Genomic DNA, 57,671 nt, shown 5'->3' with positions numbered 1-57,671 from the left:
CCGGTGATCGGCATGCCGGGCTGGCTGCGCTGGATCACCGTCATCAACCCGGAGTTTTACGGCATTTCTGCACTCAGGAGCATCATCCTCAGGAACCAGGGGATCGGTGTGATATGGATGGACCTTGTCGCCCTCATGATCTTCTCATCGATGATGATCCTCATCGGGATTTTGACGTTCAGGAGGACGCTGGAGTGAGGGGGGGAGGGGGGCTGGTAGAAAGAAGGGGGAAGTGTCCAACATGAGAGGAAACTTACCAGTTATATGGACGGTCAGTACGTCCTCTTTCGGGGAAGTGACATCTTTTTTCAGATGTTGCAGGGCTGGGCCTGATGCGGTATGGTCAAAGTAGATTTTCCGGGACTTCTTGCGTGTTGGTGTGATTTTGTAAAGAAACTAAAAGGAAAAGTTACTAAACTTTCTTTGTGATTTAGTCTTCACATCTGAAAGAGCACAAAAAGGGGTAATTTCAATTTTCTATAAAATCTTGGAGTAGGAATGAAAAACTTGTGGGAATAGCACATTTCCGATCCTGTCTTCGTTCAAACCACTGGAAATTTTCTTTTTTATAAGATTATATCGAATATACTGTTTGTTTTAACTCCAAAAAGAAACTAGGAATAGGTATGAAAGACGATGCAGAACAAAACATAGGAGTGCTGGCTGCAATCCTCCTTGCCTTGGTAATTTGCATAATCGTCTTTATTTTTATAATTTTGCCAGCTCTACTAGGACTAAAATGGTAACAATTACTGTAGGGGGGTGCAATGTCAGAACCATGCGATGATGAAGTTTCAGCGTTCCACGAATCAGGGCATGCCGTATTTGCTTGCCTATTAAATATCCCCATAAAATATATCACAATAGAAAAACCTGCACGCTTTCGATATACAGTTCGAGGAAGTCTCAAACTACCATTTAATATGAGGGCTCATCGGATTATTTCGGCTGCTGGTATGAAAGTGCAGAAAAAATATTTCCCAACAGTTATCGATTCTAGAGACGGTAAAACAGATACAACGCACTTTGACAATTCGTGCAAAATTAGTCATATAGACCCATCAATTGAAAGGAGAGAGATCGAATCGTTTATTAATAAACATCTCGAAGATCCGGAGGTCCGCCATAAAATCGAAATATTGTCGCATGAACTCCTCAAAAAACGTACAATTCATGGGAAAGAAATAGAGAAAATTCTGGATGAAAAAATACCTCCGGAACTTGAAATTCAAACAGTTGATATCGTCGCATCAGCAATGAAGTCGGCATTATCATTACTTCCAACGATGGGCCCTCTAATGAGTGAATTGGTTGGAACCATTATTCCAAATCAGCGATTTGATCGATTAGTGAAATATTCCATTCAGTTAGAGAAAAAAACGGAAAAAATAGATTCTGCTCTATTAAAACTTGCGTTACAAAATGAAAATTTTACGGAATTAATGGAGGAAAGTTTAAGACAATCCGCAAGGTCATTATCTGATGAAAGACGAAGTTATCTTGCATCGATAATTAAAAACAGTCTTATTTCTGATGATGTTGATTTCATTGAATCCAAACATCTTCTAAAAATTCTTGGAGAAGTAAATGATATAGAGATAATTTTGCTTCGTTTTTTTCTTTATCCTATTGTAAATGGTGACCGGGAATTCAGAGAAAAACACAAAAAAATACTCGAACCCATCGACACTTTAGGAAATCCACAATGGATGATCGATAGCGAACCCAAGGTACCAATGGATTTCCAAGGAACTCTCTACAAAAGTTATCTAGAACATCTTGTACAACTGGGCCTCTTAGCAAGAAGATACGATATTGATATGAAAACCAATTCACAAATTTATGATACATTTTCCAGAGGGCAAAAATTAAGTGGATATGATATTACAAATCTTGGAATCCTACTTATATATCACATTGATTGTGAAACGAAGATAGATGGGATTCCATTTCCCTTCAACGGTCGAAACCAGTGATGCCGGATTAGTTTCACCCCGCCTAGCTTTTTTTCATCTACTCTTTCAAACAAATACCGGTAGATGGATTACCATTATACATCCTGTCTGGTATCGTGTCATCACTGTAGGTATGAGTGGACGTATATGGGTTCACTTCTTGCCAGTCTTGGACGATCAAGAAGGCCGATCAGGGTTCAATGTCCGAAATGCCACCCACGGATAAAACTGGATGCAAAAAACATTGCATAATTAAATTGAGCTTCCCGACGACCCCGTTGGCCGTGTGCCCGGTGTCCCTGCCCGCCAATATGCCGACGAGTGAAAGAAAACCCCTGCGTCACCAGTAAAATTCCAGGGCCGGTAAAGCAAGATATCGTTCACGGGTCATCATTGAAAGATTTTCTAAAGCAGGATCTCTGTCGTTACGGTAAGGCCATCTTTTTTTAATAGATCCCATCTATTCAGTATTATGCAGGTCAAATGGATTCTCCTGACCATAATCATTGTTTTTTTTACCATCTGGTTCCTCATTTTCCCGTTTCTCTTTGACCCGTTCGCCCATCTCGTACCCTATGACAGCCAGAATAATGTATCCATAACAGATGTCCTTCCCATCACAGGAAACAGCGACTGGTATCAGTTCTGGTATGACCGTGCTTTTGATCCCATCGACAATGGTGCACGCTACGATGCCAAAGCAAGTGTAGCGACTGGCGATGCCGTTACCCTGATGAACCAGCCGGAAATGTCCTTTTACTGGTACCAGCGGGCAGATACCGATGTTCCAAACGATCCGGATATTATGAAACGGTTGGGAACCGTGGATCTCCGGTCCGGGAAGATCCAGGACGCCGATCAGATCTTCCGTTCGATCCTCGCGTCCAGCCAGAACGATACAGAGGCCCTGAGAAGTGAGGGCATCATTTCGGCCTATGAAGGAAACTTTAACGGGGCAGTGGCGGACTACGATCAGATCCTGGCACAAAACCCGAACGATGCAACTACATTAAGCCTGAAAGGTGACGCCCTCCTTCTCTCTACAATTGTCCAGCAACAGGCCCTGCAATCAGCTGCACGCAGTATTTCCCCGTATCCTGATGGCAATACCCCGCCCCAGTCCCCCATTTCCTACAATGATTTGGCAAGTTATCAGGAGGCGATCCAGTCGTACGAGCAGGCAATGAAGATCAACCCTGCCCTGACCATCCCGATAACGGCGAAGGTCATGGGGGTAACTTCGAACGGGATAAACGAATACGAGAGTATCCTCAACAATATGAGTGCATAGGAGCAGACCCGGTAAAAGGTATGCTCACGGAGGGCAGGGCTTTGCGGTTCCGGGCGGCGCCGGGTGCAGGCGCTACAAACAATTCCGGCTGGAAAATTTCTCCCCGCTTTTTTCCAATTTCCCGTCGTTTAAAACCCTGTTAGATCAATGACGTTATCATGCCCACAGGATAGGGGTAGGAGATTTCCTAATGAACACAAACGTTTCGGCACAACCGGCCCGTGATGGATTCAAAGCGCTTTCCGATGCGGAGAAGCGATGGTTTTTGATCCGGGTACAGGAGCTGCCGCGTGCCCCCACACATGAGAGACCGGTCCAGAGCCGTTTATTGGTTACGTGAGCGGGTGCATCGGTTTATTTTTGTTCCATGTGGTTCGTTTTTGAACCGGTCCGCATAGGACGCACCGTGAAAAGCGGGTCACAAACTTCTTTAAAAAAAGCGTATGGGAAAAAAGGGCGGTTTTAGAAATCCGTCATAATCCGGAACTGGTCGATCTCTTCCCGGTTGAGCTGGTCGAGGAACTCGTCGGTGGCATGCTCGATGTCCTTGCTCGCCGTGATGCCCCGGCCAACCACGAGGATATCAGCGCCGGCCTTCAGGGCGTCTTTTACGACTTCGACCCGGATGCCGCCGGCGGTTGCGCAGAGGAGTTTTCCTCCGGCCGCCTTCTTCATCGCCGGGATATCGCCCCATGCATGGGAGGTCTCCTCGGTGTCGATGGCGCGGTGGAGCTCGACGATGTCAGGCTTCACCTTGAGCTTCTCGATGAGCTTTGCCGGGTTCTGCACGTTGAGCATATCGATGATCGAGTAGATGCCGACCTTGCGGGCTTCCGCAATCGCCTTCTCGATCGTGGAGGTCGGGGCGAGGCCCGAGACGACGACCGCGTCGGCAGTGGCGTCGGCCGCCATCCGGGCTTCGAGGTTGCCGGTGTCGAGGATCTTCAGGTCCGCGATGATGAACGCGTTGGGCCTGAGCTTCCGGATCTCGCCTATCACACCGAGGCCGAACTTCTTGATCAGCGGCGTTCCCGCCTCGATGATCACGTGGTCGTTCTGCGGCACTTCCTTCAAGACCTGGGCGACCTTGCCCATGTCCACAAGGTCCATCGCGACCTGCAGGTACGGCGGGTCCCAGAGGCGCTGCACCTTGAATCCCATGATGCCGTGCGCAGCCCGGTCCTTCTCGTAGACAAGGGTCTTCTCGTCGGGGAATTTTTCGAGCGCCCGGCGGAGGGCGAGCTTCGTCGCGCCGTAATTGTACCGGTAGATCCGGTTGTAGTCCCGTGCGTCGGGGTGGACAAACGCCGATGCGATAATGGCGATCTCCTCGATATCGACATTGGCAAACACGCCTTCCTCAAGGCTGTCGGCGACCGCCTTTGCGACCGCCGCCTGCACGGGCCCGAACATCTCGTTCACCTGCTCCATGCCCTTGAGCGTCACCTTGGGAATAATCACGGTGGCGGGCTTGGTGAGCAGGTTCGGGCGGACGACCGCGAGGAGCGGGGTGTGCCCCATCGACAGCTGGGACACCGCGTTTGCAAACGCGTTCCCGACCGGGCCTTCCTTGTTTCCCAGCAGCAGGTCGATATGCGCAAGTTCCGCGCCCTCGCCTATGAGTGCTTCTCCGACAAGATACATGTGAATCTTTTATCTCCGGTTAGATATGTGACCGCCAACCATGATAAGATTACGCGGGAGTGCTCTTGTCGCCCGCCGTTTATACCAGCAGCTGCCCCGAGAATACCCGCACTGCGTGGCCGCCGAGAATCACCCGGTCGCCGGCGAGCGTGACCCTGACCGTCCCGCCCCGCGAGGAGCACTGGAACCCGGAGAGTTCGGTCTTGTTGAGTTTCTTCCCCCAGTACGGCCCGAGGCAGCAGTGGGCGGAGCCGGTGACCGGGTCTTCCGGCACGCCAAGCGCCGGGGCAAAAAACCGGGAGACAAAATCCACATCGGGCAGATCGGAGACCGCGGTCACGATGATGCCCCGTGCAGGGATTGCAGCGAGGGCGTTCGTGTCGGGGTCAAGGTCGCATACGTCCGAAGCGGTCGCAAGTTCCACGAGCAGGTCGAACCGGTTCCGGCCGATAAAGACCGGTGTTACCCCCAGCGCCCGGTCGAGACCGGGGACCGGTACTGCATCCCCTGCCGGTTCAGCAGGAAAATCAAGGGATATCCATTCCCCGTCCCGGCGGGCGGTCAGCGTCCCGGACCGTGTCGTAAAGATGATGACCGATCCGGGTTGCTCGCGGCCGGTCTCCCAGAGCACGAATGCCGAGGCAAGCGTCGCGTGGCCGCAGAGGTCTACCTCCTGGGCCGGGGTAAACCACCGCAGGTCCCATCCGCCGGGAAGAGGGGAAAGAAATGCGGTCTCCGAATGTTTCAGTTCGCCGGCGACCTGCTGCATCCACGCAGGCTCTGCCGGGCCCTCCATGATGCAGACCGCGGCGGGGTTCCCGCGAAACGGGAACCCGGTAAAGGCATCCACCACATGCAGCTCGTGACCCATGATAGTGGATTGTTATGCCGGTTCATAAAAGATCCGGGGCGGGAAAAATCACTGCGTGTTCAAATTCACACACTGACGAGCAGCACGGAAAAATTACGAGTGCTCCCCGCCTCAGGGCCCCTCCGGGGCATGGCGGGGCATGAAGTTTTTCGCAACAATTTTGAGAATGGTTTACCGTTGATGACTGGTACGCGACCTGTTTCAAAGTATTCTTAGTCGCTTGCCCGCCGCGGGGGCGTCCCTTCGGGGGCGGCGGGAGCCATCGCTCTGGTAAAAGAGCCCTGCACCACTTCGGATCAATCAGCAGTACAGTATGAGCAGAAGGCTCCGCTCACAAAAACAATTGTATGAGAAAACGTGGGGTTGGTGAGATTTGAACTCACGATCGACGGGTCTCTCCGACATGCGCATCAGTGCTCCAACGGGTCATCATCGAATCAACTCAGGAGACCCATTGTTCATCATCTGCGGGCACATTTTTCAAACGCAAAGACCGCTGGAGCCCGTCGCCATTCCGGGCTTGGCCACAACCCCGCCCTTCAGACAGCGCTTATGGCACAGCTGACTGTACAAGATCGTGCTGACGAAATTTAATTGTTTTCCTTGTAACGGCACGGGTTTCTCTGAGATTATCCGCTGGTTCAGGCCGGTTGGCCGGACCAGTGCCGGGACAGAATGCCCGGGCATATTCCGGCCATCAGCCATATATCCTCTTATTACCCCATATTTTACGATGGACAAGGGCAGTTATACGTGCGGGACGTCGGAATTCCCCCTGCTGGGGATGACGATGGGTGAGATGATCGACCATATCGCGGCGGAATACCCGGAGACAGAGGCTATCGTCTCTGCCCACCAGAACATCCGCTGGACCTACCGGGAGTTCCTCGAAGAGATCAACCGGGTCGCCCGGGCGCTCATGGGCCTTGGCGTGGAAAAAGGCGACCGGGTCGGCATCTGGGCAATGAACCACGCGGAATGGGTCGTGGTTCAGTTTGCCACCGCGAAGATCGGCGCGATCATGGTCAACATCAACCCCGCCTACCGCACGTACGAGCTCGAATATGTCCTCAAGCAGGCCGAGATCCAGACCCTCATCCTGCAGGGCAGGTTCAAGACATCGGATTACGTCGGCATGTTCTACGAGGCCTGTCCCGAGGCCTACGAGCAGAAGGCCGGCCATATCTCCTCGGAGAAGTTCCCGTATTTAAAGAACGTGATCTTCATAGGCGATATCCCGTACAACGGCATGTTCACCTGGGACGATTTCCTCAAAAAAGCAGATGACATCACCATGGACGAGCTTGCGGAAAGGAACGAAGCCCTCTCCTTCGACGACCCCATCAACATCCAGTACACGAGCGGCACGACAGGGTTCCCCAAAGGTGTCGTCCTCACCCACCACAGCGTGCTCAACAACGGCTATATTATCGGCGAAGGTATGGGTTTTACCAAAAAGGACCGTCTCTGCATCCCCGTCCCGTTCTACCACTGCTTCGGCATGGTCCTCTCCAACATGGCCTGTGCCACCCACGGGTCGACCATGGTCCTGCCCAGCCCCACGTTCGATGCCGAGGAAGTTTTAAAAACCATCGAGAAGGAATGCTGCACTGCCGTCCATGGCGTCCCCACGATGTTCATCGCGGAACTCACCCACCCCAACTTCCCAAAGTACAACCTCGGGTCCCTCCGGACCGGCATCATGGCCGGATCCCCCTGCCCGATCGAGGTGATGAAACAGGTCAATACGCAGATGCACATGAGCGAGATCGTGATCGTGTACGGCCAGACCGAGACCTCTCCCGGCGTCACGATGACCACGACAAAAGACCCGGTCGAACGCCGCGTCACCACCGTCGGGCGGGCATTCCCCCATACCGAACTCAAGATCGTCGACCCCAAGACCGGAAAGATTGTCCCGGCGGGGGAGATCGGGGAGATCTGCGCCCGGGGCTACTGCGTGATGAAATGCTATTACAACAACCCTTCGGCCACCCATGCGACGCTCGACAAGGATCGCTGGAATCATACCGGCGACCTCGCCACGATGGACGAGGAGGGCTACTTCAAAATCGTCGGAAGGCTAAAGGACATGGTGATCCGGGGCGGCGAGAACATCTATCCGAGGGAGATCGAGGAGTTCCTCCACCACGACGAGAAGATTTCCGACGTGTACGTGGTCGGCGTGCCGGATATCAAGTACGGCGAAGAGCTCTGCGCATGGGTAAAGATGAAACCGGGCCAGACCATGACCGAGCAGGAGGTAAAAGATTTCTGCAAGGGGAAGATCGCCCACTTCAAGATCCCGCGGTATGTCATGTTCGTGGACGATTTTCCCATAAATATCTCCGGCAAGATCCAGAAGTACCTGATGCGGGAGGAATCAATAAAGAAACTCGGGCTTGAAGCGGCAGAAAATATTAAGACGGCGTAAAGAGGACGAACCGTTTCTGCTTTTTTTTACAATAAATAGAAACGGATGAAGTGACCACTCCCCCCATCACATTCATAATATGATAGCTCCCGCCGCCCCCGAAGGGATGCCCCCGCGGCGGGCAAGTGACTAAAAATACTATAAGGCAACGGTGCGTCCTGCCCTCCGACAGGAACCGTTCCCAAAATTATTGCGAACACTCCCTTGCCCCGCCGTGCCCCGCGAGGGGCCCTGAGGCGGGGAGCACTCGCAATCAGGACAGATGGTAACTCTGGTTTTCAAATTTAATGGACGCCCTGTAGCATCGGGATTGCATCAAAAACGGAGGCGCCTACTCCCCCGCCCCCACCGGCCTCTCCTTTTTCCCCCGGGCGAGGGAGAAATAGATCCCGGCAAGACACATGACGGTAAAGAGGATAAACGCCCAGTGGAGGCTCTGCGTGAACTGCGGGTAGTTCGCGGGCGTAATCTCCACCTGCCCGATCACGATGGCAAAGATCATCATCGCAATCCCCATCGAGAGCATCTGGCCTAACAACCGCATCGTGGAGTTTATCCCGGAAGCGACGCCGTAATACCGCTTGTCCACAGCGCTCATGATCGCGTTGATGTTCGGGGAAGAGAAAATACCAAAGCCAATCCCGAGAATGATGAGCACTACGATGATGTACCAGAGCGGCGTGGTTTCATTAAGGAAGACAAACAGGAAGAGCCCGAGGGCGGTAAGCCCCATGCCGATGGAGGAGAGGACTTGGGAGTCGTGCCTGTCGGAGAGCTTACCTGCAAACGGGGAGACGATCATCTGGAAAAACGGCGCTGCAATGAGGATTATCCCTGCATATTCCGCCGAGAACCCCTTGGTGTACTGGAGGTCGAGACTGAGCAGGAATGAGACTGCGTAGGTGGCCGAGTAGTTGATCAGTGCAGCAATGTTCGAGAACGCAAAGATCCGGCTTTTGAAAAAAAGTTGCATGTTTAAGACCGGGAAACGCTGCCGCTGTTCGAACCACACAAACGCTGCGATCAGCACGATGCCGGTGACTACAAGCACGCCCCCGGTGATATCGGGAAGGACGGAGAAGCCAAGCATGAGCGCGATCAACCCGGCACTGTAGATGAGCGATCCGGTAAGATCAAACTTTTCGCCGACGCATTCCGCCCATTCGCCCCGGAGTTTCCAGACGATCAGGATTGCAGCAGCAATCGCGATAGGCACGTTGATGTAGAAGATGCTCCTCCAGCCAAAGACGTCGGTCAGGACACCGCCGAAAAAAGGTCCGAGGGAGAGGCCAAGATACACGGACGTGATGTAGATCCCGAGGGCCTTTCCACGCTCCCCGGGAGGGAAGACCGCAGTCAGGATGGCGATCGCGGTGCCGAAGATCATGGCGGCGCCGATCCCCTGGATGACCCGGACGGCAATCATCTGCTGTTCGGTAGCCACGAGTGTCATGATAAACGAGGCTGCGCCAAAGACGCAGATCCCCCACATATAGATCTTCTTCCTCCCGTAGATGTCGGCAAGTTTCCCGAAGGGGACAAGGAAAAGTGCGGAGGCAAGGAGGTATGCGGTCGCCACCCAGGAGAGCGAGATTGCATCCATGTGGAATGCAGTGCCGATTGTGGGGAGGGCGATGTTGACCGCCGAGCCATCAAAGGGGGTAAGGAAGCCCGAGAGGATGGCGATCAAAAGGACTATACGTTTTTCCGTAGGGGAGACCGCAAAGGCCGGCGTCCGGCAGATCGCCGGGTCCTGGCAGGCGGCATCACGGGAGGCGGGAACATCTGTTGGCATCGCATTCATTCCGGTGAACGTCCGAAGGGGGATACGCGTTCTTGGGTATTTTATGAAACTATGGATCCGGTAGGATGAGGTCGCCTTTTAAGGGTTACCGCACAGAGGGACGTTTTACCGCACCACCGCCGGAAGCAATCCGTTATAACACCACACCGAACCATGCCATATACGACACGATTACCATAACGACAACGAGCCCGATCAGGATCTTGTACCCGCACTTTTCACAGATTCCAAAATACGAGGGGTGACATTCATGGCAGTACTCGGATTTGCAGACCCTGCAGGTTTTGTGGTGAGCATGGTCCGGGTGGTTATCGCAAGACGTCATACTTCATTTGTTCGGTGTGAAATGGTAAAGATGTGTCGGATTTTTGGTATTTTTCCCCCTTCGTGCAAAAACAGGTGACGTTCAGACCAGGTCACCGGTGAAACGAAAAACCCGTTTCTGTGCTTCATATGTCGCGGCCCCGTCCCGTTAGACCCTCGCAGCACCGGGAGGGAGCGGCGCGGAACGGAACATTTGCCCGGCATGTACCATGCTCCGGGAAGAAAAGACAACGGGTGTCTTCCGATACGGTCGATGGCGGCATTCACGGGGAAGGGTGTTCACGCCGGGGTCTGCGCCCGTTTCACAAGGCTGGCCGCGGACTGTGCCGCGTTTTTTATGATGTCGGATTCGCCCGGGATCTCGCGGTCGAGCATCAGCACCCGGCCGTTGCAGATCGTCGTCTCCACGGCAGCCCCGCTGCAGGCATAGACGAGGTTGGAAGCAGCGTTATGGAGCGGCGTGTTGCAGGGAATGCGACTAGAGACGAGGATGATATCGGCAGGCGCCCCTGCGGCAAGAGTGCCGGGACCAAGGCCCAGCGCCTTTGCCCCGTTTGTTGTCACCATTGCAAGCGCAGCCGGTGCCGGGAGGATGGTCGGGTCGTTCCAGAAGAATTTCTGGAGCAGGGCTGCGCACTTTACCTCGCTGAAGAGATCGAGGCTGTTGTTCGATGCACAGCCGTCAGTCCCGAGACAAACATTAGCGCCGGCGCGGACGAGCTCGCGGTACGGCAGCGCCCGGTGGGTGGCCAGTTTCATGTTGCTTGACGGGTTATGGGAAACGCTTACGCCGCGCTCTGCAAGCAGCGTGCACTCTGCATCGTCCAGCCAGCAGCCATGCGCCGCGACGGTTGCGGGGGTGAGGATGCCGCACTCGTCCAGCAGGGCGGCCGGCCGTTTCCCGTGCAGGGACAGACAGTCGCTGACCTCTTTTTCCGTCTCGGAAAGGTGGATGTGGATGCCGGTCTGCTGCTCTTTTGCAAACGCCGCACACCACTTCAGCCCCTCGGGTGAGACGGTGTAGGGTGCGTGCGGGCCGGCCGCGGCGCGGATCCGCGGGTTGTTCATCGCTTTGATATGGGCGACCAGCGCTTCTGTTGCCCGGCACTCGTGCTCCCGTTTCGCCGCATCCCCCAGATCGATGAAACCATAGGAGAGCATGGCACGGATGCCGGCCTCGTCGACCGCCCGTGCCGCGTCCTCCATAAAGAAGTACATATCGTTGAAGGCAGTCGTCCCGGTCCGGATCATCTCGAGGCAGGCCAGTTTCGTGCCCCAGTACACATCTGCGCCGGTCAGGTGGGCTTCGAGCGGCCAGATCTTCTGGGAGAGCCAATCCTGCAGGATCATATCGTCCGCGTACCCCCGCAGGAGCGTCATCGCCGCGTGCGTGTGCGTGTTTGCGAGGCCCGGCAGCGCGAGAGCGCCGTCAGCGTCGATAATAAATTCCGCTTCGCCCCGGTGCCGTTTCCGGACGTCATGCCCGATGTCGGTGATGGTCTCAGCCGCGTCGATGAAAATATCAGCAGGCCGGCCATCGGCAACCACGTTGGTGATAAGCACGGATTTCTTCTTTTCAAAGATATCGGATGTATCAGTCGTTGTCATTCCCGTATTCCCTCCTGTTATCCCATCTGCCGGATAATCGATCCGACGATCTCTTCGGTCCGGTGCCGGTACGTTTTCGACGTGGAAAGGATGTGGTCGTACGTGAGCACATCTGCCCCGAGGCCGTTTGCGTAATTGTCGATCGTGCAGAGCGCGGCAAAGTCGATACCGAGTTCGCAGGCGAGCGTCGCTTCCGAGGCGACGGTCATCCCCACCACATCGGCGACCTTCGCAAGGGCCGCCACCTCGGCGACCGTCTCGATCCTCGGCCCCCTCGTCTGGACATAAACGCCCCCGAGCCGGGCTCCGGGGACCGCTGACGAAAGTTTCTCGGCAAGCGCCCGCGAGAGTTCCGGCCGGACATGCTCGATTTTGTGGTCATGGATAGACGGGATGTCGGTCATGCTGATATAATCGGTCGGGATGAGGATGGTGCCGGGCGCGATCTCCTTTTTGAGCGACCCCGAGGAGCCGAAGGCGACGATCCGGTCCACGCCGGCAATCGCCATGGCCGCGAGGCTGGCCCGGTAATTGATCCGGTGCGGCGGCCGGCCGTGCTGGTGGCGCATCAGCATCACGATGTCGCCGCAGAGGAGCTCGGCGCTGCCGAAGGGAGTGGCGACCTCCTCTTTTTTCAGGTCCGGAAGCGTCGAGAAGAGCAGGCTCGTCCCGCCGATGATTCCAAGCATCAGGTTCTCCCCCCTGCACCCGTGCAGGAATTCCTTCTGAAAAATGGACGCTGCTCCATGGATCTCCGAAACAAAGGTTGTGTGCACCGGCACTAATACCTAGCGCACATGAGGCGTACGGGAACGTGTTTTTTCATAAAACAAGTTTTGTAGAAAGCCCTGTTTTTGAAGAAGAAGACAAAAACAGGGTACCGGAAGGTACAGTGCCTATCCCCCCTCTTGTGCCACCAGTCCCCCAAAGGGGGACGGGGCACAATTGCGATCGCCCCAAACCAGCACTGCCATATTTCCATTTTCCCGTTAATTTACTCCGATAATACAGCATCATCGTTACATGGGGGATGCCACAAGCGTACGGGGGCGAAGGCAAAATTTGCCGGAGCCCTCGAAGAGCGTTAAAAAATGCTACCCAAGCATTTCTACAAGGCCATCAACCAACCATTAAACGTAAAAATGTCCCGGCACCAATAACATCCTATGGGCATGTTCGATACCGTCAGCGACGAGACGATTAAAAAGGGGGGCTGCACGGACATCTATTTTGTCCGCACCGAGGAAGTCCTGCAAAAAGAGCAGATCAACCCGCTCGTATCCATGGAAGTGACCGCGGCGGCAGTCCCGAATACATGGGGAATTTTCTGCGGCCTGTCCGATGTGCTCGCGCTCCTTTCCGGCGTACCGGTTACCGTCGACGCGATGCCGGAAGGGACACTCTTTTTCCCGGGCGAACCGGTCCTCCGCATCACCGGGCGGTACCGGGACTTCTGCCGGTACGAAACCGCAATCCTCGGGTTCCTCTGCCATGCCTCCGGGATCGCATCGGCAACCGCCCATATTATGTGCGAGGCAAAAAGCAGGCCGGTCTATTCCTTTGGCTCCCGCCGGCAGCACCCGGCTATTGCCATGATGATCGAGCGGGCCGCGTGGATCGGGGGCGCAGACGGCGTCTCCAACACCTGCGCACCCGAAGGGATGCCGGTAGTCGGCACCATGCCGCACGCGATGGTGATGTGCTTTAAAAAACCGGAAGATGCATGGCGGGCCTTTGACCGCGATGCCCCGGCAGATGTCCCCCGCATCATGCTCTGCGACACATACTGCGACGAGAAGACAGAGTCGCTTCTGGCGGCCGGGTGCGGTGCGACTGCGGTCCGGCTCGACACGCCCCGGTCCCGCCGGGGGGACATGCGCTCGATCATCGACGAGGTCCGCTGGGAGCTGGACTCGCACGGGTACCCGCAGGTAAAAATCTTCCTTTCGGGAGGGGTGACACGGGACGATGTCATAGCGTACCGGGACTGTGTCGACGCGTTCGGGATCGGCGGCGCAATCGCAAACGCCCCCGTGATCGACTTTGCCATGGACATCGTGGAGATCGAAGGAAAGCCCAGGGCGAAACGAGGGAAGCGGAGCGGGATAAAACAGGTTTACGAACTCGTGTGCGAAAAACACCGGACTCTTCCCGTGGGCCAGGCCCCTCCCGCAAATGCTGTTCCGCTCCTGAAACCCTGCATCGTGGACGGCCGCACGGTGCAGCAGCCGGACATGCAGGCAGCGCGAAAACGGGTGCTCGCCTGGATCCGCCACTCCACGGAGACAGGTGGGGAGAAAAAGGAGACGGCAAGAAAGAACGGGAAAAACGGATCGCAGAAGAAGCCTCCCGCTGCACCGAAGGCCTGACCCGGCTGCCACTCCGGGTATTTTTATATTCCCGGATCCTCCGCTCATATCCGAAGGCATCCACCCGGGAGCACCCAATTCTTTTAACCTATGCCGTGCAACAATGTTAGAGCGGGCCGGTAGATCAGTGGTAGATCGCTTCCTTGGCATGGAAGAGGCCGCGGGTTCAATTCCCGCCCGGTCCATGGTTTTTGCTCCTGTTCTTGCACTTGTCTTTATCCTCCCGGATGGACGCTCTTGTCCGGAGACCGCGGGTGATCATCATCCCGCTTGCCGCGATCTGCGCTTTTGCCGGCTACTTTCTCTTTGCGACCGTATACCCCGTTCTCTTGTGAGCACTATAATTCGCTATATTTTTCAGGTTACCGGGCCGATTAACAGTAGGTTTGTGTATGGGACTCCGGGAATTGCTGATACCACAGGACAAGATATTCTTCGAAATGTTCGAACGCCAGGCCGCAACCGTGCGGGAAGCGGCATACCAGCTGGTGGCGTTGAGCGAGGACTTCACCAATGTCAGGGAAAAACGGCATGCGATCGAGCTGCTCGAACACCAGGGCGACCAGATCACGCACGGGATTTACGAGCAGCTCAACCGCACCTTTATCACCCCCCTCGACCCGGAGGAGATCTCGCGGCTCGCATCCGCTCTCGACGATGTACTGGATAATATCGACGGATCAGCGGAGAAGATGTTCTATTACGGCATCGAGAATACCGATTCCCACATGATAGAACTCTCAAAGCTGATCCACCTCTCCGCCGTCGAGATCGAAGGGGCGGTCAAGGGCATCCGTTCGATCAAGGACCCGCGGTACATCGAAGAGCGCTGCATCGAGGTGAACCGGCTGGAGAACCTCGCCGATGACGTACTCGCCCACGCGGTTATGGATCTCTTCAGGACCAGTGACGCGATCTCGATCATCAAGCTCAAGGATATTTACGAAAACCTTGAAACGGCGACCGATTACTGCGAGGACGTGGCAAACGTACTCTCCGATATCGCCATCCGGCACTCGTGAGGCGATGCGGTTGAACCGGAAGTACAGGAGAGGGTTTTCATGATCGCGGCCCCGCTGATCCTTATCGTTGCGATCATTGTCATAGCGCTCGTCTTCGATTTCACCAACGGGTTCCATGATTCGGCAAACTCGATCTCGACCGTGGTATCCACAAAAGTGCTCTCCCCGAGGAACGCCGTGCTGTTCGCGGCTTTTTTTAATTTTCTTGCAGCATTCGGGTTCGGGGTGGCGGTCGCAGACACCATCAGCAACATCGTGGAACTCAATGTCGTTACCGCCGCGATTATTCCCTATATCGTCCTTGGCGCGCTGACCGGCGCCATCAGCTGGAACCTGATCACCTGGTTCTTCGGTCTTCCTACCTCATCGTCCCACGCACTTATAGGAGGTCTCACCGGCGCCGGCATCTCCGCGGCGGGACTCGTTGCAATCAAATGGCCGACGGTCGGACTGGTCACGCTTTTCATGGTGATCTCGCCGCTGATCGGGCTTGTCTGCGGATTTCTTTTTATGGCGGCCATTCTCTGGCTCACCCGCAGGTCCAATAAACCCAAGGCAGAAGTGCATTTCAGGCGGCTCCAGCTCTGTTCGGCGGCAGCCTACAGTTTCAGCCACGGGACAAACGATGCCCAGAAGACGATGGGGATCATCGTCCCGCTCCTCTTTTCTCTCGGGTACTATAGTGCAGATGTCAATTCCAGCCACCTGCCGGTCCCCTTCTGGGTGATCATCATCTGTTATACGACGATTGCCCTCGGGACGCTTGCCGGCGGGTGGCGGATCGTCAGGACCATGGGGTACAAGATAACAAAGCTCCGCCCGGTGAACGGCTTTGCCGCGGAAACGGCCGGGGCTGCAACGATCCTTGGTGCATCGGCTGCCGGTATCCCGGTGAGCACGACCCATGTGATCTGCTCGTCCATCATGGGTGTCGGTACGACCATGGGTTCCAGCACGGTCAAGTGGGGCGTGGCACGCAGCATCATGATCGCCTGGATCCTCACGATACCGGTCAGTGCCCTGATCGGGTACGCGTCATTCCAGGTCATCCGGATATTCATCGGGTACTAAAACGAGAAAAGGCAGAGCGGAAAATGTGAAAAAAATTATTTTTTTTGCTCTGTAGAAAACCTAAATGGGATTGGTAAGAACGCACTTGGGGGCTCCGGCGGGCCTCCGCCCCCGCCGCTCGGGCACCCCCCCTTGCGATAGTGCTGGATTACCTGTACTCATGCATGCCCCCGATACAGGTAATACAGAAGCATCACATGTGCACCCCGTCCCCCTCGGGGGACGCATTGGTGCAGGAGGGGGGCAACAAGGACGCCCGAAAACGCTTTTCTACAGACTAAAAATATACATTTCTCACCACATTGGGGGCCGATTATTGATAATCACTTTTTTTGCCCTGGAAAAAACCTTGTTTTTCAACAAAAAGCCGGCGTACACGGTGACGGAGGGGACAGTGCCTGTCCCCCCGAACCTTCCCTGCGCCATGCAATGATGTCGTATTACCTTTTCGGGATTTATCGCTCTCTCAAAGGGGGTCAGGTGTGCGGGGGATGAAAAGCGCCAACCTGCAAAACTATGGAAAAGCGTTAAGATGAAAATTACGAGGATTTTTTCAGACCCCGTTTTTTATGTTTTTTGTTTTTCCGGGAGTGTCCGGTAATACCGGCAGAGCGTTTTTATCACGCAGGCCGGGCACTGCGGCTTTTTTGCCGTACAGCAGACCCTGCCGTGGGCGATGAACACATCCGTGAGATCGCCCCACTCCTTTTTGGGAAACAGGGCCATGAGATCCCGTTCGATCACCGTGACATCCTCCGTGTCCGAAAACCCGATCCTCTGCGCGAGCCTGCGGACATGGGTATCCACCGCGATCCCGTGGTTCTTTGCAAAGCCATGGTACAGCACGATATTTGCGGTCTTCCTGCCGACGCCGGGGATGGAGAGCAGTTCCTCCATGGTAGCCGGCACTTCCCCGCCAAAATCAGACAGCAGGATTTTTGAAGCCGCAATGATGTGCCGTGCCTTCGCATGGTAGAAGCCGAGGCTGTGGATGATGGGTTCGACGTCGCCGGTTTCGGCATGGGCGAGGGCCGCCGGGGTCGGGTAGGCAGAAAAGAGCGGCTCTTTTACCATGAGCACGGCCCGGTCGGTCGTCTGTGCCGAGAGGATCGTTAAGATGAGCACTTCAAAAGGCGTCCCCCGGGCAACCGTAACCGGCGATTCACGGGCATGCGGATACTGTACGAGGAGTGCAGAATAGATCCGCCGGGCGTCCTGTTTTTTCATAACCACATGGGGTAGGGCGGATTCGAACCGCCGTCAAAGCGTCCCAAACGCTCTAGGATGGACCAGGCTACCCTACTACCCCGCGTCTTACAGTATTGTCCGTGGCCGTTAAAAATACCTGCCGTTTATTGGGTTCCAATAAACAAATTGCACGAACCGTCTGGGTTCTCACCCGACCACAAAAAGAACGAAAAAATGAGGGTGATTTCGCCCCAGGGTCTCTCCAAGGCACGGCGGGCAGGAAAGTTTCTGAAGTGTTGTAAAGTCACTGATCCGCCGCGGGGGCGTCCCGTCGGGGGCGGCGGCGGTCATCGTTCAAGGGAAGGGTGTAGTAATCTCCTCACCACACTGAGACAATGGGATTTTCAAAAGAAATGCTCTGAAGAAGACTTGTTTTTAAATTTGTGCAGCCCCCCTCTTGCACCAATGCATCCCCCGGGGGGGACGGGGTGCACATGCGATGCTTTGCGTATTACCTGTGTCGGGGTGCATGCCTGAGTTCAGGTAATACGGCACTATCGCAACCGGGGGTGCCCGAGCGGCGGGGGCGAAGGCAAAATTTGCCGGAGACCCGAAAGAGCGTTCATACAATCTGCTCATGGATTTACTATAGAGCAAAAAAAATCACAGCGGGAGGATCTTTTTCTTTGTGCTGCTTACGATGGAACCGTCACATTTCCCGAGGAGGAGAGCATCGGAGAGGTTCTCCGGACGGGTACCGTCGAGCACAACGAGGGGGATGTGGCTGCGTTCCACCACCCGGGCGGCGATGATGTCGAGCACGTTATGCGATCCGGCCCCGAGCCCGCCCCTGCCCACGATCCCGATAAGCTGTGCCGGCGTGAGCGTCCGGTAGTGTTTCGCGCCGGTGAATTTGTTGGGATCCTTGTCATAGATGCCGTTGACCGAGGTCACGTTGACAAAAACATCCGCATGCACCCGTTCTGCAAGGACCGCGGCAACCGCATCCGTTGTCTGGCCCGGGGTAATCCCGCCCATGACCACGATCTTTTTTGATTCGGCAAATTTCTTGGCTTCCGAGTGGCTCTCGGCGACTTTGGGGTAGGCGGCATCGCCAAGCGCGGCGATCAAAAGCGTCGCGTTGAGCCGGGTCACGAGAATGCCGATCTCATCCGCGGTGCCCTCATCGATGCCAAGACGCCGGGCGACCGCGATGTAGTCCCGCGCCCCGCCCCCGCCACCGACAACGACGAAAAGCCGGTGCCGTGCGGCAATCTTTTCAAGGACCGGGAGATAGGCCTCTATCCGGTTGTTTTCCAGTTCCGGGATCAGGATCGACCCGCCCAGCGAGATAACGACCGTCTTCATTGCACTAGTTTTTGTACAGGATGCTCATATAGAGTTGTTCTAAGGGAGTTTCAATCATGTTGTGCTGTCCGGTCTGTAAGAGCCGTGAGATCTTCCCGGTTGCCGGGGGGTTCATGGGCCAGGTGTATGTCTGCAAAAACTGCAAATACCGGGGATCGTTTGTCCTTGAAGTGGACGACGACGAAAAGACCGAACCGGAAAACCCGTGACGGGCAGCACTGCCTTTGGGACCCGGCCATCCCTTACCGGAAGAATGCGCCCCGGCTCGCCGGGAGCGGGAACGCGCCGGAGCAACCGTCAGCCGGACATGCCCCCGCCGGTCGTATCCTGTCCCAAAAACCGGAAAGCCCCGGGAGGAACCGTCATCTCGAACCGGGCCCCGTTACCCGGTTCTCCCGTTTCGCGGATCGTTATCCCCGTTATCCCGAGGATCTCCCGCACAAGAAAGAGGCCGAGCCCGGTATTTTTCCCGAACCCACGCTCAAAGATCCGGTCCTTCTCGTTGTCCGGAACCCCCGGGCCGTCATCTTCCGCGTACAGGGTAAGCACCCCGTCATTCAGGGTAAACCGGACAGTAAATGCCTGCATCCCCTGTGCATACCTGAGGGCATTGTCGAGCAGGTTGTAGATTACCCGCTCGAAGAGATTGTCTGCGAGCACCTCAAGCCCGCCGGTGCCGTCAACGATCCGCACACCGGAGCAGTCGAGACAGCCCGCCGCCTCCTTCAGGATCTCCCCGACATTCTGCCATGACGGGGCGGCGACACCAAGGTCCTGGTATTTCTGGGTAAAATCGACAAGGGTCAGGATCCCTTCTGCCGAATCGCCAACTCTTGCGAGTTCTTCCTGCTGCTTGTCCCCACACCCGTGTTCGGAGGCGAGATGGAGGTAGATGAAGAGGGCGGTCAGCTTGTTCTTTATATCGTGCCGGACGATTCCCGAGAGCAGGTTGAGTTTCCGGTTCGCCTTTTTAAAACCGGTCTCCGCGTTCTTCCGGTCGGTGATGTCTCGGAGTGTGATGATAGTGCCGCCATCGTGATCTCTCCCGGAAGGAATAGGGACCGTCTGGACGTCGTAGGTGCGGGGCGAACCGGAGAGCGGGAGGATGATCTCGCCCGCTTCCGGCCCGGACGCAGGCATGGCGGAATGCAGGAAAGGCTCAAGCCCCGGAGCAAAATCCGCCAGTGGCCTGCCCACCCCTTCGTCTTCCGTTACGCCGAGCAGGACTGATGCGGCAGGGTTGATGAGGGTCATGCGGCCATCTGAGTTTGTCGCAACGACGCTGTCCTTCATGGTCCTGACCAGGAGCGAGTGCGTCAGGGGCTGCAGGGAGAAGAGCTCAAAGTAGATCGTCGCACCCACGAGCGCGAAACCGGAAACCACAAAGGTGGCCGGGGTCCAGTCAAAACCTGCTTCCGGGCCGAGGTCGAAAAGAAAGATCAGGGTTGCCAGGAAGGGGACGACACCGGCGGCAAGGATCAGGGATATCTGGGTCCGGAAGATCGTCCCCACGGTCCGGTAGCGGAGGACAAAGAGGAGGAACGTCGTCAGGATCAGGACAAACGAGTAGGACGTGGTGATCCAGAAGAGCGGGCCGCGGCTGAACGACCACAGGATCGACCCCCTCGGTCCGTCAAGGGGGACAAAACCCGTGTAAAAGAGGTGATGAACACCGTTGGTGAAAAGAAGGATGACGGAAAGAACCGGGATCACGAAAAGCAATGCCAGAAAGAGGCGGGAAGGCCTGCTGTCGTGCTCCGTATACCAGAGTGCAAAGAGGAGGTAGGCGACCGGGATCGTGACGATCGCAGGAGACATAAGCCAGTCCATGACGATGGCGGTTGCGAGATCGGTGTGCGCCAGCGAGAACGCGGATGCGCCCGACCAGAGGGTTGCGGCAGCGAAGAAGACAAGGATCGGGAACATCCCTGGCATATGACGGCGTTTCCACGCAAAAAACGTAAATGCGCAGAGAAAAACCGTGACAATAACGAGGATAACAGCGAGCGGCGAGTACTGCCAGCTCATGGTGTCCTGCCTTCCCGCTTACGCATCATACTGCTATTCTTGCAGGGAGAGAGAAAAGGTTTTCTTCCATAGGCGGCCTTTGGCTGTACGAACGCCGTCTGTTTCCCCACGGGTTAAAGTCCGGCGGGCCGGGACAGGGACTACGGTTCCCTCCGGGACTCTGCGGAATGAACCAGAACAGGGCAGCTGGCAGCACCCATATCTTCATGTTCAGGAACGGCGATCCTCCATTTGGAGATACCCATGCACGAAGCCCTCCAGTACACAAAAAAAGAGAATAAGACGGTGCAGTGCTCGCTGTGCAGCCACCGCTGCACGATTGCCGATGGGAAACACGGGATCTGCGGGGTGAGAGAGAACAAGGGAGGGTCGCTGTATGCGACCACGTACGGCCTTGTAAGTGCCGAAGCGGTCGATCCTATCGAGAAAAAGCCGCTCTTCCACTACCTGCCCGGCACCCTGTCATATTCACTGGGCGGCATCGGGTGCAACTTCCGGTGCGAGCACTGCCAGAACTGGCAGATCTCGCAGGCGGACCGTGCCAGCGCCCGCCTCGTTTCCATCTCCCCGGAAGAAGGGGTGGCCCGGGCCCTTGCAAGCGGGAGCGCGAGTATTTCCTGGACGTACAACGAACCGACCATCTGGCACGAGTATACGCTCGACATGGGCACGCTTGCCCGGGCAAAAGGGCTCGGGACATGCTACGTAACAAACGGCTACATCACGGAGGAGGCCCTGCGGGAACTCTCCCCCATGCTCGCCGCATTCCGGGTGGATCTCAAGGCATTCACCGATGATTTCTACCGCAAGATCTGCGGGGCGCACCTCCAGCCGGTGCTGGATGCAACGGCACTTGCCCGCGAGCTGGGCATGCATATCGAGACCGTGACACTGGTCATTCCCGGCGCGAACGACGGCATGGAGGAGCAGGAAGCCCTCATCCGCTGGGTGATCGAACACCTGGGCCCCGAAACCCCCATGCACTTCTCCGCGTTTCACCCGGATTACCGGATGACGGACCGGGGAGCGACCCCGGTCGCCCTGCTCGAAAAGATCTGTACCCGGGCAAAAGAACTCGGGCTACGGTTCCCGTATCTCGGAAATGTCCCCCACAGCCGGTACGAGAACACGTACTGCCCTGCCTGCGGTGCGATGCTCATAGAAAGGCGGGGATTTTCCAGCCGTATCACGGGACTTGACGACCGGCAGTGCGCCAGCTGTGGCGAGACCATCGAGATCGTGCGCCATGCCACCTGATGATGGTGCTCCGGGAACCAGTTCCTGCGAGAACCGGTTTGTCGCGGACCGGATGCTGGGTACGCTCACCCGGTACCTCCGCTTCATGGGCTACGATACCACCAGCGCGAACGGCTTATTGAATGGGAATGCAGACGAGGACTCCCTTCTTCTTGCCCTCGCACACGACGAGCACCGGATCCTATTGACCCGGGACCATGAACTTGCCCGGAGAGGACGCGATCTCGCAGTGCTGGTTAAGGAAGGAGACGTACTTGAGCAGGTGCAGCAGCTTGTCGATCTGGGGCCGGTCGAACGACGGCTCCCCCTGAGCCGGTGTTCCCTCTGCAACACGGTGCTGCGGGAGGCAGAAGAAGACGAGATCCGGTCGGCCGCGTATGCGCCCCGTGACCGGGGCGGATATACGTTTTTCTGGTGCGAACGGTGCAGGAAACTGTACTGGAACGGCTCGCATGGTAAGAACCTGTTGCAAAGAATCGATGCCGGGCTCAGATTCTGATGGGGTTTGGTCCCTGCCCCTTTTTTGATCTGGAAACGGGCATATTTTTTTTGGATTTTTTTGCATTACCTCCTGCCGTGCCCGGTTGCAGATCCTGACAGCCGGGCTTTTCAGGCGCCGGCGCTCTCTTGCCGGCATCCCCCCGGCGCAGAAAACGGTATTTTTTTTTACAGGATCTGGTGCCGGAGATACTGCCTGCTGGCCGTAAACACAGCGGATTGCGGTGCCAGTACACCGATCCCCTGCCGGGATGAGAGGAAAGTCCGGATATAGTGAACTGCCCGGTTAAAGGTACACCGGTTTTTGCAGATAATTTGCCAACACTCATGGAGTGAATATAATAGTTCCGGTATGAAGGGTGATACACGTGACCTCTCCGGAAAGGATTGTTGATCCGGGATACGGGACCCGGTCATGTTACGGGAGCACCTCCCGGAAATTGTTCGCCGGGTCCGCATCACCGGGGCAATAGTCCCTCATGAGCGGGGTCAGGAAATTGCATAAAAACGGAGAACCTATGAAAATAAAACAGGGGATTTTTGGTCTCATTCTGATACTTCTGATGGTATCAGCGGTCTATGCTGATGATTCATCCAGTAGTACTACCAGTTCTACGAGCAGTTCCAGCAGTTCATCGAGCACGAGTAGTACCAGTGTCGATGCTGCAGCACTGGTCTATGTCTCAAACGTGACCCTGGACCCGTCGTCATTCTTCCCCGGCGACCAGGGAACCGTCACCGTGACGCTCACGAACGGCGGAACATCGGCTATCGGGCTTTCCCACCCCGACCTTATGAGTTCAAAACTCAATGTCCAGGCAAATGAGTGGGAAGGCATGAGTTTTGTCGGCGCCGGATCGACAATAACGTACTCGATCAGGTTCACGGTAAAACCACCGGACGGGACCTATTACGCCTTGTTTTCCGTCGGGACGCAAAGCGGCAATGCCATAAATTACCCGATAAAGATCGATGTAAGCTCAAACAATCTCACCGCTGCTGTCACATCGAAACCTACCTCGTTTGCACCAGAAGCCGAGCAGAATGTGACGCTCACCCTTATGAACACCCGCGACGGGGAAATAAAAAATGTCGTGATAACTCCTGAGGGAACCGGTATTGATTCGGACCCATCCATGGAACTTATTTCCACTCTGAGTCCCTGCACTTCCACAGATACTACCTTCGGCATCACCCCCCACGAGGCATCGGACCTCGTCTTCAATATCAGTTACCAGAATGGTGACAACACCCATTACAGTCAGGTAGAATTACCGATCAACATCGGGCAGGACAAAACAGCCGCGGTGCCGGTGGTCAACAACGTGGAACTCACGTCGTCGGGCACGACAAAAGAGATCACCGGTGATGTCACCAATGCCGGCATCACGGATGCCTACGGGGTGACCGTAACGGTCGGGTCTCCGGCCGTCGCAACCGGAACCTACCCCGTGTATGCAATCGGCAGTATCGCTTCCGATGATTCCGGGAGTTTCGATGTCACCTTTACCGCAAACGATCTCTCTGCCGTCCCGCTGGTCGTCAGCTGGAAGGATTCCTCGGGAAACGATTATAACATTACGAAAACCCTCGATCTCAGCTCGGACGCAGGGACTGCCGGTACCGCCAGCAGCAGCACAACCGGGACCCAGACCTCATCCGGCTCGGCCAGCTCCATGACGGGCGGACCCAGCGGCGATATGAGCGGCGGACCCGGTGGGATGGGCGGCCCGGGCGGTAGCAGTAGCAGCAGCGTCACGTCGCTTTTCTCGGGAAGCAAAGGCGGCGGGATCAGTTCGTTCTACCCGGTCATAGGCGCGGGCATCGCCCTCATTGTCGGCATTGTCCTGTGGACAAAGCGGAAATGGATCCTCGCAAAACTGAACAAGAAGCAGTGAGGGATCGGACATGACCGATACCCCCATCATCCAGCTTGTGGACGTGACAAAGACGTATCACCTGGAGAGCGGAAACTTTACCGCTCTCGATCACGTCTCTCTTGAAATTGGGGAAAACGATTTTATCGCAATCATGGGACCGTCAGGTTCCGGTAAATCGACCATAATGAACCAGCTGGGAATCCTCGATGTCCCCACATCGGGAAAATTGTACATCTCGGGAAGGGACGTGGCTGAAATGTCAAATCTCGAGCGGACGCACATGCGCAGGGATACGATCGGGTATATCTTCCAGAAATTCTACCTGATCCCTCTTCTTACGGCATACGAGAACGTGGAGTACCCGCTCATACTGAAATACAAAAAAAGGGATACGACCGGCAAGGCCGCCGCCCTGCTCGAAGCGGTGGGTATTGACCGGGACATGAGCGCCCACCGCCCCACCCAGCTCTCGGGAGGCCAGCAGCAGCGGGTGGCCATTGCCCGGGCGCTCGTAAACGACCCGAAGATCCTTCTCTGCGACGAGCCGACCGGGAATCTCGACAGCAAAACCGGGTACCAGATCATGGATATCCTCTGCGGCCTGCACAGGGACGGAAAGACAGTTATCCTCGTGACCCACGACCCGAAGATCGCGGAATATGCCCACCGCACCATCAGGCTGGTGGACGGGAGGATTGCAGAATCATGATCAAAGGGGACATCTTCTTTAACCTCGCTGTCCGGAGCGTCCGGCTGAACTTCCTGCGGTCGATGCTTGCCGCGATCGGCATTGTGATCGGTGTGGTTGCGATCTCATCGATGGGAATGCTCGGCACTAACATGCAGCTGGAAGTCAAAGAGCAGCTTTCGGCAACGGCAAACACCATTGTCATATCCTCGGATACTGTCAGGATGGGGCCGCCGGGTTTCACCCCGTCGTCATCCTCATCTTCCGGGGTGACCAAGACCGAGCTGACGAAGATCACCTCGGCGGTGGGATCGAACGGCACGGTGATCCCCATTTATTCCACAAGCGGCGAGTTTACGATCAATTCCGTAGCCGGCAGGGGAATGATCTACGGTATCGACCCCTGCGACATCGGGAAGTTCCTCACCTTGAATCAGACCTATGGTAACGGTACAACGGAGATCGGGACAGGCGAAGTTCTGGTCGGGTCAACACTCGCAGAAGAGTTCAACCTCAAAGTGGGGACCCGCATCAGGATCGGATCGTTCTCATCCTCGTCCCGGCCCGAGCTGCGCATTGCCGGGGTCCTCAATCCACGGGGGACCGTTGCCGATGGCGTTTCGACGGATAACGGGATCGTGGTGAACAGCAAGTGGTATACCGACCAGTACGGCGGGAAGAACGAGTGGACCCAGGTAAACGTGATCGTTAAGGATGTGGACAACATCAGTGACATTGAAAGTGCCATAGACGACAAGGTCAACACCAATGCAAAATCCCCGGCGGTGCGGATCACGGATGCGTCATCGCAGCTCGCAACAGAGACGGCAACATTGAGCACAGAGACTGAGTTCCTTGAGGCAATCGGTGGAATAGCGCTCCTCGTTGCAGCCGTGAGCATCTTTAACGTGATGATGATGTCGGTTTCAGAACGGATCCAGGAGATAGGCATCCTGCTCTCCATAGGTACTGAAAAAGGCGAGGTGCGCCGGATGTTCGTGTATGAAGCATTCATTCTCGGACTCCTCGGTGCCGGGATCGGGGGGGCAAGCAGCCTGATCATCGGGTACTCCGTGGTGGACGCGATGATCGGCACGACGGCGTACTTCTTCCAGCCGGCCAGTATCCTGTATGTGCCGGCAGCCATGCTGATCGGTGTGGTGGTCTGTGTCATATCCGGGGTGTACCCGGCATGGATGGCCTCGAACATGGACCCGATCGATGCACTCAGGAGCGAGTGACCCTGTGGCAGGGACGGTAAGATACTGCCGGGAGCGGGAACTGTCATGTCCGTACTGCTGAAATATTATGTCCGGCGTGTCATCTCAAAAGTAATCATGCCAAAACTGACGCAGATAAACCGGGCAAAAAGAAGAAAAGAGCACAGATCCCACTAAATTTTTTTGTGGATGCGGGTACCTCCATCACCGTGCCTTTTTGAGACAACCATTCATCAACCGGATATCCTGCACCCTGAAGTTTAATCAATCCCTGGAAAGAATAAATAATTTCACTTTGTCAATGAGAGGATTATAAGACCCTGTGCATCCATCGGCATGCATGGTGAGTATCGGAAAGGGTAGTCACCGGCGGGAGGTGAACCATAAAAGGGGTTAAGCAACCCTGTGAATGAATACGGCACGAAAGTTACCCCGGAGCGAGGAAAACCGTGTTTGTTAAAGGAACCTGAAAAACCGGTATATCCGTCAACCCCTTGCATCCGGCACTGCAGGTGATCCACGGATAAAAATGGGCCAAAAGAGTCCGTGATGAAACACAATTGATGAGCATACGATCAGGAAAGGCAGGAAAACCCGATACCGCAAACGTGGTGTCAACCGCGAAGCAGCGATGATATATTAGCACCCGGTGGGATCTCACCCGAGGATCTCCCCGGGATTCCGGCAGAGAAAAGAACCGGTCACCGGTTTTATACCCAGCGGGGGCAAAACCTGCAGTGTCCACCGGGTTTGCCGGACATGACCGGGATCATCGATCCCTTTTCTACCCTCTTTTTACTATGGTTGCCTGGTGGACGAAAACAAGGAAAGAACGTGTATCACGGGCATAAGCGGATACCCTCTACCGCCCGGTTCAATAATAACTCTTTTGGGGGAATATTTCACCGGTCTCATGTTCTCATAATAAATAACGAAGTGGGGGATCGGGTATCATAAAGGCGTCATTATGCATACCCCACTTCATGCGGCAGATCCGCAAGCCTTCATGTTCAGAAGGAATGTCATGAAAAATATCCCACTGCTGGTGGGTTTTTCCCTTCTCCTTGCCAGTATGTTGTTCATCCTGCCGGCAGCCGCGGTGTCAACACCGGTGGCAGCTTTTGCATCGAATGCAACCTCCGGTACAGCGCCATTCAACGTGCTCTTCATCGATGAATCCACAAATTCCCCGACATCATGGATGTGGTCATTTGGCGACGGAAGTACTTCAACCACAGAGAGCCCTTCACATACGTATTCAGGTGCGGGCACCTATACGGTGACTCTTACTGCCACCAATTCAGCAGGCAGTAACACGGATACCCAGAGCGGGTACATCACGGTCAGCAAATCAGGTTCCGCCCCCGTCGCGGCTTTTGTCGCGAATGTGACGTCCGGCACCGTTCCGCTCTCGGTCCAGTTCGTGGACTCGTCCACGAACTCCCCGACGTCGTGGGTCTGGTCGTTCGGCGACGGGGGTTCATCGACATCCCAGAACCCCTCCCACACCTATACAAGTGCCGGGACCTACACCGTAACGCTCACCGCGACCAATGCGGCAGGCAGCGACACGATCTCGGAGTCCGACTCGATTACGGTCGCGAGGGTCGCCACGGTACCGGTCGCATCGTTCGTAGCAGCGGAAATCTCCGGAACAGCACCGCTCCCGGTCCAGTTCGTGGATTCGTCCACGAACTCCCCGACGTCGTGGGTCTGGTCGTTCGGCGACGGGGGTTCATCGACATCCCAGAACCCCTCCCACACCTATACAAGTGCCGGGACCTATACGGTAACGCTCACCGCAACCAATGCGGCAGGCAGCAACACGGTGACCGAGACCGGGTATATCAGCGTTGATCTCTCAATCCCCGTTGCATCTTTTACGGCAAATGTCACCGAGGGCCCTGAGCCGCTTACCGTCAATTTCACGGACACTTCAACCAATTCGCCAACCTCATGGATATGGGAATTTGGCGATGGCTACACCTCGTCAGACCAGAACGTGACCCATTCCTACACGAGCACCGGCACCTATACTGTCGAACTGACTGCGTATAATTCAGCGGGGAGCAACGTGACTGCTGCATCGGACTACATAACCGTGGTAAAAGATGCGAACACCCCGGATGCATCTTTTACTGCAGATGTAACCGGGGGAACTGTTCCTCTTACCGTCCAGTTCACCGATACCTCGGATAATTCCCCGACCGCGTGGTTATGGTCCTTCGGGGACGGGGATTCATCGACCCTGCAGAACCCGTCCCATACGTATTCTGCAAGCGGCACCTATACGGTCAAGCTGACGGCAGCAAATACCGGGGGGAGCAACACGGCAACACGGAGCGGGTACATCACGGTCACGGAAGCGACGACCACCCCGCTCCAGGCGGTAAACACGGCGGCAACCACTCCCGTCTCGACCGAAGTCGCGGTGACCCTGACCTCCGTTCCTTCCGCCGAAAACACGACGGCATCTGCCTCAGGGGGATCATCGGGCATCCTTCCGGTTGCCGGAGTACTGGTACTGGTTGTGATTGGTTTGGCAGCATGGTTCTTTCTGAAAAGACCCCCGCGTGGCCCTCATCACGCCGGCGGGAGGGAACTGTGAGGCGGGAAAGCAACGGTGCCGCACGCCTCAGCCATCCCTCCTCACGATTCCTGTGCCCGATTCGCTTCGACAGGACAGGTGTCCGGCCTGCCGGGATAGTAAAGGAATACGGTATTTTAAACGATACATCCGGCTTATATGCAGTACCCGTGGCCTGCCATGGGCATTTAAAACAAAGGTGGCGTCACACTGTAGAGACCTGTAAGCATATTGTTCACCTGCCGGTTCAATTAATCATTGGTTGAATTCAGGGTATCACTCCCCCCATGCTGCGAATATAATAGAGCAGACGATCATGAGAAGAGAGAATGATCCCCCTGCCAGGGAGATCATGAGATATAAAGGCTGATAGTAAGAAATCCTGTATGATCATAGTGCATTGCATCCTTGCGTTACCTCCCCTGCAAAAGGACAGGGAAAAGATAATGTAAGAACGCTTCATACGGGATTTCGTTTGCGTGACCTGATGCCAGGGTGCAGGGCCCGCAAAAGAAAAGATACATCCGGCACAAGGAGAGGTATCCGGATGTTTCAGGAGATTTATTCCATGAAAAAAAGCAGTATACTCATGTTGATTGCATCAGCAATCCTCATCGCAGGAATCATGATTGCCGGTTGTACGCAAAGTTCCACAAGTACTTCTGTGCCGTCCAGCAGCAACGCGGTTTCGTCGTCCACCCCGTCCACAACAGGGACCCAGCAGGCAGGCGGGAACAGTGCAGCGCCGTCCGGCACCGCACCTTCGGGTACACCGGGTGGAGAGATGAATGGTACGGCACCCTCAGGCACCCCACCGGGAGGAATGATGAATGGCACAGCGCCATCCGGTGCTGCACCCTCGGGAACAATGCCATCAGGCACTCCTCCGGCAACGCAGTAAAGAAGACAGGATACGAAGAGGTGGCAGGCGGCAGGGATCAACCGTTTCTCTTTTTTCGCCTGCCGTCACTCTGCAAAAACGAGACCGTCAAGATCTTTTAACAGTTCCGCGACCGAGGCGTACCGGTCCTGCGGGCGTTTCCGAAGGCATTTTGCGATGATTGCATTGATGGCATCTGCGTTCCTGCCACCGGATAACGCCGGTGCCGGTTCGTCGTGCAGGATCGCATGCGTGATCTCCCCCATGCCGTCGCCTGCAAAGGGTACATGCCCGGACAGCATCTCGTAGAAGAGAACGCCCATCTGGTAGATGTCAGTCCATGGCCCGGGCTCCCCGTAGAGGTTGGGGGCCAGTTGTTCCGGAGCTGCGTATTCCAGGGAAAAACCGATGAGGCCCGACTGTTTTGTTCCCTCTGCCTTGGAGAGTCCCCAGTCAGTAATTTTTGGCGTCCCGTCGGGTGCAATCAGGATATTGCCGGGCTTTATGTCCCTGTGGACAATCCCCTGATCGTGGGCGTACCGTAGTCCCTCAGCAACCCCGGTAATGATTGCTGCAGCCTTCTTTTCATCGATGGGAAAATGCATTTCCGCAAGGGATGACGCGACATATTCCATCTCGATATAGGGCCGGGGGAATATATTTGCTGCATAGAGTTCGACAATATTTTTGTGATGGAGCCCCTCCCACACATTGAGTTCTTTGGTGAACTGGGATCCGGTCACCTCGTCGAACCGGATCGGGACTTTCACCGCGACACAGCGGTCGTTCTTCTCGTCGTGTGCCCGGAATACCCGGGAAACCCCGCCCTCCGCGATATATTCCGCACCCGGGTATTTTTTCTCAAGTGCTGCGGGCAGGCGGACGGCATACTCATGCCCGGGCACCTCGGAGGGAGCGGTCCCGGCCGGATTTTTCACCACAGTCACGTTCCGTGACTCCCAGGAAGGGGTATGATCGTGCGGGAGATGCTCCTGTCCTCTCCTGCGGGACCGTTCAAACCAGATCCCGCCTACCGCAGAGATCACAAGTGCGACCGGGACCAGCCACCAGAACTGGATGATGAAGCCGGTCACCGGGTTGGGTGGCTGCCCCTGGGGATTTTGTCCCAACTGGAGGGGACCGGTATACGGTGAAAGGGAAGACCCGGACGTGATGGCGACCTGCACATTATCCGGCTGGAGCGAGGAGGGTAATCCCGCAGGTGGTTCAAGACCGCCCAGCGGGGAGGTATTGACTGCCAGCGCAGAGTTCGTGAGCGTAAATGCTGACGGGGGGCTGGCGAGCGGCGCCGGGTCTGTTATCCCGGCTGCGCCGTGACTATTCTGCCCGGCTGACACGAGAGTGAAGGGCTCATCCCCGATCCCGTCACCGTTGCTGTCGGTCGCACCTGCCCCTGTCCAGAAGTTCCCCAGAGGGCCGGAAAAATCCTTACCCCGGTACTGGTAATTTTGCCGGGCCGAGAACCAGCTCGTGTCAGCAGACTGGCTGATGGCATCAAGCGTATTATTGAAGGTATTGAGGAAAAACGTATTGGAACGGGACATGCGATCCACATCGATACCGACGCTGTTGCCGGTGATGGTATTTTCAGAGAATATATTACTGGATGCGGATTTCAGGGCGAGCCCGATGTCATGTCCCGACACCGTGGCAGAACTGATCCGGTTGTTATTCGAGAGTACCAAAAGGCCATATGAGGCATTCCCGGTGATGGTCACGCCGTTTATGGTGATACCGTCAGCGGAAAGCGTGATCCCTGCACCGGCCCCGCTGGATACAATATAGGGAGGATCGTTTGAATCAAGTGCACCAAACACAAGGGACCGGTCGATGACGATGTTTTCATCATAGGTTCCCCCGGCAAGGAAGATGCTGTCACCGTTACTCGCGTTATTGATCACATCCTGTATTGTGGCGGTACCTTTCCCGTCGTACGTGATGACTTTTGCCGAGACCGGTGAAACGGCAAGGACAACCGCAAGAAAGATGCAGAGAAAAACGGCGATCTGTCCTGCCTTCTGCATCTTACTCCTCCACTCCTTTTTTGGCGCGGGTCGCCCGGGCCCCGCAAACCCCGTCACTTGTCAGCGATAAAAAGGAACCGCGCTGCATTCTTACCCAGTGCACAGTCGATGAGATCCCCGTCTTTGAGCCCGGTCTTGTGCATAGGCGCGATGAGTTCCGTGTTCACGTAGGTGCCCCCGGAGCTGCCCCGATCCTCGATCTGCCAGCTGCCTGCAGACCGGGAGATGACCGCGTGAGGTTTTGTGATCCGGGTGACCATCACGTACTCTTCAGGAAGCACGATGTCGCTTTCGCCGCTCCGCGAAGGGATATCGGGATCGGACCTGCCAACCGCGATATGATCTTTTTTGAGCAGGAACGTCTGTCCGGCCCGGCTCCCGCTCAGGAGATGGAGCGCCGGGTAATTCGTGCCCGGCTCTTTTGCAACAGCCGCCCGTACCGATTCGAGTTTTTCCTGTATCCCGCCAAACCCGATCGGGATGTTCACCCGGGAAAAGACGCCGAGATTCCTGATCAGCATCTCCAGGCTGCCTTCGGCAAGGGAAAATTTCCAGACCGGGTGGATGCCCTTTACGGTCTCCCGCCCGAACCCGGCCTCTTTTTTGACGAGGCCTATACGGACGAGCTGATCGATGTGCTTCTTGGTATTCGCGTAGCTGGTGTCGATGCGGGAGGCGATTTCGCTTATCTCCTTTGGCTCCCGTTCGATCACCTTGAGGATCCTGAGCCGCACCGGGTTGGAGAGTACTTCGAGATATTCAGATAATTCCTGGATGAACTCCGGATCGGTTGAAACACACACCGTCTTTTTTTCTGCCATGCTTGAAGACCCCGGTTGACCGGATGGCGTACAAGGAAATGGCCGGTACGCTTTACAATACTATCATTTCGTGGAATAAAATAGGTTGGTATTTCAATTGTTTTACCGCTGGATTCACGAAAAAAACGTGTACCGGCTTTCAGGCAACACAGACGGGAACGATGCGACCATAATGACCGGCGCGGGCGGGCAATATATGATCCCTGGAGGTTCAATATTTCCGGTCCGGGGCCGTTGCTTTTACCGGCACCATATCATCAATATATCCATCGTCATGGTGAAGAACCGGAAAGCAGGACAGAGATCCCGGCGAGGTACCTGCAGGAATTGTTCCGGCACGAAAGCCCTGCAATCCTGTCATGACAGCAGACAGGATAAAAATAACCCGATACCGTACGGGCAAAAGGGAACTCTTTCTCAAAAACCCGGGTGCCGGAGCACAACGATTACAAAAGGAAATATTCTGTCCGGACAAGCACCAGGGAGCGTCAGACGCCATGACAAAACGGCCCACGTGGTTTATTATTACCTCGGATGAGATCGCCAGGATCCAGGAGAGCCTGTCGGGGATAGAACGGAATTTGCCTGATCACAGCCAGGAACGCGCGAAGGAAATATCCCACATTATCGAGACTGTCCAGCGGCGGGTAATATGAACATCTTCCTGTATTTGAGACGGCACCGGGCCGAGTGCCTGCTCTGTGCGATCCTCGCCCTTTCGGCATTCCTGAATATCTGGAATATCTGGAACCAGGGCGACACGAACTACTACTATTCGGCCGCAGTAAAAAGCATGCTCGTCAACCCGGTAGCCGGTTTTTTTAACTCCTTTGATCCTGCCGGATTTATCACGGTTGACAAGCCCCCGGTCGGCCTCTGGGTCCAGGCGGCTTTTGCTGCAGTGCTGGGATTCCACGACTGGATTCTGATCCTCCCCCAGGCACTCGCCGGGATCGGATCAGTGGCACTTATCTATTTCATTGTCTCCCGCCCGTTCGGGAAACCGGCGGGGTTTGTTGCAGCCCTTGCCCTTGCCCTGACCCCGATCTTTGTCGCAATCGCCCGCAACGGGACGATGGATTCCCAGCTGATCTTTGTCCTTCTCCTTGCGGTCTGGGCCGTACTCAGGGCAGCCCGGGAACGATCCCTTCCGTGGTTCCTTGTTTCGGCCATCCTTATCGGGATCGGGTTCAACATCAAGCTGATCCAGGCATACATCATTGTCCCGGCCGTTCTCGGGGTCTATATCATCGGGACGACAGATTATACCTGGAAGAAACGGATACTCCATGTCGGCCTTGCCGTACTCGTCCTTCTTGCCGTTTCCCTCTCATGGGCGGCCGTTGTCGATTCGATTCCCGCTGAACAGCGCCCCTATATCGGGGGCAGCGGGGACAATACGGTCCTTGGCCTTGCGATAAACTATAACGGCCTCAACCGTCTCGGGTTAAACGGCCTGCTCGGCGGTCAGGGTAATGGAGGGCCCGTTGGCTTATCCGGCGGGCAGCCGGGCCAGGAATCGGGCAGCGGCATGATGGGAGCTCCCGGTGAGGCAGGATCCGCCGGCTCCACAGTATCAGGACCGGGCGGCAGCCCGGGTGCGTCCGGGAGTACCTCCGGTGGCCCCGGTGGATCGCCGGGCATGATGCCCTCTTCCGGCCAGGGTCCCCGGCAGTCCTCCTCCGGAGCGCAGCAGTCAGGAATACCTGGATTCCTGACCGGCTCATCTTCAGGCATGGGCGGCGGTGGCGGCATGAACAGTGGTGGAACCCCGGGCATCTTCCGGGTCTTCCGGGAAGGGCTTGCGGGGGACATCTCCTGGCTCCTTGTATTTGCCATTATAGGAGTGCTTGCCTGGGCGCGGAGACCAACGGCACTTTCACTCAGGGGATTTGCGGAGGCAGGATACCTGAACGAGAAGGCCCTTGTCCTCCTCGCCATGCTGCTCTGGCTGATCCCCGGCCTTCTGTACTTCAGCTTCACCACCGGGTTCTGGCACGACTACTACATCGCGACGATAGCGCCCCCGATTGCGGGGCTCGTCGGGATCGGGGCAGCCGGGATGTACCAGAAATACATAAGCGGCAGCCGGGCCGGCTGGCTCCTTGTAGCCGCCGTCCTCGTCACCGGTCTCATCCAGGTCCTGTTCCTTTCGTATAATGCGGACTTTGCTGGCCCCCTCATCCCCCTTGTCCTCCTCGGGACGCTTGCAGGCGCCGGGCTCCTTGCCGGGATGCAGATTAAAAAGTCGGATGCTCTGGTCAAATACCAGCTGCCGCTCGTTGCAGTTGCCCTCGGCATCCTCATTATCGCCCCGCTGGTCTGGTCCTGCACGCCGATCATGACCGGGAACGGGGGCACCATCCCGACCGCAGGACCGCAGGGCTCCCAGGGCGGCATGGGAGGTATGGGCAGCGAAATGATAAACGGAATGGCCGGGGAGTCTGCATTCCCCGGCGCGGGAGATTTCAGGACCTCCGGGATGGGTGATGCAGGGGAGTTCCAGCGCAACCAGTCCCGGGGTGTTTCCGCCATGAGCGGAGGGCCGCAGGGGGTGGGAATGGGAGGAGACGATACCTCAACTGACGCGCTTGCACAATTCCTGCACTCCCACACCACTAATGAAACATGGATACTCGCGGTGCCGAGCGCCCAAACCGGGGCGAACCTGATCATCGAGACCGGAAAGCCGGTCATGTGCCTGGGCGGGTTTACCGGGAGCGACCAGGTCCTGAACGTGACCTCCCTCGAAAACTACATCCATAAGGACAAGGTCCGGTATTTCGAGACCGGAGGAGCCGGGAGCGGTGGAATGGGCGGCGGAAACAGCGAGATCTTTTCCTGGGTTGCCACCCACTGCACGGCAGTCCCCGCATCGGAGTGGGGAGGCTCAACGACCGGCACGGCAAACCTGACTGGCAGCGACAGCCTGTCCCTGCCCGGGATGACCGGAAGCCCGGGCACCATGACCGGCGCGGGTTTCCCGTCCGGTACGGGGAACGCCACTGCCACCGTTGGCGGAATGAGCGGAAACCCCGGGGGAGGGTCCGGTACCCTCTACGACTGCCTCGGGGCAGCCTGATACGCAAAAACCATGATACACGGGACAGGAGCAGGGTGCAGGACCATGGAGATGAGAATAGCAGGACTTTCCCATTCGCGGATCGTCCCGTTCTTCTGTGTCGGGGTGCTTTCATCCCTCGTAGACATCGGGTTGATGTACTGGTGCATCACGTACCTCGGGATCTGGTACATGTACGCGGCCGCGTTCTCGTACTGCTGCGGGATCGTGGTCAGTTACTTCGCGAACAGGTACATCACCTTCCACGATACGAGTACGAAAACCGCTGTGCAGTTCGCAACATTCTCTGCGATATCCATCTCCTGCCTGGTGGTCAATCTCGGGATCGTGTGGCTCGGGGTCACCTTTTTCTCACTTACCCCGCTTCTTGCAAAGATCGTTGCAACCTGCCTCGCGTTCCTGTGGAGTTATCACGGGCAGAGCAGGTTCACGTTCAGGAATCCGGAGCAGGCAGGCCGGTAATCCGGATTTTTTCGGGAAGGTTCCGGGAAGGATTGGCGGAAATCGGGATTTTTCGCAAGGAAAAAGGGCTTCCCATTATCCGGATGCCCTTTGCCAGCCATATACGATGTGACCGACAGCGAATCCCAAGGATTTCTTCGAAAAAACGCACCCGGTTTTTGCCCTGTACAGGGCCCCTCTATTTTCGGCAATAGGTGCGTTCCTGGCCTTTTTAGTGCTCCACATGACCAATTGATCGTCCCTTTTTTCGCGATGAAAAGAACGCGGCTAAATTGCACGGTTTTTTCCTGTTTAAAACGGCCAGATTGCAAAAATAACCGATTAAACGAAAATTCGTGGAGAGGATTGGCACCATTTCCACTGGAACGTTCCGGACACGGATCCATGACGAAACCCCTCCGTCGGAGAACAGATCCCGGGAGAACGTATGTCCGGCCCCGGCCCTCCTTTATAAAGGGGGTGCTGTACCGGGCTTCACCGGTTGGGGGCATACTGGTGGGGGGCATCAGGGTCGGGACGACCGATCTCATAGATCGATCGGTCCGACCACATTTTTTGAAGACCTCAACGTGGGGGGTAGGGGGCTACCTTTGATTCTGTTGCACAACAGGTCGCCCCTATCATTTCGGAGATTGGCCGGACCGACCTCTTATTGAGTACGGTCGACCCGACCACCCCTTCTCGCCTGAAACTCCACGCGAAATACAGGCCGGGGGGCTGGAATTGGAGAGGTCACCCCGACCTCTTGCTGAGATCGATCGGTCCGATCATTTTTTTGCGGACTGCAAAGTGGGGGGGAGGGGGTTACCGATTTTTTTGGAGGTCGGGGTGACCTATGATCCGGTCTTTTTCCGGAATAATACATAGTTAACAGTAATAAGAGGGAAAAGATGCTGATCCTCCACAATCTCTACTTATTTCCTATTCACTCGTTATGAACAACCTAATTCTCTCTCTAATTCTGAAAGTAAAGTCATAGCTTTCTCAAAATTAGTTTTGATGTGAAGAAGTGCTTCTTTTTGAGTGAGGGGATGCCAACTTTCATTAAAAATACTTAATAAAATTCGTCTAGATTCATCAGCACCCTTGAGACAGGAATAAAATGAAAATATTTTCATTGAAGTATCTTCATCAAATTCAAAAACTTCTTTTCTGAAATGATAATATAATGAATCCTCATCAAAAAATGCTCTATTAAGAGAAGTAGGAAAAGGATTTTCAAGTCTAATATTTTTATTTTGTAGCTTGACGTCATCCAATTTACCTATATAGGAAATCCATTCATTCAGCCAGTCTTTATAAACCTTAAATTCTACACAGAAACCTCTTGCTATCGCATTGATTTTATTCCTTTCATGAGCCCAAAAAAGATAATACGATGATAGAAACGCAATTAGTGCGCCTATTATTGCGCCAATAATAACTGCGAATAATTGACTTTGAATGAAAGAGGTGTCAGTATACATTCCGTATACCATTAGGATCACAATAATAAATAACAGTATAAAAAATCCCCCGATTAGGGGGGATTTGATATTCTTATGTTGTTTAAACATCTTTTTTTCACAGTTTGTGGTTTTGTTTAAGTGAACACCATGCTTGATCTCCTCAATATCAGATTGAATTTTAGTAAGAATTTTCATTAGTTGCAATCCCGATTCAATGCTGGAAAATCGATTTAGACCAAAAGCCGTAAGAGCAAATCCTATCGCAACAAGAGGATAACCAATTTGATTGTTAGGGTGTGTGGGATTAAGGGCAATTCCACCAGCAATAATCAAAAAAATTCCAAATCCTATAAAAAATAGAACTAACGGATCTTTTTTGAGAGCCTCAATATCACTTTGTAGTTCCTCTCGTGGAGTCATTAATTTCAGCTGATACGTTTCATCAAATAAACATTATTATAAAACATGCAAGCAGTTTGATATAATCAAAAATTACAAATCTTTCTCTAGCACATCGTCAGTAAAATTCTCCTTTGGAATCTCACGGTATACTCTCGTACGATTCTTCTATCCCAACAATTCTGACAATAGCCAGACTGTTTGATTTTCCCCATAAGAGTTTAGAATTTCCGTACCATTTGACTTCCTTTTTATCGGACTCTTTGCCATATACCATCACTTTGCAGAGTGTTTATGGGATGCACTAAAGATACACACTTACGATTCCCCCCGCCGCCCCCGACGGGGCGCCCCCGCGGCGGGCAAGGAAGAGAACGGGCTGACACTTCCTTGCCCAGCGAGGCACCGACAAGGCGGCCGAGCGACTCCCTGCGAAGCAGGGAGGGGGAGGAATCGTAATTCAATCGATGAGACAAATGGTGAGATTTTGTGATGATGAAATGCCATTCCTAAATTTTAATGATTTTGGTTGGAATATGTAAGAATTCTATTGCGGTTTTAATTTGGAAGAAGCGGATTTAAAAGAGGGGTTGAATATTCAGAAGATGGGCGGTAAGATTAATCAAGCCCAAGATCGTTAAATCTTTTGGTCCTAATATTGCGAATAGGAATTTCATTAACTCAAAGTTCGTTTCTAATATACTTTACAGCCATTTTTTTTGCGATAATTCATGTTTTTTTGTATTATGATGTCGATGTTATAACAATCATCTTAATAATAGTTGCACTAATCCCATTCATATCTTCGGAAATACAGTCGATAAAGTTTGCAGGATTGGAAATATTATTTAGAGAATCCCAAGAAATTGAAGAAAAATTTGATAAATTTAAAGATGCAAATCCGAAAAAGCTACGTGAAGAATATGCAAATCAGATTCAAAACATAAAACGAAATGTTTACAAGGAATCCCCTGATATCGGACTTTCTATAATAAGAAAGGAAGTGAATAATGAGTTTAAACGTATTGCTCAAAAACTGGATCCACCAATAGATCCAAGCCAATATTACAAAATTCTAGATAAATTAACTTCTCAAAGAATTATCGATTTTGAAAAAGCGACAGTAATAGAAAGAGCAATTCAACTTTTAGATGGTGCTTCTCGAATCAGAGATATCGGTCAGATTTCAGCAAGCGTGGTTATTCCAGTGGGATTGAAGCTGATCGAATCTTTAAAAGAAATTGATATCGTTTGTGAAAAGGAGAAGTAATCGCTTCACTTCTTATCGCCCAGCACCTTCTCGATCTCCTTCCTGAGCAGCTCACTCACAACCTTCCCATCCACCGAGCCCCGGACCTCCTGCATCACCACGCCCATCAGTGGCCCGAGAGCGCCCTTCTGCTTCTGGACCACAAAATCCGCCCGCTCGGCAACAATCTTCTTGATCACCGCTTCGAGTTCGTCGCGGGAGACGGTCGGGGCAAGTTTTGCCATCGCATCCCTGGCCGAACTTCCCCCGGCAATGGCCGTGAGGACTTCGGGGATTGCTTCCTTTGCGGCGCTGCCTTTCTCCACTGCTTCGAGCACCGAGAGGATTGCATCGTCCGGGATCTTATCGGTGTCCGCACCATCGCGCCGGATCTCCGTGAGGGTTGCGAGGAGCGTGCGGGACGCGAGGTTTGGCTTGATCCCGTCCGCAATCGCCCGCTCGAAGAGGGGACGGTACTCTGAGAACGCCATCTGCTTTGCGACCGCCGGGTCAAGGCCAAGATCTTTTGCGAAGCGTTCGGCTTTGACCGTCAGGAGTTCCGGCACGGTGACCGCGTTCCACCGGGCCTCATCAATCATTACGGGGAGCACATCGGTTTCCGGATACATCCGCTCTGCGCCGGGGAGCGGGCGCATGTACGCGGTGCTGCCCTCTTCGAGCATCTTGCGCGTCTCTTCAGGCACGGACTTGTCCGAGAGGGCAAGCTTCGCCCGGTTGTGCACCTGGTTCCAGGCGCAGGCAGCCTGCTTTTCGTTTGCACCCGAGACAAGGATCACGGCGTCCTGCTCGTTGGCTTGGACGAACTCACGGAGCCGGGCAACTTCGTCTGCCGTGACGCCATACGCGGGCAGTTCGTCGGTGTGGAAGATCCCGCCCACGCCGCACTTCTTCGCGTAGTCCGACATCTCGCTCCCGAGCCGGCGGCCGGGCTGGATCTCGCGGCCGACAAGTCCGGCAAAGCCCGGCAGGACGAGAGCGAAAATCTTCTTTGACTTCCTGAGCACTGCGGATTTGGTCTCCTTAAAGAGGGCCGTGATATCGATCTGCCCGGAGCCCACGCTTGCATGGCGCTGGACAAGTTCCTTCCGGATTGCGAGGAGTTCCTGCTGTCGCTGGACCTCCCGGCGCACGACTTCTGCGATCAGGGCAAGGTCCTGCACGCCCTTGATCTCGACCCGGGCGCCGTCCTTGATCGAAATATTCACGTCCTGCCGGATCGTGCCGAGACCGCGTTTGACCGCGCCGGTGGAGCGGAGGACCATGCCGATGTACTCGGCCACCTGCTGGACGTCCTCGGGGGTGTGCATGCAGGGCGAGGTGGTGATCTCAACGAGCGGGATGCCGAGACGGTCAAGGGAGAAGATGTCGTCCCTGACCCGCTGTGCCGCTTCCTCCTCGATACAGATCGTTTCGATGTTCCCGCCGTTCGGGAGGGCGCCATTGATGGCCACAAGGGCCGTGCGCTGGAACCCGCTCGTGTTGGAGCCGTCGATCACGAGTTTCCTCATCACGTGCACCTGCGGGATCGGCGTCATACAAAACGTCTTTGCAAGGGTGAGGCCGATGGTGAGCGCCTCGTCGTTGAGCGGCGCGGGCGGCTCCTCATCATTCTCGACAAGGCAGGTGGTGGGGTACGTGTAATACTGGAACTTTCTCGCCCGCTTCATCTCTTCCTGTGCGGCCCGGTCGATCGCGCCCATCTCGCTCTCGGTCGCCCGAAGGTACCGGAAGAAATCACCCGTATGATCGGCATTATCCATGAGCGTTGTCGGGCAGTGGCAGAAGAGTTTCTCTTTGGTGTCCAGCTGCTGGTGGATCTCGATCCCGGCTACAAGGCCCACATCTTTATAGTTAGTTTTCGGCAGGACGAGTTTTCCATCCACTATGGATAAGACCGTGCGCCCTGAGTCATTACAGTCCATGGGCGCTCCTCCGCATGCATTCGCCTTTGAGATCGGTCTTCATCAGCGCCGCTGCTTTTTCAGGGTCACATTCATTCCCGAGCACCCACATCTGCTTCACCAGCGCCACTTCGGCGAGCATGTCGCCGCCTTCGATGACACCCGCTGCAAGGAGGTCGCGGCCCGTGTCGTACACCCGGTCGCAGACCCGGCCGTTCATGCACTGCGAGGTCATGACCACCTGCGTCCCGCCCGCGATCAGGTTTTTGATCTGCGGGATCTGCGCGGTGCTCACGTGGCCAAGGCCGGTCCCAGAGAGGACGAGCCCCATGTACCCTTCGTATGCCTTCAGGATGTCGGGGGACATGCCGGGGTAGAACTGGACAAGGCCGCAGTGCGGTTCGAGTTTGTCGTGCAGAGCGAGTTTCCGCGTGCCCCTGCGAACGGCATCGTCGCTGAGAGTCACGGTGCGGGTGGCATAGTCTACCATCCCGACCGGGGGAATGCCGATGCTTTTGAATGCGTCGCGCCGGGAGGTGTGCATCTTCCTGACCCGGGTGCCCCGGTGGATGGCGCAGGCATCGTCATTTGTGGTCGCATGCATGACAACGGCAACTTCCCCGAGATCGCTCTCTGCCGCGAGCGCCGCACAGACCCCGTTCATCGCGTTGTCGCTTGACGGCCGGTCGGCGGAACGCTGGGACCCGACAAAGACAACCGGAACCGGGGTGTCGAGCATGAAGCTGACTGCTGCTGCGCTGTAGGCCATTGTGTCCGTGCCATGGGTGACGATGACGCCCGTAACACCGTGCTTGATCTCATCGTAGATTGCCCGGGCAAGTTCCTGCCAGATCGCCGGCGTCATGTTCTCGGAGAGGATCGTGTAGAGCACCTTAGTGCGGTACCGCCCGATCTCCGCAAGTGCCGGGATCGCGGTCAGGATGTCATCTGCGTCGAACTGGCTGGTCACGGCCCCGGTCCGGTAATCGATCCTGCTTGCGATCGTGCCGCCGGTGGAAATGATGGCAAGCTCGGGGAGCTTCGGGTCCTGCCGGATAGGCACCGCACGGGACGCAGAGGCAGGAGCAGGGGAGACGAGCGTGCAGCACGCTTTTTCTACGCCGATGTTGTAACCGCTTGAGAGTTTTACGACCGCCATGCCGTCGCGATCGGTGATGTAGGTGCCGGAGAGTGTTTTGTTGCCATAGGTGCAGGTGATTTGGTCGCCTGAAAAAAACGAAGGCGTTATGCTACCAGCCTCCGTGCATCGGATATCAGGTCCTCTTTGGCCTTTGAGATCTTCGCCAGCCGCTCATCGATGAACGCAGAATCCGCATCGAGCAGCTTCTTCCGGTCTGCTATCGCGATCTTGGTGGCAAACGGCGCCGGGCCACCGGTTGCCCGCCGGACCTCCACCGAGTGTGCCACATCGAGGGCCTTGTCGATCTGGTCTTGGGTGAGCCCCTTACCCGCAAGCGAGATCCCGACATCGAGCTCCTTTGCCGCCGCTTCCAGGGTCTCAAGGGAGAGATTTCCCTTCTGGACTGCCCGTCCGACAATGTTGTGGGCCATGCGGAAGGGGAGACCGTAATCCCGTACGAGGGTATCAGCAAGTTCGGTTGCGGTCGAGAAACCCTTGCCGGCCTCCTCTTTCATGCGCTCCGTATCGAACGTGGCACTCGAAAGCATGTCGATGAGGAGACGCAAACTCTCCTTTGCGTCCCGCATCCCGCGCCAGATGTTGGGCGTAAGCTCCTGGAGGTCGCGGTTATAGCTCATGGGGAGACCCTTGACGGTCATGAGCGCTCCCGTATAGGCCCCGAAGACCGACCCGGTCTTTGCCCTCATGATCTCGGCGGAGTCCGGGTTCTTCTTCTGCGGCATGATCGACGAGGTCGAACAGAACGCATCGTCGAGCACGACGAACTTAACAAACGAGGTGCTCCAGATGACCAGTTCCTCGCAGAGCCGGCTCACGTTTGCCATCAGGATAGAGAGATCGGCGAGGGTTTCGAGAGCAAAGTCACGGGTCGCCACGGCGTCCATGGTATTGACGACCGGGCCATCGAACGCGAGCAGTTTTGCGGTATACTCCCGGTCGATGGGGTAGCCGGTGGATGCGAACGCAGCGGCCCCGAGCGGGCAGATGTTGACCCGTGCATACGCGTCGCGGAGTCGGTCAAAATCCCGGGCGAACTGCTGCTCGTACGCGAGAAGGTGGTGGGCGAGGGTGGTGGGCTGGGCGTGCTGCATGTGGGTGAAGCCGGGCATGACCGATTCACGGTGCTGCTCGGCAAGGGCGATGAGCACTTCGCGGACCTTGAGGAGCGCCGCCATCTGCTTGAGCAGGTCTTCCCGGAGCTTGAGCCGGATGCAGGTGGCAACCTCGTCGTTCCTCGACCTTCCCATGTGCATGCGGCCGCCGACATCAGGGCCCACGGCTTCGATGAGGAGCGATTCTATCCCCGCGTGGATGTCCTCGAACCGGTCATCAAAGACCTCCTCGGGAACCCCTTCGCTGTTGAGCTCGAGGAGCGCCGGCAGGAGCTGCTTTGCGATATCGGTGCCGATGATCTTCTGCCGTTCGAGCATCAGCACGTGGGCGATATCCACGAGCACATCGGCATCGGCAATACAGCGGTCGGATCTCATCGATGAGAGGAAGCGCATCATCTCTCCCGTCCTCTCCCCTGAAAGGCGTCCCAGTCTCACAACATCGGTCCGCATCCGTTTTCCCTCACCATAATTATGTACACTCATGTGTGTGCGCGGATCGATTAAATCCACGCCTTCCGGGCGGCCAGCTCGATCGCCCGCTGGACCGATTCCCGGGGGATGATTGTCGCCACCGGCACGTGGACCAGCTGCTCGATGATGCTCGATACGATCGGGGCGCAGACGATCGCGATCGCCCCTTCCCGTTCGGCACGGACCGCAGCGACAATCGCATCCTCCATCGTGTGGACGGGATACTCCCGGACCCGCATGTGGTGGCCATCTACATCGGTAACGCGTTCCTCAACACTTTCCAGCACCGGCCGTGCCGCGATCAGGCCGATGAAGTTCTCGTCGCCCACATGGTAGAACTGGCGCAGGGCATTTACGATCTCCCTCAGGGTCGAAAGGTTGGGCGAGCGCTTCCCGTGCAGGATCTTATAGAGCGAGCTCCGGGCAATCCCGCAGTGCTCCGCGAGGTCCCGCACGCTGATGCGCAGGTCGTTTTTCAGGATATCGTTTAAGGTCGTCACGAACGCTTCATCTGAGGTAAGCGCAGCGCGCATAAGCCGGTCGACCGGGTCCACATGTGCCATAGCAAGAATACAATAGGGCCAATTATTACAAGATAATTTCTTTTTGTCCAAAAGAGGTGGTTGCGGGCAAAGTAAAAACAGGCCTGATGTGGACAATACGAACCTATTTATTATCCAATTGTAATTTTTAGAACCTGTTTTAAACCCAATTGGATATGTTCTTTGCCTGAATGATACGCTTTTTTATTATCCCCCGTTCAACACGGTGCGCATGAAACCGGTTAAGATTGCGGCAACCGCATGCATTGCACTTGCCCTTATCCTTGTATTGTTCACTACCGGCTGCACGCAGCCGTCCAGTCCATCAGCCAGCACCACAGCCCCTTCCGCGAACGGGACGGTCGGGATCCTGGAAACAGCCGGTGTCGGCCCGATGCCCTCGTTACTCGCCACAGGCCAGGTTGACGGGTATATATCCTGGCAGCCGGTTGTCGAAGCCGGAGTGGAAAGCAATATCGGCCAGGTCGCGGTCTATTCCAAGGACCTCCCGCCTGTCGGTGAGTGGAGCAACCACCCGCAGAACGTCTTTGTCGTGCGAAAGGACTTCTACGCCCAGAACCCGGACTTCGTCAACGACTTCTCCGCACTCAACCTTGCGGCAACCCAGTACATCAACGACCATCCGCAGGAGTCCGCCGGCATCGTCGCTGACTGGCTGGCAGGGAAACAGAACTTTACCTACGGGAACGTGAGTGTTTCATCGGTGACGGCAGTCAATAACGCCCTGCCAACTATCGAGTTCACCAATGACCCCTCGGACTCATGGATGTCCAGTACCTCGGATTTCGTGCAGGCACTCATCGGCATCGGAACGATCAACGGTTTTGTCAAGAACAGCTCTGACCGTGATGCCGTGCTCTACAACTTCCAGCCGTACCAAAGCGCAGCGGCCATCATTGCCGCAAAGAACGTGACCACCCCTGCACCCCTGCAGAACACGGTGAATGTCGGGTACCTCATGGCAGTCGATCACTCGGCGCTCTTTGTCGCAGTCAAGGACTGGCAGTACTTCAATGACACGTACGGCATCGCACTCAAACCTGAGGACCTCACGAAGGCAAAGCCGGATGTTGCTGACTTCCTCGTGAACGGCCAGAAAGTCGCGACCGTCAACCTTGTTCCGGCAAATGCCGGGCCAAACCTGATGCAGCTTGCGGCAACAAACTCGCTCCAGATGTCCTATGTCGGTGTCCCGCCGGCGATCAGTGCGATTGACATGGGCACGCCGATCACCATCGCGTACCCGATCGACAACCTGGGAAGCGGCCTTGTCGTCGCAAAAGGCGCACCCGCACAGGACTGGCAGAGTTTTGCCGCATGGGCAAAGGAGCGCTCGGATGCCGGAAAACCGCTGGTGATCGCAGCACCGGGCAAGGGCTCCATCCAGGATGTCATGCTCCGGTACGCCCTGCAGAACAGCGGAATTGCCATCACCGAAGTGAAAGTTTGATGAGGATTGCGTGTCATTATAATCAGGAACAATGACACGGCGTCTCGGACTGGTATTGCCCATCCTCCTCATCGTCGGGTGGGAGGTCGCGGCAATTATCGTCAACAACCCTTTTTTCCTGCCGAAACTTGAAACGGTCATCCCTGTGCTGATCTCCCCGTTCTCCGATATTCTGGGCACGGGAAGCCTGGTGCAGAACGCACTCATCAGTATCGAGCGGGTAGCCCTCGGGTTTGCCCTTGCTGCGGCAGTCGCCATACCGCTGGGGATCGGGATGGGCAGGTTTGCCGTGCTCAACGATTTCTTTGATGTAACCATCGAGCTCCTCCGCCCGGTGCCCCCCCTTGCCTGGGTGCCGCTTGCGCTGGCATGGTTCAAAATCGGGATTGTCTCTATCGTGTTCATCATCTTTATCGGCGCGATATTTCCCATCCTGCTCAACACGATAGACGGGGTCCGGGGGGTTAAGAATACCTGGATAGAAGTGAGCACGACGCTTGGGGCAAAAGAACGCCAGATCCTCACCAAGGTCGTCCTGCCGGGCGCTGCCCCGACCATCTGGACCGGCCTCCGGGTCGGCTTTGGGATCTCGTGGATGTGCGTGGTCGCCGCTGAGATCCTGCCCGGCCCGACCTCCGGCCTTGGCTACCTGATCATGTACGCCTATAACCTTGGGCAGATCAACGTGATCATTGCCGGCATCATCGTGATCGGCCTGATCGGTCTCGTCATCGACCAGGGATTCAGGGCAGTGGAAAAACGCTGGTTCGGGTGGAGAGGGCTGGAACGATGACGCTTTCCATCAACGACGTTTCAAGGACGTTTATTTCAGACAATGCGGAGACGATTGATGCACTTTCCCATATCTCGCTCTCCGTCAATAACGAGGAGTTCATCTGCGTCCTGGGTCCCTCGGGCTGCGGCAAGACCACGCTGCTCCGAATCGTCGCCGGCCTTGAGTCTGCGTCATCCGGGTCGGTATCTGTTGATGGGATACCGATTACCCACCCCAGCCCGAAAATGGCGATGATCTTCCAGGAGTATTCCCTCTACCCGTGGCGGACGGTGGAGGAGAATGTGGCGCTCGGCCTTGAACTGCGGGGGATGAAGAAGCAGGACCGCGTGGATGCGGCGGAGAAGTACCTCGACCTCGTAGGCCTGACAGGGTTCGGGCAGAGGCGCCCCCATGAACTCTCCGGGGGCATGCGGCAGCGGGTGGCCGTAGCACGGGCACTTGCAATAGAGCCGTCCATCCTTCTCATGGATGAACCGTTCGGGGCGCTCGATGCCCAGACCCGGAACCGGATGCAGCACGAACTGCTCCGGATCTGGGAGAAGACAAAAAAGACCATCCTCTTTGTGACCCACAGCGTTGACGAGGCTGTGTTCCTTGCCGACCGCATCGTCGTCCTCACGCACCGTCCGGGCAGGATCAAGGAGATCGTCACCATCCCATCCGCCCGTCCCCGCGAACGTACCGGTGAAGAGTTCGGCCATATCCGGCGCCACCTGCTCGATATGATCCGGGAAGAGACAGATCCTGTCCAGTAAGGTTTAATACGCTCAATCTCTATTTTATAAAAGCAGTTTGTGAAGTGCGCCGGCACGAAATCCCTGACAAATCAGCGGTTTTGTGCCCGCTTTTACGATTCATACACCAGGAGAAGAACGCAATGGTAAGAAAACCGGGGAAGATGTACAGGAACCTTGCAAAGAAGGCCTATACGCGGCGCGAATACATGGGTGGGGTTCCCGGCAACAAGATTGTACAGTTTGAGATGGGAAACCTCTCACAGGAATTCCCGACCGAGATTGACCTGATCGTTGAGGAGACCTGCCAGATCCGGCACAGCGCCCTCGAGGCGTCCCGTATCTCGATCAACAGGAAGCTCTTGAAGGATGTCGGCAGGACGAACTTCCATTTCAAGGTCCGTGTCTTCCCGCACCATGTGCTTCGGGAAAACAAGCAGGCAACCGGCGCCGGGGCAGACCGTGTATCCGAAGGGATGCGCCTCGCGTTTGGCAAGGCCGTCGGGACTGCGGCCCGTGTCGAAGCCGGCCAGATCATCTTCACGGTCTTTTCCACGGCCCAGTACCTGGACAAGATCAAGGCAGCGATGAGGAACGGGGCCCACAAGCTCCCGACCCCGTCTCATCTCAAAGTCCACACGATCAAGGTCAGCGGCAGGATCGTCGCGGCACCCAAGATTGCCGGCGATAAGATTGCAGCGCCGGTCAAGGCAGAAACTGAAGAGGCAGCAGCAGAACCTGCGGCGAAGGGTGCAGAGGCTGCAAAGGGTGCAGACCACAAGGGTGGTGCACACAAGGGTGCTGAACCCGCCAAGGCAGAACCGGCTGCAAAGGGTGCAGAGGCTGCAAAGGGCGGAAAGGCTGCCCCGGCAAAGGGTGGCAAGGACAAGAAATAACCGGATCCCCCGGTCTTTTCTTTCTTTTTTTGGCTCTGGAATGCGGGATTGTCCGGCAGCCTGCCAGTTCATCTGATTGAGCGATCTTCTCAGACGACCTTCAGGTTACGCGGTTTTCCCAAGGGATTCCCCGGATACCGGCACGCTCATCTCTTCCACCAGTCGCACAGTATATAACAATCCTGCCGCTTAATTATTGATGAATGCAGCAAAGAGAGGCGGAAGCCCTGCGGAAAGCACTGGCAGCAGCAACGTGCAGGGCCATGCGGGAGGCGGTCATTTACCTGCCCGCTGATGTAAAACAGTCGATTGCACATGCCCGCGCCTCCGAGACAGATACCGTGGCTGCGGGCGAATATGAAAATATAACGAGGAACATTGAGGCAGCCGAACGCCTGGGCGTGCCCCTCTGCCAGGATACCGGGGTTCCGGTTGTTTATCTCACGCTGCCCCCGCATGTGCCGTTTTCCCCGGTCCTTTTTGATGCTGTTGCCGAAGGGATCCGCCGGGCAACCGAGGAGGTCCCGCTGCGCCCCAATGTCGTCGATCCCCTCACCCGGCACAACTCGGGAGACAATACCGGTACCGGGATGCCTGCAGTCCATGTACGGCCCGGGGAGCGGTTTGCGGTGACCGTGCTGCCCAAGGGTGCCGGGGCGGAGAATGTATCACGGGTGGTGATGCTTCTCCCCTCGCAGGTTGAGATGATCGGGGAGGTCGTGGTCGGGACGATGCTTGCTGCCGAAGGACGGCCCTGCCCGCCGGTGGTGCTGGGGGTCGGGATCGGAGGGACGTTCGATTCCGCCCCGGCGCTCGCAAAGGAGGCACTGCTCCAGCCCATCGACCGTATGGACGCGTTCGAACAGAAACTCTGCGATGCAGTGAACCGGCTTGGGATCGGCCCGATGGGGCTGGGCGGGAAGACCACGGCGCTCGCGGTCAAGGTAAAGATTGCAGCCTGCCACACCGCATCGTTACCTGTCGCCGTGAACGTACAGTGCTGGGCAAACCGGCATGCAACGGTGGAGGTGGAGTGGTGAATAAAGCGGCAGTTCAGCTCAAAACACCCCTTGGAGACGAAATTCTTGCACTCCATGCGGGTGACCGGGTCGAGCTCTCCGGCCTTGTCTACACTGCCCGGGACGAGGCCCATCTCCGCATGAGAAATGAGGGCATCCCGTTTGACCCGAAAGGTGCCGTAATCTACCATTGCGGCCCGGTGATAAAGGACAACAGGATCGTGGCCGCAGGGCCGACCACCTCGGCCCGTATGAACACCCTCTCCGGATTCCTGCTCGACCGGGGGGTCCGGGGGCTGATTGGGAAAGGCGGGATGGATGCCACCGTGCGGGAGCAGCTGCGAGGAAGGGGTGTTTACTTTGCCTTCACCGGTGGCTGTGCAGCGCTTGCCGCCTCGCACATGACGCTCAAAGGCGTCCACTTCCCGGACCTTGGTATGGCAGAAGCGGTCTGGGTAATCGAGCTGGACCGGCTCCCTCTCGTCGTCGGGATCGATGCGCTGGGAAACGATCTTTTCGGGGCCGTGCGGGAACATGCACACCGTGCCGCTGGGCCGGGGCAGAGACAGGAGTGCACGTAACGCATAGATTTTTTTCACCCCACCATCAACATACATAGGACAGATCCAGATGAAACTCGCCATAGACGAGACCCGGTGCAAGGGCTGCAACCTCTGTACAAAGGTCTGCCCGTACCGGATCTTCAAAGAGGGAAAATACCCCAACCGGCGGGGGATCGTTGTACCGGAACTCGACCGGCCGGAGCGCTGCACCAACTGCAGGCTCCGCCATCTCTATGGCAGGCAGCTCTGCGGCGTCTGCCAGCTCACTTGTCCCGACCAGGCGATCCACTGGGTGGAGGAAGAGCCGTACGAACCCCACAAGGTGGCGATTGAATATTGACGTCGAGACTTGAATTCTGGCAGGGAAATATCGCGTCCTCAGAGGGGGCACTTGCGGCAGGATGCCGGTTCTTCGGGGGGTATCCGATCACCCCCTCAACTGAGATCGCCGAGCATATGGCAGTAAAACTGCCGAAAAAAGGCGGGGTCTTCATCCAGATGGAGGACGAGCTCGCGAGCATCGCCTCGGTTATTGGTGCAGCCTGGACCGGCGCCCGGGCGATGACCGCGACAAGTGGTCCGGGATTCTCCCTGATGATGGAAAATATCGGGTACGCGGCGATGACCGAAACTCCCTGCGTGATCGTGAACATACAGCGGGGCGGTCCTTCCACCGGCCAGCCCACGATGGCTGCACAGGGTGACATGATGCAGTGCCGGTTCGGGTCGCATGGCGATTATGCGATTATCGCACTCTGCCCGGCAAGCGTGCAGGAGATGTACAACCTCACGGCAAAGGCATTCAACCTCGCCGACCGGTACCGGGTGCCGGTCTTTTTAATGGCCGATGAGGTGATCGGGCATATGCGGGAACGCATTATCGTGCCGGATACCGTGGAGCATTCCGGCCGGCCGGCCTACATCCCCGGCACTCCTCCATTCAGGCCGACTTCAGGCCTCATTCCCGGGTTTCCTGAGTTCGGGAATGGGTTCGGGACGCATGTAACCGGGCTCACCCATGACGAGAGGGGGTACCCGTGCGCAACAAATCCCGGCCTCCACGCGACACTGGTGAAGAGACTTGTGGACAAGATCGAATCGGCGACAGAAGAGCTTGCGGATTTCGATATAATCAATCCCGATGCGGAGCAGGTCTTCATCGCGTACGGCGCTCCTGTCCGCACCGTCCAGCAGGTAATCCATGATCACCCGGAGGAGAAGATCGGTTTTTTGCGGATCCGTACAGTCTGGCCGTTCCCCTCCCATGCACTGGCGCTCTTTAAAAATGCAAGGAGGTTTATCGTGCCCGAGCTCAACCTAGGCCAGATTGCCCGGGAGATCGAGCGTCACACGTGCTTGCCGGTGGTTTCTGTCCCAAAACTTGGCGGGGACCTGCATACACCGGCAGAACTCTCCAGCATCTGGGAGGCGTCGATATGAGCTTCGAGGACTGGTTCCGGCAGGACCGGCTGCCCCACATTTACTGCGCCGGCTGCGGGAACGGCACGATCATCAACTGCACGCTTGCCGCCGTGGATTCCATGGGGTGGATGAAAGAGGATACCGTCTTTGTCTCAGGGATCGGCTGCTCTTCACGGGCCCCGGGCTATATCGTTACCGATTCGCTCCACACGACCCATGGGAGGGCACTCGCTTTTGCAACCGGTGTCAAGATGGCAAACCCGAATCTCCACGTCATTGTCTTTACCGGGGATGGTGACCTTGCGGCCATCGGTGGGAACCACTTTATCCATGCCTGCCGCCGGAACATCGATCTCACGGTGGTCTGCATGAACAACCAGATCTATGGCATGACCGGAGGGCAGGGCAGCCCGACCACGCCCCGCGGGTATCTCTCGACTACCACCCCGTACGGGAGCGCTGAACCGCCCTTCGACCTCTCGGAGCTCGCGATTGCCGCAGGGGCAAACTATGTCTCTCGCTGGACCTCGTATCATGTAAAGGAACTCGAACGGGCAGTAAAAGCAGGTCTTGAAACCCCCGGGTTCTCCTTTATCGAAGCGCTGGTCCAGTGCCCGACAAACTTCGGGCGCCGGAACAAGTTCCGGCAGGTGGCCGACCAGATCGAGTATCTCAGGGCACACTCGCTTTTAAAGGCAAAGCGGGACCGGATGCTCGAGCATGGCGAGGCGATCCCGGAAGATATGTATATTGTCGGTGAGCTGATGCGGCGCAACCGGCCCGCGATGGGACTCGCGCCCGTGGAGGCAAAACCATGAGGCGCGAGGTCAGGTTCTCCGGTTTCGGCGGGCAGGGGATCATCCTCTCCGCGGTCATCCTCGGTCGGGCGGCCGTGATGTACGACCATAAGTTCGCGGTGCAGACGCAGGTCTACGGGCCCGAGGCCCGGGGCGGGGCGTCCATGAGCGCCGTGATCATCGACGATGAGGAGATCCTGTACCCCAAGGTCGCAAATCCCGATATCTTTGCGATCATGTCGCAGGAAGGCTTCGAGAAGTACGGCGCAGCGGCCCGACCCGATGCCGTCATGATTCTTGATTCCTCTCTCGTCCACTCGCGTCCTGGCTGCACATTTTATGAGATCCCGGCAACTGCGGAGGCGAAACAAACGCTTGGCCGGGATATTGTCGCAAATATCGTGACGCTCGGGGCACTTGTCGGATATACGCATGTGGTGAGCGAAGAAGCGCTCAAGAAGGCCATTCTCGATTCTGTTCCCAAAGGCACGGAGGCACTCAACACCAAAGCCATGGAACTGGGGATTGCCCTTGCAGGAGGGAAGAAATCGTCATGAAGCTGCTGGAATACGAGGCAAAACAGTTCTTTGCACAGGAAGGGATCAGGATACCAAAAGGTATCCTTGCCAGTAAATACGAGGAAATATGCACTCCCTCCTCGACATGGCCCGAAAACGTTGTCATCAAAGCACAGGTGGATGTCGGGGGCAGAGGGAAGGCCGGTGGGGTGCTGATGGCCGATCATACAACCGTCATCGAGACCGCCCGGAAACTCTTCAACTCTACCATCAAGGGCGTACCGGTGCAACGGATCCTGATCGAAGAACGCCTTGCAATCCAGCACGAATACTACGTGAGTATCACGATCGACCGGACAAAAAAACAACCGGTAATCCTCTTTGCCGAAGCCGGAGGGGTTGACATCGAGGAAACCGCCCACGCGAAGAAAGATGCGATCCGCTCGGTCAGTTTTAGTCCCCTTCTTTCCGATGTGCCCGGGTTCCTCCTTCGTGAACTCTGCGGTAATGCACCGGGCGAAATCCAGAAGACGGTGAACCAGCTGTACCATGTCTTCTGCAAAAAAGATGCCCTCCTAGCCGAGATCAATCCCCTTGTCACCACGCCGGACGGGGTGTACGCGGCCGATGCGAAGCTGATCATCGATGACAACTGCCTCGACCGGCAGGGCATTGCTGTCAACCGGGATCTGACCGATCGCGAGCGGGAGGCAGAGAAACACGGCTTCTCGTTCGTGGAGATGGACGGCAGCATCGGGGTAATAGGAAACGGGGCAGGGCTGACGATGGCAACGCTCGATCTGATCGAATATTACGGTGGCAGGGCCGCGGATTTCCTGGATGTCGGCGGCGGGGCAGACAGCGAAAGGGTAATGCATGCGGTACGCCTTGTCGCCGGGGTCCCTTCAGTCAAAGTCATCGTGGTGAACCTGCTGGGCGGCATCACCCGCTGCGACGAAGTGGCGCGGGGGATCATCGCTGCAGGTGCACCTGTGCCGGTGATCGTGCGGATCGCCGGGACAAATGCCGAGGAGGGCCGGAGGCTCCTCTCCGAAAAAGGGTACGAGATGCTCGATACTATGGACCATGTCGTCAAAAAAGCCGTGGAGGTGACCGGATGATCTATGGGGACAAGAAGACCGGCATCATCGTGACCGGTGCCACGGGAAAGCAGGGCGAATACCACATCGGCCTGATGAACGAGTATGCCCGGCAGTTGGGCGGTCGCGGCGTTGTTGCCGGGGTTACGCCAAAGAAGAGAGGGCAGACCGTCCACGGTATCCCGGTTTATAATACCGTAAAGGAGGCGCTTAAAGAACAGGACGCGGCGGCGGCAGTGGTCTTTGTCCCGCATGGTGCAGCGGCAGACTCCATCATGGAGGCAGCAGATGCCGGGCTCGGACTGGTAGTTGCGATCTCGGAGTATATCCCGGTGCATGACACGATGAAAGCTCTCGCCTACGCCAAGATGCAGGGCTGTGCCGTCATTGGCCCCAACTGTCCCGGGCTCCTCTCGCCCGGCGGGGTGAAGATGGGGATCATGCCGGCTGCCCTCTTTTCCCGGGGCAACGTGGGGGTCATCTCGCGGAGCGGCACGCTTACCTATGAGGTTGTGGACGAGCTTACCCGCGCCGGCATCGGCCAGAGCACTGTGGTCGGTATTGGCGGCGACCCGGTCATCGGGCAGACGTTTGTGGACGTGCTGGAACGGTTTGAAAAGGATTCCCAGACCAAAGCGGTCGTCCTGATCGGTGAGGTCGGAGGGAACCTGGAAGAAGAGGGTGCAACATCCACCACCCTCCCGATCGTCTCCTACATTGCTGGTGTCTCTGCCCCGCCGGACAAACGGATGGGACATGCGGGTGCGATCGTTGAAGGCGGCGAGGGCGATGCGAAATCCAAGATCGCCCGCCTTAAAAAGCACGGCGTGCCGGTAGCCTCCCGCGTCTCGGAGATCCCGGAGATGGTCCGGGATCTCTTCCGGTGCGGATGCTGATAGCACGGCACTACAACTCATCTTTTTTCCGACTCTGCACGTTAAACAGAGAGTTATTACCTGCGACTTTGGACCCCGAAGTCCCAAAAAAGGATATGAATGGCGGAGCCTGATACATCACCGCACGATTGCAGAAGCATGCGCATCGAACGGGTTTGTCCGCATGGCAAGGGAGAACAGGTACGGGTAATGCGTCTTTAAGTGGCGCATGTACGTCAGCCATTCAAGGATCAGCAGCCCGTAGACCCGGTTTATATCTCCCGAGAGATGGGCATAATCGGATGCCGGAAGATCGGTGAGCTGATCTCGTGCCGCGAGCTCTTCAGATAGGTGAAAAACAGCATGGAGGAGCGGTGTGAACCCTTCGTGTTCGATAATCTGGGGGTTCTCAAAGAGCCTGAGCAGGAAGCTGTTGCGCGCCCGGAGGAACCGTTTGAAATCGGGCAGGCTGATAGTCCTGCTGTCTATGACCGTACTGTGTGCCTTAAGCGATGTAAGTGCCCGGGTAAAATCTTCATCTGACCACTGATCCGAAACCAGCAGTGCGGATCGTACCTGGTTAACATTCGGATCATGTCCGGAGAAACACCGGAGCAGGCGGTTTCCCACTTCGGAGAAAAAGACGCCGACGATCATGTTGAGGTTGCGCAGCCTCATAGCCCTCTCCCGGTTTTCGATCATCAGGTCAAGAGTGGAGGCGGCAAGGCCAACAAAACAGCCGACCCCGACGAGGATGATACCAATTGTGAGCAGTTTGCCCGCCGCAGTAACCGGGTGAATATCCCCAAAGCCCACCGTCGAAATGGTCACCACGACAAAATAGAACGCGTCAAGGGGGGTGCGGTTTTCAAAAGCCATCATCCCGGCAATACCGGCAATGACCACCACTATGAGAATGGAGAGATAGAGACGCAGGCGGAAAGAGATGGTGTTGATCACGCACGGTGGTATGCATGCGCAGATATAAAAATGAATTCTCCTTTTATAGAGATGGGGATACCCCCGACCAGATTCGAACTGGTGTCGCCGGATCCAAAGTCCTGCATGATTGACCGCTACACTACGGGGGTGGGTCATGTCTTGGTTGAATACATTCGGCAAATTTCCGTAAAGAAAACTTGTCTTATTCCATTTCGCGCATGAGATATTAAAATCAACATCAGGAGAGAGGAAACAACGATATGCCGAGGGAGCCGGTCCGCGGAGCGGGTGCGAGTGCGCCGAAGGTGCACGAAGCATGCGGAGCGGGGCGGCGATCCCCCTCAGCTGATCGAGCGAGATGAAGACGCTCAGTCATGTTCGCTCGTCCTCGCTGAGACTCCGGCTCGCTTCACATCACTTCGCTGTTTTACTTCGGTTGATTGCTAATAGGATGACGCCCCTGGCTTGTCGCGATGCTCCTGCGCTAGCGGCTGTCCGGCCCGCTCCTCGCGTACCGCGTCGCGGAATGCTCGTCGCTGTTGATCGGGCGCAGGCGTAACGCTCGGTGACTCACTCGCACGACGCACAGGGGCTCGGACTCGCCGCTGATGCGTCTCGTTACCTTCGCACCCCGTCGCGGCGCTCGTTCGGGCCACTGCGGCCAGGAGCCCACCTCCCGCACTCGGCTCTCTTCCGGGGATGGACAAGCATCCCCACGTTCGCCGCCCTTCGGAACGTGCTCCTCCCGCCCGTGGGCGGTCAGTCTTATACGAGAGAGCCCCTATCGGGGCCAGGAAGTTGTCCGGGTGGGAGGATGCGAGCCGGAACACGGCGACCATCGCCGTGTCGCGTGAGCATCGGGCGGGCCAGGTATGATCAGGGCAGCCCAACAGGACAGGCACACGAGCGTATGGCCGGGGGAGGGAGAAGGCGAGCCGGTTACGGGACCGCGTGCGGGCCCGTCGTTCGAGTCTTCGGGGTGGGCCCAACCGTTTGCCAAGAAAGATAATGCCGGGCGTCGATACATTACCAACCCGGCAGGGCTCTTTGATTGGCGTCATGGTGTCCCTGTCCGGGCCACCTTTTACCTGAACCGTAACTGAATCCTTTTCTTTGTCCGGTGCAGCCACCACCACAGGCTCTTTGCCATTCCAAAAATGGAGAGACGTTTTTTCCGGTACTCCCGGTATTCCCGCGGGCTGATCATATCGTCCCCTCAGTACTCGGAGGGGACCATGAGCACGCCGTCGATAAGATACATCTTCCAGGTCCCGACCGGAAAATCGGTGTACTCGTATCTCTGTTCATAGATCACCGGCATATCGCAATCCTCGCGACAGGTCAGGATCGCCGTATTCTCCTCGGTGACCGTCAGGGTCCAGAGCTGAAACGGTATCCCTTTGACATTTGGATGAAGGCGAAAGACAACGCCGATATCGGAGATCAACCACTGTGCTCCCGCTCGTTCAGCCAGGTGCTCGATTCCATCGGTGTGCGTCAAACCGGTAAAAGGATCGCGGATGTACCGGGTTGTCCCGGTAAAATGAGAGAGGGAGGATTTGAGATCCTCAGCTGCGATCATGATGACCGCCCCGGGGCTTCAGCGGGAACCCTGCACGGCAGCGGATCGCAGACCCATGCATGCATCTCAAGACGCTGGCGTTCTGCGATCAAATTTTCGAGGCCCTCCCTCTCCGCCCGTAGCTTCCACGAGTTAACAATTTCATCATGTCTCAAGCGGAGGTCCTGTGCATCGGCCTCCAGCATGAATGCCCGGCGCTCTATAGTAGATGTTGCAACCTCGATGCGTTCGAGTTCTTCGAGAACCTTGAT

Annotated in this window: 50 protein-coding genes and 4 tRNA genes (1 of these 54 running past the window's edge); 31 read left to right on the top strand and 23 right to left on the bottom strand. The window is 56.2% G+C overall.

The window, feature by feature from the left end; genetic code table 11:
• From ACLQMU_RS02705 to ACLQMU_RS02695, 3 genes are all read left to right on the top strand, one after another.
• A protein-coding gene (locus ACLQMU_RS02705) for an ABC transporter permease (protein ID WP_424040432.1) crosses the window boundary here: on the top strand, positions 1-198 show its 3' end. The gene continues 900 nt to the left of window position 1, outside the view; the window shows 198 of its 1,098 coding nt (coding positions 901-1,098); the start codon falls outside the window, past its left edge; it ends in the stop codon at positions 196-198.
• Positions 199-767: 569 nt separating this feature from the next.
• Entirely contained in the window at positions 768-1,976 is a 1,209-nt protein-coding gene (locus tag ACLQMU_RS02700) for a hypothetical protein (protein ID WP_424040431.1), read from the top strand.
• Between the two features lie 451 nt (positions 1,977-2,427).
• Entirely contained in the window at positions 2,428-3,246 is an 819-nt protein-coding gene (locus ACLQMU_RS02695) for a tetratricopeptide repeat protein (protein ID WP_424040430.1), read from the top strand.
• 462 nt (positions 3,247-3,708) lie between these two features.
• On the opposite strand, the gene ACLQMU_RS02690 is transcribed toward ACLQMU_RS02695, so the two are convergent.
• The 3 genes from ACLQMU_RS02690 to ACLQMU_RS02680 all read right to left on the bottom strand — a co-directional run bounded on the left by ACLQMU_RS02690 (position 3,709) and on the right by ACLQMU_RS02680 (position 6,295).
• Complete coding sequence (locus ACLQMU_RS02690) at positions 3,709-4,890, bottom strand: bifunctional 5,6,7,8-tetrahydromethanopterin hydro-lyase/3-hexulose-6-phosphate synthase (RefSeq protein WP_422149409.1); 1,182 nt, start codon at positions 4,888-4,890, stop codon at positions 3,709-3,711.
• A gap of 79 nt (positions 4,891-4,969) precedes the next feature.
• Positions 4,970-5,761: a PhzF family phenazine biosynthesis protein gene (locus ACLQMU_RS02685; protein ID WP_424040428.1), complete on the bottom strand. Its 792-nt coding sequence runs from the start codon at positions 5,759-5,761 to the stop codon at positions 4,970-4,972.
• Between the two features lie 358 nt (positions 5,762-6,119).
• Positions 6,120-6,295 (bottom strand) — tRNA-Trp (locus ACLQMU_RS02680).
• A 199-nt stretch (positions 6,296-6,494) separates the two neighbouring features.
• Between ACLQMU_RS02680 and ACLQMU_RS02675 the strand changes: the two genes are divergently transcribed.
• Positions 6,495-8,195: an AMP-binding protein gene (locus tag ACLQMU_RS02675; RefSeq protein ID WP_422149407.1), complete on the top strand. Its 1,701-nt coding sequence runs from the start codon at positions 6,495-6,497 to the stop codon at positions 8,193-8,195.
• Between the two features lie 331 nt (positions 8,196-8,526).
• Here the strand turns inward: ACLQMU_RS02675 and ACLQMU_RS02670 are convergent, their stop codons facing one another.
• The 4 genes from ACLQMU_RS02670 to ACLQMU_RS02655 form a co-directional block, all read right to left on the bottom strand.
• Positions 8,527-9,990: an MFS transporter gene (locus ACLQMU_RS02670; RefSeq protein ID WP_422149406.1), complete on the bottom strand. Its 1,464-nt coding sequence runs from the start codon at positions 9,988-9,990 to the stop codon at positions 8,527-8,529.
• A 142-nt stretch (positions 9,991-10,132) separates the two neighbouring features.
• The gene (locus tag ACLQMU_RS02665; RefSeq protein ID WP_422149405.1) at positions 10,133-10,324 is read right to left on the bottom strand and encodes a hypothetical protein; all 192 of its coding nucleotides are present in this window, start codon (positions 10,322-10,324) and stop codon (positions 10,133-10,135) included.
• A 278-nt stretch (positions 10,325-10,602) separates the two neighbouring features.
• Positions 10,603-11,931 (bottom strand): amidohydrolase family protein, encoded by a 1,329-nt coding sequence (locus ACLQMU_RS02660; RefSeq protein ID WP_422149404.1) that lies wholly within the window; start codon positions 11,929-11,931, stop codon positions 10,603-10,605.
• A 17-nt stretch (positions 11,932-11,948) separates the two neighbouring features.
• Positions 11,949-12,620 carry an MTAP family purine nucleoside phosphorylase gene (locus tag ACLQMU_RS02655; protein ID WP_422149403.1) on the bottom strand — a complete coding sequence of 224 codons (672 nt, stop codon included), beginning with the start codon at positions 12,618-12,620 and terminating at the stop codon, positions 11,949-11,951.
• 477 nt (positions 12,621-13,097) lie between these two features.
• Between ACLQMU_RS02655 and ACLQMU_RS02650 the strand changes: the two genes are divergently transcribed.
• The 4 genes from ACLQMU_RS02650 (at position 13,098) to ACLQMU_RS02635 (ending at position 16,393) form a co-directional block, all read left to right on the top strand.
• Positions 13,098-14,300, top strand: a complete 1,203-nt coding sequence (locus ACLQMU_RS02650; RefSeq protein ID WP_422149402.1) for a nicotinate phosphoribosyltransferase — start codon at positions 13,098-13,100, stop codon at positions 14,298-14,300.
• Positions 14,301-14,413: 113 nt separating this feature from the next.
• Positions 14,414-14,485 (top strand) — tRNA-Ala (locus ACLQMU_RS02645).
• A gap of 207 nt (positions 14,486-14,692) precedes the next feature.
• Positions 14,693-15,322 carry a DUF47 domain-containing protein gene (locus ACLQMU_RS02640; RefSeq protein WP_422149411.1) on the top strand — a complete coding sequence of 210 codons (630 nt, stop codon included), beginning with the start codon at positions 14,693-14,695 and terminating at the stop codon, positions 15,320-15,322.
• Between the two features lie 39 nt (positions 15,323-15,361).
• Complete coding sequence (locus tag ACLQMU_RS02635; RefSeq protein ID WP_422149401.1) at positions 15,362-16,393, top strand: inorganic phosphate transporter; 1,032 nt, start codon at positions 15,362-15,364, stop codon at positions 16,391-16,393.
• A 567-nt stretch (positions 16,394-16,960) separates the two neighbouring features.
• On the opposite strand, the gene ACLQMU_RS02630 is transcribed toward ACLQMU_RS02635, so the two are convergent.
• The 3 genes from ACLQMU_RS02630 to pyrH form a co-directional block, all read right to left on the bottom strand.
• A complete protein-coding gene (locus tag ACLQMU_RS02630; protein WP_424039098.1) occupies positions 16,961-17,620 on the bottom strand; it encodes an endonuclease III domain-containing protein in 660 nt (219 codons plus the stop codon).
• 7 nt (positions 17,621-17,627) lie between these two features.
• Positions 17,628-17,702 (bottom strand) — tRNA-Pro (locus tag ACLQMU_RS02625).
• A 542-nt stretch (positions 17,703-18,244) separates the two neighbouring features.
• Complete coding sequence (pyrH, locus tag ACLQMU_RS02620) at positions 18,245-18,949, bottom strand: UMP kinase (protein WP_424039096.1); 705 nt, start codon at positions 18,947-18,949, stop codon at positions 18,245-18,247.
• Between the two features lie 56 nt (positions 18,950-19,005).
• On the opposite strand from pyrH, the gene ACLQMU_RS02615 reads away from it, so the two are divergent.
• On the top strand, positions 19,006-19,158 hold the full coding sequence (locus ACLQMU_RS02615) for a hypothetical protein (RefSeq protein ID WP_422150024.1): 153 nt from the start codon (positions 19,006-19,008) through the stop codon (positions 19,156-19,158).
• Positions 19,159-19,246: 88 nt separating this feature from the next.
• Here the strand turns inward: ACLQMU_RS02615 and ACLQMU_RS02610 are convergent, their stop codons facing one another.
• Positions 19,247-20,977, bottom strand: coding sequence for a histidine kinase N-terminal 7TM domain-containing protein (locus tag ACLQMU_RS02610; RefSeq protein ID WP_422150025.1), 1,731 nt, complete (start codon positions 20,975-20,977; stop codon positions 19,247-19,249).
• A 243-nt stretch (positions 20,978-21,220) separates the two neighbouring features.
• Here ACLQMU_RS02610 and amrS point away from each other — a divergent pair, with 243 nt between their 5' ends.
• The 6 genes from amrS to ACLQMU_RS02580 all read left to right on the top strand — a co-directional run bounded on the left by amrS (position 21,221) and on the right by ACLQMU_RS02580 (position 29,128).
• Positions 21,221-22,234 carry an AmmeMemoRadiSam system radical SAM enzyme gene (gene amrS / locus ACLQMU_RS02605; protein WP_422150026.1) on the top strand — a complete coding sequence of 338 codons (1,014 nt, stop codon included), beginning with the start codon at positions 21,221-21,223 and terminating at the stop codon, positions 22,232-22,234.
• Positions 22,224-22,733: a Mut7-C RNAse domain-containing protein gene (locus tag ACLQMU_RS02600; protein ID WP_424039094.1), complete on the top strand. Its 510-nt coding sequence runs from the start codon at positions 22,224-22,226 to the stop codon at positions 22,731-22,733. Before amrS ends, ACLQMU_RS02600 begins: the two co-directional genes overlap by 11 nt.
• A gap of 517 nt (positions 22,734-23,250) precedes the next feature.
• Positions 23,251-24,630: a hypothetical protein gene (locus tag ACLQMU_RS02595; protein WP_422149673.1), complete on the top strand. Its 1,380-nt coding sequence runs from the start codon at positions 23,251-23,253 to the stop codon at positions 24,628-24,630.
• 10 nt (positions 24,631-24,640) lie between these two features.
• The gene (locus ACLQMU_RS02590; RefSeq protein ID WP_422149674.1) at positions 24,641-25,321 is read left to right on the top strand and encodes an ABC transporter ATP-binding protein; all 681 of its coding nucleotides are present in this window, start codon (positions 24,641-24,643) and stop codon (positions 25,319-25,321) included.
• The gene (locus ACLQMU_RS02585) at positions 25,318-26,541 is read left to right on the top strand and encodes an ABC transporter permease (RefSeq protein WP_424040106.1); all 1,224 of its coding nucleotides are present in this window, start codon (positions 25,318-25,320) and stop codon (positions 26,539-26,541) included. Before ACLQMU_RS02590 ends, ACLQMU_RS02585 begins: the two co-directional genes overlap by 4 nt.
• Before the next feature lie 1,003 nt (positions 26,542-27,544).
• Entirely contained in the window at positions 27,545-29,128 is a 1,584-nt protein-coding gene (locus ACLQMU_RS02580; RefSeq protein ID WP_443673523.1) for a PKD domain-containing protein, read from the top strand.
• Positions 29,129-29,668: 540 nt separating this feature from the next.
• Here the strand turns inward: ACLQMU_RS02580 and ACLQMU_RS02575 are convergent.
• From ACLQMU_RS02575 to ACLQMU_RS02565, 3 genes are all read right to left on the bottom strand, one after another.
• Positions 29,669-29,989 (bottom strand): hypothetical protein, encoded by a 321-nt coding sequence (locus ACLQMU_RS02575; protein WP_424038963.1) that lies wholly within the window; start codon positions 29,987-29,989, stop codon positions 29,669-29,671.
• A gap of 84 nt (positions 29,990-30,073) precedes the next feature.
• Complete coding sequence (locus tag ACLQMU_RS02570) at positions 30,074-32,032, bottom strand: protein kinase domain-containing protein (protein ID WP_424038964.1); 1,959 nt, start codon at positions 32,030-32,032, stop codon at positions 30,074-30,076.
• A 53-nt stretch (positions 32,033-32,085) separates the two neighbouring features.
• The gene (locus ACLQMU_RS02565) at positions 32,086-32,853 is read right to left on the bottom strand and encodes a helix-turn-helix domain-containing protein (protein ID WP_424038965.1); all 768 of its coding nucleotides are present in this window, start codon (positions 32,851-32,853) and stop codon (positions 32,086-32,088) included.
• A gap of 497 nt (positions 32,854-33,350) precedes the next feature.
• On the opposite strand from ACLQMU_RS02565, the gene ACLQMU_RS02560 reads away from it, so the two are divergent.
• The 3 genes from ACLQMU_RS02560 to ACLQMU_RS02550 are packed head-to-tail and all read left to right on the top strand — an operon-like array spanning position 33,351 to position 36,397.
• Positions 33,351-33,509: a hypothetical protein gene (locus ACLQMU_RS02560; protein ID WP_424038966.1), complete on the top strand. Its 159-nt coding sequence runs from the start codon at positions 33,351-33,353 to the stop codon at positions 33,507-33,509.
• Positions 33,506-35,935, top strand: a complete 2,430-nt coding sequence (locus ACLQMU_RS02555; RefSeq protein WP_424038967.1) for an ArnT family glycosyltransferase — start codon at positions 33,506-33,508, stop codon at positions 35,933-35,935. The genes ACLQMU_RS02560 and ACLQMU_RS02555 overlap by 4 nt, the downstream gene beginning before the upstream one ends.
• A gap of 45 nt (positions 35,936-35,980) precedes the next feature.
• On the top strand, positions 35,981-36,397 hold the full coding sequence (locus ACLQMU_RS02550; protein ID WP_422149382.1) for a GtrA family protein: 417 nt from the start codon (positions 35,981-35,983) through the stop codon (positions 36,395-36,397).
• Positions 36,398-37,329: 932 nt separating this feature from the next.
• On the opposite strand, the gene ACLQMU_RS02545 is transcribed toward ACLQMU_RS02550, so the two are convergent.
• Positions 37,330-38,265, bottom strand: a complete 936-nt coding sequence (locus ACLQMU_RS02545) for a hypothetical protein (protein ID WP_443673522.1) — start codon at positions 38,263-38,265, stop codon at positions 37,330-37,332.
• Between the two features lie 718 nt (positions 38,266-38,983).
• On the opposite strand from ACLQMU_RS02545, the gene ACLQMU_RS02540 reads away from it, so the two are divergent.
• Positions 38,984-39,514 (top strand): hypothetical protein, encoded by a 531-nt coding sequence (locus ACLQMU_RS02540; protein ID WP_424039068.1) that lies wholly within the window; start codon positions 38,984-38,986, stop codon positions 39,512-39,514.
• A 5-nt stretch (positions 39,515-39,519) separates the two neighbouring features.
• Here the strand turns inward: ACLQMU_RS02540 and gatE are convergent, their stop codons facing one another.
• From gatE to ACLQMU_RS02520, 4 genes are read right to left on the bottom strand one after another with little or no spacing between them, the layout of a single operon-like run.
• Complete coding sequence (gene gatE, locus ACLQMU_RS02535) at positions 39,520-41,436, bottom strand: Glu-tRNA(Gln) amidotransferase subunit GatE (RefSeq protein WP_424039066.1); 1,917 nt, start codon at positions 41,434-41,436, stop codon at positions 39,520-39,522.
• On the bottom strand, positions 41,426-42,634 hold the full coding sequence (gatD, locus tag ACLQMU_RS02530; RefSeq protein ID WP_422148362.1) for a Glu-tRNA(Gln) amidotransferase subunit GatD: 1,209 nt from the start codon (positions 42,632-42,634) through the stop codon (positions 41,426-41,428). Before gatD ends, gatE begins: the two co-directional genes overlap by 11 nt.
• Before the next feature lie 26 nt (positions 42,635-42,660).
• Positions 42,661-44,142: an argininosuccinate lyase gene (gene argH / locus ACLQMU_RS02525; RefSeq protein WP_443673527.1), complete on the bottom strand. Its 1,482-nt coding sequence runs from the start codon at positions 44,140-44,142 to the stop codon at positions 42,661-42,663.
• A gap of 50 nt (positions 44,143-44,192) precedes the next feature.
• Entirely contained in the window at positions 44,193-44,726 is a 534-nt protein-coding gene (locus ACLQMU_RS02520) for a helix-turn-helix domain-containing protein (RefSeq protein WP_424039064.1), read from the bottom strand.
• A gap of 211 nt (positions 44,727-44,937) precedes the next feature.
• Here ACLQMU_RS02520 and ACLQMU_RS02515 point away from each other — a divergent pair, with 211 nt between their 5' ends.
• The 12 genes from ACLQMU_RS02515 (at position 44,938) to sucD (ending at position 54,917) form a co-directional block, all read left to right on the top strand.
• Positions 44,938-46,176 (top strand): ABC transporter substrate-binding protein, encoded by a 1,239-nt coding sequence (locus ACLQMU_RS02515; protein ID WP_424039063.1) that lies wholly within the window; start codon positions 44,938-44,940, stop codon positions 46,174-46,176.
• A 31-nt stretch (positions 46,177-46,207) separates the two neighbouring features.
• Positions 46,208-46,969, top strand: coding sequence for an ABC transporter permease (locus tag ACLQMU_RS02510; RefSeq protein ID WP_422148354.1), 762 nt, complete (start codon positions 46,208-46,210; stop codon positions 46,967-46,969).
• Positions 46,966-47,727, top strand: coding sequence for an ABC transporter ATP-binding protein (locus ACLQMU_RS02505; protein ID WP_422148355.1), 762 nt, complete (start codon positions 46,966-46,968; stop codon positions 47,725-47,727). The genes ACLQMU_RS02510 and ACLQMU_RS02505 overlap by 4 nt, the downstream gene beginning before the upstream one ends.
• A gap of 122 nt (positions 47,728-47,849) precedes the next feature.
• Positions 47,850-48,602, top strand: coding sequence for a 50S ribosomal protein L16 (locus ACLQMU_RS02500; protein WP_422148356.1), 753 nt, complete (start codon positions 47,850-47,852; stop codon positions 48,600-48,602).
• A gap of 203 nt (positions 48,603-48,805) precedes the next feature.
• Positions 48,806-49,642: a fumarate hydratase gene (locus tag ACLQMU_RS02495; protein ID WP_422148357.1), complete on the top strand. Its 837-nt coding sequence runs from the start codon at positions 48,806-48,808 to the stop codon at positions 49,640-49,642.
• Positions 49,639-50,202, top strand: a complete 564-nt coding sequence (locus ACLQMU_RS02490; protein ID WP_422148358.1) for a FumA C-terminus/TtdB family hydratase beta subunit — start codon at positions 49,639-49,641, stop codon at positions 50,200-50,202. The genes ACLQMU_RS02495 and ACLQMU_RS02490 overlap by 4 nt, the downstream gene beginning before the upstream one ends.
• 49 nt (positions 50,203-50,251) lie before the next feature.
• Positions 50,252-50,524, top strand: coding sequence for a 4Fe-4S dicluster domain-containing protein (locus ACLQMU_RS02485; RefSeq protein WP_422148359.1), 273 nt, complete (start codon positions 50,252-50,254; stop codon positions 50,522-50,524).
• Positions 50,521-51,624, top strand: a complete 1,104-nt coding sequence (locus tag ACLQMU_RS02480; RefSeq protein WP_424039062.1) for a 2-oxoacid:acceptor oxidoreductase subunit alpha — start codon at positions 50,521-50,523, stop codon at positions 51,622-51,624. The genes ACLQMU_RS02485 and ACLQMU_RS02480 overlap by 4 nt, the downstream gene beginning before the upstream one ends.
• A complete protein-coding gene (locus ACLQMU_RS02475) occupies positions 51,621-52,424 on the top strand; it encodes a thiamine pyrophosphate-dependent enzyme (RefSeq protein ID WP_424039061.1) in 804 nt (267 codons plus the stop codon). The genes ACLQMU_RS02480 and ACLQMU_RS02475 overlap by 4 nt, the downstream gene beginning before the upstream one ends.
• Positions 52,421-52,960, top strand: a complete 540-nt coding sequence (locus ACLQMU_RS02470) for a 2-oxoacid:acceptor oxidoreductase family protein (RefSeq protein WP_424039060.1) — start codon at positions 52,421-52,423, stop codon at positions 52,958-52,960. Before ACLQMU_RS02475 ends, ACLQMU_RS02470 begins: the two co-directional genes overlap by 4 nt.
• Entirely contained in the window at positions 52,957-54,042 is a 1,086-nt protein-coding gene (locus ACLQMU_RS02465; protein WP_424039059.1) for a succinate--CoA ligase subunit beta, read from the top strand. Before ACLQMU_RS02470 ends, ACLQMU_RS02465 begins: the two co-directional genes overlap by 4 nt.
• Positions 54,039-54,917, top strand: coding sequence for a succinate--CoA ligase subunit alpha (gene sucD / locus ACLQMU_RS02460; protein ID WP_424039057.1), 879 nt, complete (start codon positions 54,039-54,041; stop codon positions 54,915-54,917). The genes ACLQMU_RS02465 and sucD overlap by 4 nt, the downstream gene beginning before the upstream one ends.
• Positions 54,918-55,034: 117 nt before the next feature.
• Here the strand turns inward: sucD and ACLQMU_RS02455 are convergent, their stop codons facing one another.
• The 4 genes from ACLQMU_RS02455 to ACLQMU_RS02440 all read right to left on the bottom strand — a co-directional run.
• Entirely contained in the window at positions 55,035-55,856 is an 822-nt protein-coding gene (locus ACLQMU_RS02455) for a potassium channel family protein (protein ID WP_424039055.1), read from the bottom strand.
• Positions 55,857-55,914: 58 nt separating this feature from the next.
• Positions 55,915-55,987: transfer RNA gene (locus ACLQMU_RS02450), tRNA-Gln, on the bottom strand.
• Between the two features lie 1,067 nt (positions 55,988-57,054).
• Positions 57,055-57,420, bottom strand: a complete 366-nt coding sequence (locus ACLQMU_RS02445) for a DUF6876 family protein (RefSeq protein ID WP_422185651.1) — start codon at positions 57,418-57,420, stop codon at positions 57,055-57,057.
• Positions 57,417-57,671: hypothetical protein (locus ACLQMU_RS02440; protein WP_443673521.1), on the bottom strand; the 255-nt coding region annotated here is incomplete at its 5' end. The genes ACLQMU_RS02445 and ACLQMU_RS02440, both read right to left, overlap by 4 nt.

Source organism: Methanoregula sp., from assembly GCF_052325125.1.
GTDB lineage: Archaea > Halobacteriota > Methanomicrobia > Methanomicrobiales > Methanospirillaceae > Methanoregula.
This window is presented reverse-complemented; position numbering and strand designations above follow the sequence as displayed.

Bases quoted from the DNA above. Each gene is read 5' to 3' on its own strand.
- ACLQMU_RS02700 (WP_424040431.1), top strand. From the start codon at position 768: ATGTCAGAACCATGCGATGATGAAGTTTCAGCGTTCCACGAATCAGGG.
- ACLQMU_RS02695 (WP_424040430.1), top strand. From the start codon at position 2,428: ATGCAGGTCAAATGGATTCTCCTGACCATAATCATTGTTTTTTTTACC.
- ACLQMU_RS02690 (WP_422149409.1), bottom strand. From the start codon at position 4,890: ATGTATCTTGTCGGAGAAGCACTCATAGGCGAGGGCGCGGAACTTGCG.
- ACLQMU_RS02685 (WP_424040428.1), bottom strand. From the start codon at position 5,761: ATGGGTCACGAGCTGCATGTGGTGGATGCCTTTACCGGGTTCCCGTTT.
- ACLQMU_RS02675 (WP_422149407.1), top strand. From the start codon at position 6,495: ATGGACAAGGGCAGTTATACGTGCGGGACGTCGGAATTCCCCCTGCTG.
- ACLQMU_RS02670 (WP_422149406.1), bottom strand. From the start codon at position 9,990: ATGCCAACAGATGTTCCCGCCTCCCGTGATGCCGCCTGCCAGGACCCG.
- ACLQMU_RS02665 (WP_422149405.1), bottom strand. From the start codon at position 10,324: ATGACGTCTTGCGATAACCACCCGGACCATGCTCACCACAAAACCTGC.
- ACLQMU_RS02660 (WP_422149404.1), bottom strand. From the start codon at position 11,931: ATGACAACGACTGATACATCCGATATCTTTGAAAAGAAGAAATCCGTG.
- ACLQMU_RS02655 (WP_422149403.1), bottom strand. From the start codon at position 12,620: ATGCTTGGAATCATCGGCGGGACGAGCCTGCTCTTCTCGACGCTTCCG.
- ACLQMU_RS02650 (WP_422149402.1), top strand. From the start codon at position 13,098: ATGGGCATGTTCGATACCGTCAGCGACGAGACGATTAAAAAGGGGGGC.
- ACLQMU_RS02640 (WP_422149411.1), top strand. From the start codon at position 14,693: ATGGGACTCCGGGAATTGCTGATACCACAGGACAAGATATTCTTCGAA.
- ACLQMU_RS02635 (WP_422149401.1), top strand. From the start codon at position 15,362: ATGATCGCGGCCCCGCTGATCCTTATCGTTGCGATCATTGTCATAGCG.
- ACLQMU_RS02630 (WP_424039098.1), bottom strand. From the start codon at position 17,620: ATGAAAAAACAGGACGCCCGGCGGATCTATTCTGCACTCCTCGTACAG.
- pyrH (WP_424039096.1), bottom strand. From the start codon at position 18,949: ATGAAGACGGTCGTTATCTCGCTGGGCGGGTCGATCCTGATCCCGGAA.
- ACLQMU_RS02615 (WP_422150024.1), top strand. From the start codon at position 19,006: ATGTTGTGCTGTCCGGTCTGTAAGAGCCGTGAGATCTTCCCGGTTGCC.
- ACLQMU_RS02610 (WP_422150025.1), bottom strand. From the start codon at position 20,977: ATGAGCTGGCAGTACTCGCCGCTCGCTGTTATCCTCGTTATTGTCACG.
- amrS (WP_422150026.1), top strand. From the start codon at position 21,221: ATGCACGAAGCCCTCCAGTACACAAAAAAAGAGAATAAGACGGTGCAG.
- ACLQMU_RS02600 (WP_424039094.1), top strand. From the start codon at position 22,224: ATGCCACCTGATGATGGTGCTCCGGGAACCAGTTCCTGCGAGAACCGG.
- ACLQMU_RS02595 (WP_422149673.1), top strand. From the start codon at position 23,251: ATGAAAATAAAACAGGGGATTTTTGGTCTCATTCTGATACTTCTGATG.
- ACLQMU_RS02590 (WP_422149674.1), top strand. From the start codon at position 24,641: ATGACCGATACCCCCATCATCCAGCTTGTGGACGTGACAAAGACGTAT.
- ACLQMU_RS02585 (WP_424040106.1), top strand. From the start codon at position 25,318: ATGATCAAAGGGGACATCTTCTTTAACCTCGCTGTCCGGAGCGTCCGG.
- ACLQMU_RS02580 (WP_443673523.1), top strand. From the start codon at position 27,545: ATGAAAAATATCCCACTGCTGGTGGGTTTTTCCCTTCTCCTTGCCAGT.
- ACLQMU_RS02570 (WP_424038964.1), bottom strand. From the start codon at position 32,032: ATGCAGAAGGCAGGACAGATCGCCGTTTTTCTCTGCATCTTTCTTGCG.
- ACLQMU_RS02565 (WP_424038965.1), bottom strand. From the start codon at position 32,853: ATGGCAGAAAAAAAGACGGTGTGTGTTTCAACCGATCCGGAGTTCATC.
- ACLQMU_RS02560 (WP_424038966.1), top strand. From the start codon at position 33,351: ATGACAAAACGGCCCACGTGGTTTATTATTACCTCGGATGAGATCGCC.
- ACLQMU_RS02555 (WP_424038967.1), top strand. From the start codon at position 33,506: ATGAACATCTTCCTGTATTTGAGACGGCACCGGGCCGAGTGCCTGCTC.
- ACLQMU_RS02550 (WP_422149382.1), top strand. From the start codon at position 35,981: ATGGAGATGAGAATAGCAGGACTTTCCCATTCGCGGATCGTCCCGTTC.
- ACLQMU_RS02545 (WP_443673522.1), bottom strand. From the start codon at position 38,265: ATGACTCCACGAGAGGAACTACAAAGTGATATTGAGGCTCTCAAAAAA.
- gatE (WP_424039066.1), bottom strand. From the start codon at position 41,436: ATGGACTGTAATGACTCAGGGCGCACGGTCTTATCCATAGTGGATGGA.
- argH (WP_443673527.1), bottom strand. From the start codon at position 44,142: ATGCGGACCGATGTTGTGAGACTGGGACGCCTTTCAGGGGAGAGGACG.
- ACLQMU_RS02520 (WP_424039064.1), bottom strand. From the start codon at position 44,726: ATGGCACATGTGGACCCGGTCGACCGGCTTATGCGCGCTGCGCTTACC.
- ACLQMU_RS02515 (WP_424039063.1), top strand. From the start codon at position 44,938: ATGAAACCGGTTAAGATTGCGGCAACCGCATGCATTGCACTTGCCCTT.
- ACLQMU_RS02510 (WP_422148354.1), top strand. From the start codon at position 46,208: ATGACACGGCGTCTCGGACTGGTATTGCCCATCCTCCTCATCGTCGGG.
- ACLQMU_RS02505 (WP_422148355.1), top strand. From the start codon at position 46,966: ATGACGCTTTCCATCAACGACGTTTCAAGGACGTTTATTTCAGACAAT.
- ACLQMU_RS02500 (WP_422148356.1), top strand. From the start codon at position 47,850: ATGGTAAGAAAACCGGGGAAGATGTACAGGAACCTTGCAAAGAAGGCC.
- ACLQMU_RS02495 (WP_422148357.1), top strand. From the start codon at position 48,806: ATGCAGCAAAGAGAGGCGGAAGCCCTGCGGAAAGCACTGGCAGCAGCA.
- ACLQMU_RS02485 (WP_422148359.1), top strand. From the start codon at position 50,252: ATGAAACTCGCCATAGACGAGACCCGGTGCAAGGGCTGCAACCTCTGT.
- ACLQMU_RS02475 (WP_424039061.1), top strand. From the start codon at position 51,621: ATGAGCTTCGAGGACTGGTTCCGGCAGGACCGGCTGCCCCACATTTAC.
- ACLQMU_RS02470 (WP_424039060.1), top strand. From the start codon at position 52,421: ATGAGGCGCGAGGTCAGGTTCTCCGGTTTCGGCGGGCAGGGGATCATC.
- ACLQMU_RS02465 (WP_424039059.1), top strand. From the start codon at position 52,957: ATGAAGCTGCTGGAATACGAGGCAAAACAGTTCTTTGCACAGGAAGGG.
- sucD (WP_424039057.1), top strand. From the start codon at position 54,039: ATGATCTATGGGGACAAGAAGACCGGCATCATCGTGACCGGTGCCACG.
- ACLQMU_RS02445 (WP_422185651.1), bottom strand. From the start codon at position 57,420: ATGATCGCAGCTGAGGATCTCAAATCCTCCCTCTCTCATTTTACCGGG.